Origin of the sequence: Sphingobium sp. RSMS, assembly GCF_005406185.4 — a bacterium.
Taxonomy (GTDB): domain Bacteria; phylum Pseudomonadota; class Alphaproteobacteria; order Sphingomonadales; family Sphingomonadaceae; genus Sphingobium; species Sphingobium fuliginis.
The window spans coordinates 1,981,535-2,036,174 of the sequence record NZ_CM191257.1; the positions used below are offsets into that span (position 1 = coordinate 1,981,535).

Annotated in this window: 61 protein-coding genes and 1 other RNA gene; 31 read left to right on the plus strand and 31 right to left on the minus strand. The window is 65.6% G+C overall.

Annotated features, from left to right (window positions below; genetic code table 11):
• Positions 1-17 precede the first annotated feature (17 nt).
• A complete protein-coding gene (locus tag EGM87_RS09430) occupies positions 18-1,025 on the minus strand; it encodes a chemotaxis protein CheB (RefSeq protein WP_044663202.1) in 1,008 nt (335 codons plus the stop codon).
• Between the two features lie 119 nt (positions 1,026-1,144).
• On the opposite strand from EGM87_RS09430, the gene EGM87_RS09435 reads away from it, so the two are divergent.
• Together EGM87_RS09435 and EGM87_RS09440 are read left to right on the plus strand one after the other, a co-directional pair.
• On the plus strand, positions 1,145-2,920 hold the full coding sequence (locus tag EGM87_RS09435) for a sensor histidine kinase (RefSeq protein WP_052628243.1): 1,776 nt from the start codon (positions 1,145-1,147) through the stop codon (positions 2,918-2,920).
• Complete coding sequence (locus EGM87_RS09440; protein WP_044662694.1) at positions 2,917-3,285, plus strand: response regulator; 369 nt, start codon at positions 2,917-2,919, stop codon at positions 3,283-3,285. The genes EGM87_RS09435 and EGM87_RS09440 overlap by 4 nt, the downstream gene beginning before the upstream one ends.
• A gap of 24 nt (positions 3,286-3,309) precedes the next feature.
• Here EGM87_RS09440 and EGM87_RS09445 read toward each other — a convergent pair whose 3' ends face one another.
• Both EGM87_RS09445 and EGM87_RS09450 read right to left on the minus strand, forming a co-directional pair.
• On the minus strand, positions 3,310-3,492 hold the full coding sequence (locus EGM87_RS09445; protein ID WP_025547543.1) for a hypothetical protein: 183 nt from the start codon (positions 3,490-3,492) through the stop codon (positions 3,310-3,312).
• 51 nt (positions 3,493-3,543) lie between these two features.
• Complete coding sequence (locus tag EGM87_RS09450) at positions 3,544-4,239, minus strand: CDP-alcohol phosphatidyltransferase family protein (RefSeq protein WP_044662695.1); 696 nt, start codon at positions 4,237-4,239, stop codon at positions 3,544-3,546.
• Positions 4,240-4,640: 401 nt separating this feature from the next.
• Between EGM87_RS09450 and EGM87_RS09455 the strand changes: the two genes are divergently transcribed.
• The 3 genes from EGM87_RS09455 to EGM87_RS09465 are packed head-to-tail and all read left to right on the plus strand — an operon-like array spanning position 4,641 to position 5,268.
• Positions 4,641-4,856, plus strand: coding sequence for a hypothetical protein (locus EGM87_RS09455; protein WP_044662696.1), 216 nt, complete (start codon positions 4,641-4,643; stop codon positions 4,854-4,856).
• A complete protein-coding gene (locus EGM87_RS09460; RefSeq protein WP_025547548.1) occupies positions 4,853-5,095 on the plus strand; it encodes a hypothetical protein in 243 nt (80 codons plus the stop codon). The genes EGM87_RS09455 and EGM87_RS09460 overlap by 4 nt, the downstream gene beginning before the upstream one ends.
• A gap of 2 nt (positions 5,096-5,097) precedes the next feature.
• Positions 5,098-5,268, plus strand: a complete 171-nt coding sequence (locus EGM87_RS09465) for a hypothetical protein (RefSeq protein WP_162195972.1) — start codon at positions 5,098-5,100, stop codon at positions 5,266-5,268.
• A gap of 101 nt (positions 5,269-5,369) precedes the next feature.
• On the opposite strand, the gene EGM87_RS09470 is transcribed toward EGM87_RS09465, so the two are convergent.
• Positions 5,370-6,056: a spermidine synthase family protein gene (locus tag EGM87_RS09470; RefSeq protein WP_371873077.1), complete on the minus strand. Its 687-nt coding sequence runs from the start codon at positions 6,054-6,056 to the stop codon at positions 5,370-5,372.
• A 480-nt stretch (positions 6,057-6,536) separates the two neighbouring features.
• On the opposite strand from EGM87_RS09470, the gene EGM87_RS09475 reads away from it, so the two are divergent.
• The 6 genes from EGM87_RS09475 to EGM87_RS09500 all read left to right on the plus strand — a co-directional run bounded on the left by EGM87_RS09475 (position 6,537) and on the right by EGM87_RS09500 (position 11,967).
• On the plus strand, positions 6,537-6,830 hold the full coding sequence (locus tag EGM87_RS09475; RefSeq protein WP_128830691.1) for a hypothetical protein: 294 nt from the start codon (positions 6,537-6,539) through the stop codon (positions 6,828-6,830).
• 158 nt (positions 6,831-6,988) lie between these two features.
• The gene (locus tag EGM87_RS09480) at positions 6,989-7,489 is read left to right on the plus strand and encodes a Csu type fimbrial protein (protein ID WP_082166166.1); all 501 of its coding nucleotides are present in this window, start codon (positions 6,989-6,991) and stop codon (positions 7,487-7,489) included.
• A gap of 11 nt (positions 7,490-7,500) precedes the next feature.
• On the plus strand, positions 7,501-8,238 hold the full coding sequence (locus EGM87_RS09485; RefSeq protein WP_044662698.1) for a fimbrial biogenesis chaperone: 738 nt from the start codon (positions 7,501-7,503) through the stop codon (positions 8,236-8,238).
• Positions 8,219-10,546 (plus strand): fimbria/pilus outer membrane usher protein, encoded by a 2,328-nt coding sequence (locus tag EGM87_RS09490; protein ID WP_229742411.1) that lies wholly within the window; start codon positions 8,219-8,221, stop codon positions 10,544-10,546. Before EGM87_RS09485 ends, EGM87_RS09490 begins: the two co-directional genes overlap by 20 nt.
• Complete coding sequence (locus tag EGM87_RS09495; RefSeq protein ID WP_044662699.1) at positions 10,543-11,049, plus strand: Csu type fimbrial protein; 507 nt, start codon at positions 10,543-10,545, stop codon at positions 11,047-11,049. Before EGM87_RS09490 ends, EGM87_RS09495 begins: the two co-directional genes overlap by 4 nt.
• Positions 11,050-11,403: 354 nt before the next feature.
• Positions 11,404-11,967: a Crp/Fnr family transcriptional regulator gene (locus tag EGM87_RS09500; RefSeq protein ID WP_082718732.1), complete on the plus strand. Its 564-nt coding sequence runs from the start codon at positions 11,404-11,406 to the stop codon at positions 11,965-11,967.
• Positions 11,968-12,150: 183 nt separating this feature from the next.
• On the opposite strand, the gene EGM87_RS09505 is transcribed toward EGM87_RS09500, so the two are convergent.
• The 7 genes from EGM87_RS09505 to EGM87_RS09535 all read right to left on the minus strand — a co-directional run bounded on the left by EGM87_RS09505 (position 12,151) and on the right by EGM87_RS09535 (position 19,739).
• Entirely contained in the window at positions 12,151-13,608 is a 1,458-nt protein-coding gene (locus EGM87_RS09505) for a TRAFs-binding domain-containing protein (RefSeq protein WP_052628244.1), read from the minus strand.
• 52 nt (positions 13,609-13,660) lie between these two features.
• Entirely contained in the window at positions 13,661-14,260 is a 600-nt protein-coding gene (locus tag EGM87_RS09510) for a hypothetical protein (protein WP_044662700.1), read from the minus strand.
• A complete protein-coding gene (locus EGM87_RS09515) occupies positions 14,261-15,973 on the minus strand; it encodes a toll/interleukin-1 receptor domain-containing protein (RefSeq protein WP_052628245.1) in 1,713 nt (570 codons plus the stop codon).
• A 409-nt stretch (positions 15,974-16,382) separates the two neighbouring features.
• Complete coding sequence (locus tag EGM87_RS09520) at positions 16,383-17,198, minus strand: ferredoxin--NADP reductase (protein ID WP_044662701.1); 816 nt, start codon at positions 17,196-17,198, stop codon at positions 16,383-16,385.
• A gap of 158 nt (positions 17,199-17,356) precedes the next feature.
• On the minus strand, positions 17,357-17,569 hold the full coding sequence (locus EGM87_RS09525; RefSeq protein ID WP_226870181.1) for a hypothetical protein: 213 nt from the start codon (positions 17,567-17,569) through the stop codon (positions 17,357-17,359).
• 144 nt (positions 17,570-17,713) lie between these two features.
• Complete coding sequence (locus EGM87_RS09530) at positions 17,714-18,031, minus strand: hypothetical protein (protein WP_025547568.1); 318 nt, start codon at positions 18,029-18,031, stop codon at positions 17,714-17,716.
• Between the two features lie 112 nt (positions 18,032-18,143).
• On the minus strand, positions 18,144-19,739 hold the full coding sequence (locus EGM87_RS09535; RefSeq protein ID WP_044663208.1) for a phosphoenolpyruvate carboxykinase: 1,596 nt from the start codon (positions 19,737-19,739) through the stop codon (positions 18,144-18,146).
• Between the two features lie 289 nt (positions 19,740-20,028).
• Here EGM87_RS09535 and EGM87_RS09540 point away from each other — a divergent pair, with 289 nt between their 5' ends.
• The 9 genes from EGM87_RS09540 (at position 20,029) to EGM87_RS09580 (ending at position 27,965) form a co-directional block, all read left to right on the plus strand.
• Positions 20,029-20,736 (plus strand): response regulator transcription factor, encoded by a 708-nt coding sequence (locus EGM87_RS09540; RefSeq protein ID WP_044662702.1) that lies wholly within the window; start codon positions 20,029-20,031, stop codon positions 20,734-20,736.
• On the plus strand, positions 20,702-22,297 hold the full coding sequence (locus tag EGM87_RS09545; RefSeq protein WP_044662703.1) for a stimulus-sensing domain-containing protein: 1,596 nt from the start codon (positions 20,702-20,704) through the stop codon (positions 22,295-22,297). The genes EGM87_RS09540 and EGM87_RS09545 overlap by 35 nt, the downstream gene beginning before the upstream one ends.
• 228 nt (positions 22,298-22,525) lie before the next feature.
• Positions 22,526-22,975 (plus strand): HPr kinase/phosphorylase, encoded by a 450-nt coding sequence (locus EGM87_RS09550; protein ID WP_025547576.1) that lies wholly within the window; start codon positions 22,526-22,528, stop codon positions 22,973-22,975.
• The gene (gene rapZ, locus EGM87_RS09555; RefSeq protein ID WP_044662704.1) at positions 22,972-23,904 is read left to right on the plus strand and encodes an RNase adapter RapZ; all 933 of its coding nucleotides are present in this window, start codon (positions 22,972-22,974) and stop codon (positions 23,902-23,904) included. Before EGM87_RS09550 ends, rapZ begins: the two co-directional genes overlap by 4 nt.
• A gap of 32 nt (positions 23,905-23,936) precedes the next feature.
• Entirely contained in the window at positions 23,937-24,341 is a 405-nt protein-coding gene (locus EGM87_RS09560; RefSeq protein ID WP_025547579.1) for a PTS sugar transporter subunit IIA, read from the plus strand.
• Positions 24,338-24,610: an HPr family phosphocarrier protein gene (locus EGM87_RS09565; RefSeq protein ID WP_025547580.1), complete on the plus strand. Its 273-nt coding sequence runs from the start codon at positions 24,338-24,340 to the stop codon at positions 24,608-24,610. The genes EGM87_RS09560 and EGM87_RS09565 overlap by 4 nt, the downstream gene beginning before the upstream one ends.
• Before the next feature lie 117 nt (positions 24,611-24,727).
• A complete protein-coding gene (locus EGM87_RS09570; RefSeq protein ID WP_044662705.1) occupies positions 24,728-25,723 on the plus strand; it encodes a sensor domain-containing diguanylate cyclase in 996 nt (331 codons plus the stop codon).
• A gap of 134 nt (positions 25,724-25,857) precedes the next feature.
• Entirely contained in the window at positions 25,858-26,658 is an 801-nt protein-coding gene (locus EGM87_RS09575; protein WP_044662706.1) for a TrmH family RNA methyltransferase, read from the plus strand.
• A gap of 44 nt (positions 26,659-26,702) precedes the next feature.
• Positions 26,703-27,965, plus strand: coding sequence for an MFS transporter (locus tag EGM87_RS09580; protein WP_130029832.1), 1,263 nt, complete (start codon positions 26,703-26,705; stop codon positions 27,963-27,965).
• On the opposite strand, the gene EGM87_RS09585 is transcribed toward EGM87_RS09580, so the two are convergent.
• The 9 genes from EGM87_RS09585 to EGM87_RS09625 all read right to left on the minus strand — a co-directional run bounded on the left by EGM87_RS09585 (position 27,949) and on the right by EGM87_RS09625 (position 36,448).
• A complete protein-coding gene (locus EGM87_RS09585) occupies positions 27,949-28,473 on the minus strand; it encodes a GNAT family N-acetyltransferase (protein ID WP_044662708.1) in 525 nt (174 codons plus the stop codon). The genes EGM87_RS09580 and EGM87_RS09585 overlap by 17 nt on opposite strands.
• 101 nt (positions 28,474-28,574) lie before the next feature.
• On the minus strand, positions 28,575-31,199 hold the full coding sequence (locus EGM87_RS09590; RefSeq protein WP_044662709.1) for a TonB-dependent receptor plug domain-containing protein: 2,625 nt from the start codon (positions 31,197-31,199) through the stop codon (positions 28,575-28,577).
• 343 nt (positions 31,200-31,542) lie between these two features.
• Entirely contained in the window at positions 31,543-31,911 is a 369-nt protein-coding gene (rplS, locus tag EGM87_RS09595) for a 50S ribosomal protein L19 (protein WP_025547586.1), read from the minus strand.
• An 11-nt stretch (positions 31,912-31,922) separates the two neighbouring features.
• Positions 31,923-32,654, minus strand: coding sequence for a tRNA (guanosine(37)-N1)-methyltransferase TrmD (trmD, locus tag EGM87_RS09600; protein WP_044662710.1), 732 nt, complete (start codon positions 32,652-32,654; stop codon positions 31,923-31,925).
• Positions 32,651-32,923, minus strand: a complete 273-nt coding sequence (locus tag EGM87_RS09605) for a hypothetical protein (protein WP_044662711.1) — start codon at positions 32,921-32,923, stop codon at positions 32,651-32,653. Before EGM87_RS09605 ends, trmD begins: the two co-directional genes overlap by 4 nt.
• A 133-nt stretch (positions 32,924-33,056) precedes the next feature.
• Positions 33,057-33,536, minus strand: a complete 480-nt coding sequence (rimM, locus tag EGM87_RS09610; RefSeq protein ID WP_025547590.1) for a ribosome maturation factor RimM — start codon at positions 33,534-33,536, stop codon at positions 33,057-33,059.
• 5 nt (positions 33,537-33,541) lie between these two features.
• The gene (rpsP, locus tag EGM87_RS09615; RefSeq protein WP_025547592.1) at positions 33,542-33,994 is read right to left on the minus strand and encodes a 30S ribosomal protein S16; all 453 of its coding nucleotides are present in this window, start codon (positions 33,992-33,994) and stop codon (positions 33,542-33,544) included.
• Between the two features lie 79 nt (positions 33,995-34,073).
• Entirely contained in the window at positions 34,074-35,525 is a 1,452-nt protein-coding gene (gene ffh / locus EGM87_RS09620) for a signal recognition particle protein (RefSeq protein ID WP_044662712.1), read from the minus strand.
• A gap of 203 nt (positions 35,526-35,728) precedes the next feature.
• A complete protein-coding gene (locus EGM87_RS09625) occupies positions 35,729-36,448 on the minus strand; it encodes a hypothetical protein (RefSeq protein ID WP_044662713.1) in 720 nt (239 codons plus the stop codon).
• Between the two features lie 177 nt (positions 36,449-36,625).
• Here EGM87_RS09625 and EGM87_RS09630 point away from each other — a divergent pair, with 177 nt between their 5' ends.
• The 7 genes from EGM87_RS09630 (at position 36,626) to EGM87_RS09660 (ending at position 43,290) form a co-directional block, all read left to right on the plus strand.
• The gene (locus tag EGM87_RS09630) at positions 36,626-38,026 is read left to right on the plus strand and encodes an amino acid permease (RefSeq protein ID WP_044662714.1); all 1,401 of its coding nucleotides are present in this window, start codon (positions 36,626-36,628) and stop codon (positions 38,024-38,026) included.
• Between the two features lie 41 nt (positions 38,027-38,067).
• Entirely contained in the window at positions 38,068-38,868 is an 801-nt protein-coding gene (gene dapF / locus EGM87_RS09635) for a diaminopimelate epimerase (protein WP_044662715.1), read from the plus strand.
• Position 38,869: 1 nt separating this feature from the next.
• Positions 38,870-40,132, plus strand: coding sequence for a tRNA (N(6)-L-threonylcarbamoyladenosine(37)-C(2))-methylthiotransferase MtaB (gene mtaB, locus EGM87_RS09640; protein WP_044662716.1), 1,263 nt, complete (start codon positions 38,870-38,872; stop codon positions 40,130-40,132).
• A 120-nt stretch (positions 40,133-40,252) separates the two neighbouring features.
• The gene (ftsY, locus tag EGM87_RS09645; protein WP_025547600.1) at positions 40,253-41,185 is read left to right on the plus strand and encodes a signal recognition particle-docking protein FtsY; all 933 of its coding nucleotides are present in this window, start codon (positions 40,253-40,255) and stop codon (positions 41,183-41,185) included.
• A gap of 106 nt (positions 41,186-41,291) precedes the next feature.
• Entirely contained in the window at positions 41,292-41,942 is a 651-nt protein-coding gene (ispZ, locus tag EGM87_RS09650) for a septation protein IspZ (protein WP_044662717.1), read from the plus strand.
• 172 nt (positions 41,943-42,114) lie between these two features.
• On the plus strand, positions 42,115-42,729 hold the full coding sequence (locus EGM87_RS09655; protein WP_044662718.1) for a superoxide dismutase: 615 nt from the start codon (positions 42,115-42,117) through the stop codon (positions 42,727-42,729).
• A 123-nt stretch (positions 42,730-42,852) separates the two neighbouring features.
• Entirely contained in the window at positions 42,853-43,290 is a 438-nt protein-coding gene (locus EGM87_RS09660) for a hemerythrin domain-containing protein (protein WP_044662719.1), read from the plus strand.
• Positions 43,291-43,292: 2 nt separating this feature from the next.
• Here the strand turns inward: EGM87_RS09660 and EGM87_RS09665 are convergent, their stop codons facing one another.
• The 11 genes from EGM87_RS09665 to mscL form a co-directional block, all read right to left on the minus strand.
• Positions 43,293-43,631 carry a hypothetical protein gene (locus EGM87_RS09665; protein ID WP_025547605.1) on the minus strand — a complete coding sequence of 113 codons (339 nt, stop codon included), beginning with the start codon at positions 43,629-43,631 and terminating at the stop codon, positions 43,293-43,295.
• A complete protein-coding gene (locus EGM87_RS09670) occupies positions 43,604-44,152 on the minus strand; it encodes a J domain-containing protein (RefSeq protein WP_044662720.1) in 549 nt (182 codons plus the stop codon). Before EGM87_RS09670 ends, EGM87_RS09665 begins: the two co-directional genes overlap by 28 nt.
• Positions 44,153-44,251: 99 nt before the next feature.
• An RNA gene (rnpB, locus tag EGM87_RS09675) (RNase P RNA component class A) lies at positions 44,252-44,637 on the minus strand.
• Positions 44,638-44,697: 60 nt separating this feature from the next.
• Positions 44,698-45,396 (minus strand): N-acetylmuramoyl-L-alanine amidase, encoded by a 699-nt coding sequence (locus tag EGM87_RS09680; protein WP_025547608.1) that lies wholly within the window; start codon positions 45,394-45,396, stop codon positions 44,698-44,700.
• Between the two features lie 114 nt (positions 45,397-45,510).
• A complete protein-coding gene (locus EGM87_RS09685) occupies positions 45,511-46,419 on the minus strand; it encodes a CheR family methyltransferase (RefSeq protein ID WP_229742409.1) in 909 nt (302 codons plus the stop codon).
• Positions 46,419-47,498, minus strand: a complete 1,080-nt coding sequence (locus EGM87_RS09690; protein ID WP_025547611.1) for a chemotaxis protein CheB — start codon at positions 47,496-47,498, stop codon at positions 46,419-46,421. The genes EGM87_RS09685 and EGM87_RS09690 overlap by 1 nt, the downstream gene beginning before the upstream one ends.
• A 67-nt stretch (positions 47,499-47,565) precedes the next feature.
• Positions 47,566-47,931 (minus strand): response regulator, encoded by a 366-nt coding sequence (locus EGM87_RS09695; protein WP_025547613.1) that lies wholly within the window; start codon positions 47,929-47,931, stop codon positions 47,566-47,568.
• Positions 47,932-48,025: 94 nt separating this feature from the next.
• On the minus strand, positions 48,026-48,463 hold the full coding sequence (locus EGM87_RS09700) for a chemotaxis protein CheW (protein WP_044662721.1): 438 nt from the start codon (positions 48,461-48,463) through the stop codon (positions 48,026-48,028).
• 18 nt (positions 48,464-48,481) lie between these two features.
• Complete coding sequence (locus EGM87_RS09705; protein ID WP_044662722.1) at positions 48,482-50,851, minus strand: chemotaxis protein CheA; 2,370 nt, start codon at positions 50,849-50,851, stop codon at positions 48,482-48,484.
• 148 nt (positions 50,852-50,999) lie between these two features.
• Entirely contained in the window at positions 51,000-51,275 is a 276-nt protein-coding gene (locus tag EGM87_RS09710; protein ID WP_025547617.1) for a hypothetical protein, read from the minus strand.
• A 135-nt stretch (positions 51,276-51,410) separates the two neighbouring features.
• Positions 51,411-51,839 (minus strand): large conductance mechanosensitive channel protein MscL, encoded by a 429-nt coding sequence (mscL, locus tag EGM87_RS09715; RefSeq protein ID WP_044662723.1) that lies wholly within the window; start codon positions 51,837-51,839, stop codon positions 51,411-51,413.
• A gap of 101 nt (positions 51,840-51,940) precedes the next feature.
• Here mscL and EGM87_RS09720 point away from each other — a divergent pair, with 101 nt between their 5' ends.
• Genes EGM87_RS09720 through EGM87_RS09735 form a run of 4 tightly spaced genes read left to right on the plus strand, consistent with a single transcriptional unit; the run spans position 51,941 to position 54,579 of the window.
• The gene (locus tag EGM87_RS09720) at positions 51,941-52,543 is read left to right on the plus strand and encodes a LemA family protein (protein ID WP_025547620.1); all 603 of its coding nucleotides are present in this window, start codon (positions 51,941-51,943) and stop codon (positions 52,541-52,543) included.
• A gap of 7 nt (positions 52,544-52,550) precedes the next feature.
• A complete protein-coding gene (locus tag EGM87_RS09725) occupies positions 52,551-53,363 on the plus strand; it encodes a TPM domain-containing protein (RefSeq protein WP_044662724.1) in 813 nt (270 codons plus the stop codon).
• Positions 53,363-54,040 carry a TPM domain-containing protein gene (locus tag EGM87_RS09730; protein WP_044662725.1) on the plus strand — a complete coding sequence of 226 codons (678 nt, stop codon included), beginning with the start codon at positions 53,363-53,365 and terminating at the stop codon, positions 54,038-54,040. The genes EGM87_RS09725 and EGM87_RS09730 overlap by 1 nt, the downstream gene beginning before the upstream one ends.
• A complete protein-coding gene (locus EGM87_RS09735; protein ID WP_044662726.1) occupies positions 54,037-54,579 on the plus strand; it encodes an NUDIX hydrolase in 543 nt (180 codons plus the stop codon). The genes EGM87_RS09730 and EGM87_RS09735 overlap by 4 nt, the downstream gene beginning before the upstream one ends.
• Positions 54,580-54,640 lie beyond the last annotated feature (61 nt).

The following is a 54,640-nucleotide window of genomic DNA, read 5'->3' on the forward strand; positions in this document are numbered from 1 at the left end:
CCGGCCGCCGGGCAGCCTCAACCCTCCGCTTCGTTCGACGCCTTGCGCAGGCTCGTCATCGCCTCTTCCAGCACCTCGATCATATGCCCGCTTTCCCGCGAAGCTTCCGTCCAGCGCTGGACCGCATGCGCCAGGCCGCGTTTCTCCGCGCTGTGCTGCATCTGTTCGAACAGCCGGATGCGGTCCCGATGCGTCCGCACCGCAATCGCCAGCGCCCGCTCCAGCTCGTCATTCTGCGCCGCCGCCAGTCCCAGCGGCGTGAAGGCATGGCCGACCTGGCAGCGGAAGCGGACTTCATCCTCAGTCTCGATATGGTTCAGCACGCCCCCGCAATCGGGGCAGGACAGGTGGCTGGGCTCACCCGGCGTGACGATCTGCGGTTCAGCCACGGCAAACTCCTGTGCGGCAATCCGGTCCTCGATCAGATATTCCTCGGGCAGGGGTATGGTCGGCCCCGCTTCCTCCCGCACCAGCCGCGCGAGCAGGTCGGGTATATGATCCAGGGCGAGCGCATGGTCGACATGATCGCGCTTCAGCGCGTTGCGCGGCATGGACGGCCATTCCGCGTCGGCGGGGTCCTGCACGACCGAAAGCCCGCCGGCCGCCTTGACCGCGATCAGCCCATCGGTCCCGTCGTCCAGCAGGCCGGTCAGCACGATGCCGGTCACGCGCCCGCCATAATGGATCGCCGCCGATCGGAACAGGGCGTTCACCGCCGGCCGCGTGCGGTTCTCATAGGGACCGCGCCGCATCAATATCCTGCCGGGACGCAGCAGCAGATGCATGTCGGGCGCGCACACATAGATGTGCCCCGGCTCGATCGCCTGTCCGTCCACCGGGGACAGCGCAGGCAAGGGCCCGGCCCTGTCGAGCAATTGCGGCAGCACGCTGCGCGCCGAAGGCGAAAGATGCTGGGCGACGAACAGCGAGGCGCGAAGATCGGCGGGCAGCGCGACGCAGAGCCGGCGCAGGGCATCCACTCCCCCGGCCGATGCCCCGATCACGATAATGTCCCTGCTGGGCATGCTGTGCTTCTCCATGGGGGCAACGAAGCGCGCCGACAAAAAGGTTCAGACGGAACCAACTTATTTTAGAGCCAATTCCCCCGCGGGCGCGTTATCAGGGTGACGCAACAGGGAAAATCATGGGCAAGAAGGCTGAAGCTCCGGGGCAGATCAGCGCCAGGCTGCTCGACGAGGTCGAACAGTTGCGCACGTCCCTCGAATCCGCGCTGGAGGAGAATGCGCGCCTGATGGAGGATCGCGACCGGCTGAGCCGCCGCGTGACCCAATTGTCGCAGGACCTTCAGGCCGCCCGCTCGGCGCCGCCGCCGGCGCCCCCTGCCCTGCCGTCCGTCGAACAGGGGCAGGCCGAAGAGGAGCTGCGCGTCGCCTTCGAGGAATTGCAGGTCCTGACGGAGGAACTGGAAGTCGCCAACAGCAGCCTGCAACAGGCCAATCACGAACTGGACGGCCGCGTCGAGGAACGCACCCGCCAGATCCAGGAGATCAACGACACGTTGCGCGCGACCGAAAACTCCCTGCGCACGATCGCGGACCTTGTGCCCGACCTCCTCTGGCGCAGCGACGCCACCGGCCATGCCAACTGGTTCAACCAGCGCTGGTGCGACTATACCGGCTGGGATAAGGAGGAACTGAAGGAAGAAGGCTGGACCAATGCGCTGCATCCGCTGGACCGCGCCTCCTCCCTCGCGGCCTGGGCGCAGGCGATGGCGGCGGGCACCGTCTATCAGGAACAGCACCGCATTCGCGACGCGCAGGGCGATTATCGCTGGTTCCTGATCCGCGCCGAACCGATGCGCGACGCGAACGGCACGATCCTCGCCTGGTTCGCCGCCGCCACCGACATGCATGAGCAACGCACCGCCATGGAGGCGCTGCAACGCAGCGAATTGCGGTTCCGCACGCTGATCGAGGGCATGCCCCAACTCGTCTGGCGCGCCGTGGACAGCGGCCAGTGGACCTGGTCCAGCCCGCAATGGAGCGCCTTCACCGGCCAGAGCGAGAAGGCCAGCCGGTCGCTCGGCTGGCTGGAGATGCTCCATCCCGACGACCGGGATCATGCCATGGCGGCATGGACCCGGGCGCAACAGACCGGCAGCCTGGAGATCGAAGGACGGATATTCAACGCGCAGGACCGGCGCTACCGCCATTTCCGTACCCGCGGCGTACCCGTGCGCTCCAGCGAGAGCAGCTTGCTCGAATGGCTGGGAACGTCGACCGATGTCGACGACATCGTCCAGTTGCAGGCGCATCAGGAAGTGCTGGTGGGGGAACTTCAGCACCGCACGCGCAACCTGATGGCGGTGGTCCAGTCGGTCACGGCGCGCACGCTGAAGGGCAGCCATTCGCTCGATCATTTCGCCCAGTGCATCGGGGACCGATTCGATGCGCTGGCCCGCGTCCAGGGACTGCTATCCCGTCGCAAGGGCGGGCTGCGGGTCACGTTCGACGCGCTGCTGCGCGAGGAACTGTCCGCCCATGTCCCGCTGGATGCAGACGGCAGGGGAGAGCATGTGACGCTTACCGGGCCGGCCGGCATATCGCTGAAATCGGCGACGGTTCAGACGCTCGCGCTCGCCCTGCACGAACTGGCGACCAACGCGGTGAAATATGGCGCGCTGTCGCAACCCGCCGGCCGGCTGGAGGTCCGCTGGGACATCCGCAGGCCCGCGCCGGGCGAATGCCGGCTGTTCGTCGACTGGCGCGAGCGCGGCGTGTCCGAACTGCCCGCCCCCGGTGCGGAACCGAAGGGCGGCGGCTATGGCCGGGAACTGATCGAACGCGCCTTGCCCTATCAGCTCAATGCGCAAACCAGCTACGCCGTGGAGACTGACGGCGTTCATTGCACGATCGACGTGCGCGTCCCCTCTGAGGATAGTGAAGGCGGTGGAAGATGACCGAAGCTGCGCTGCAGGATTGCCGCATATTGATCGCAGAGGATGAATATCTCATCGCCGCCGATATTGCCGAGGCCCTGGAACAGGACAATGCCGTGATCCTGGGGCCGGTGCCGCGCGTCGCGGACGCGCTGTCCCTGATCGGGTCCGGAACGCGGATCGACCTGGCCGTGCTCGACGTCAATCTGTGCGGCGACATGGCGTTTCCCGTCGCCGACGCGCTGGTGGAGCAGCGCATCCCCTTCGCCTTCGCCACGGGCTATGACGGATGGACCATCCCCGCCCGCTTCGCGGACGTGCCGCGCCTGGTGAAGCCGTTCAGGCCCGACCGCTTGCGCAGCGCGCTGAAGTCGCTTCTGCCCTAGGGCAGATCCCGATGATCGGCTGCTTCAGAGGTCGGGCGGCAACAGGTCCTGGTCGGCGTCAAGACGCCGGTCTATCTCCTCGCCCAATCGGTCGAGCTGATCGAAGGACGCCCCGACCACCAGGATCGAACCGTCCTCCAGCGTCAGGCGCAACCGATAGCTTTCGCCGTCGGCCTCTATGGCGAAATGGGCGAGGCGCACGGTCATGACTGTCTCCCGATGATGAGCGCCCCCGCACCGATCCGGGGCGCCGCCGCCTCATTTGGAAGCATGGCGATGCGCCGTTTCCGCCAGAGCGAGCCTTCTGCCCGTGACCAGGGTCTGGCCGATGAAAAGAAGGATCAGGATCGAACCGGCCGTCCCGACGAAGAGGTCGAAGCCCGACCAGCGCCCGAACAGGCCTGGACCGGACCCCAGCACCATCATCATGACCGTCAGTCCGATCAGCAGCAGCCTGAGTTCGGTCGGCCCGGCGGAAAGATAGGAAAGCTTCAATTCCCCCAATACCCGCGCGGACAGAAAGGCATGGATCGACAGCAGCAGATAACCCGCCAGCGCGATCAGCGCGACATCCATCGTCACGAACGGGCTGAGGCCGATCCCGGCAAGGATGAGCAGCGTCGCCAGCCCATCGCAGCTATGATCGATGAAATAACCGTAGGACGGTCGCTCGATCCGCCGATACCGCGCCAGGCTGCCGTCCATGGAGTCACCGAACCACTGCACCGCATAGCCCGCAATCGCCAACAGCAGCCAGGCCGACGCGACGTTGCTGGCGGCATAGCCGGCGAATATCATCAGCGCGCCGACCATTCCGGTCGCCGTCAACCGGTCCGGCGTGACCCAGGCGGGCATCCGGCCGCACAGCCAGCCAAGCAACCGCCGCTCGTTCGCGGCAAGCCAGTTCTGCTGGATTCGGGAGAGCGATGGGGGAGATGGGGGCTGGATCGTCATGGGGCCTTGGATAACAGTCTGGAACAACGGGAGCGCCGCAGCGCCGTCATATTCGCGGCATCAGCCGCTCCGTCCGAAGACGCACCGTCCCGGAAGGATCGGCACGACGACCGATACGACCGGCGCGACCTGAAAGGAAAGACAATCTTCCTGCACGACATGCTCCCTCTGCGCGGGAGCACGCAAGTCTCTCTGTCGGATCGTGCGAAGCGGAAATCCGATGACTGCTGGTAGCATCCTCTGCATGACCCGAACAGAAGTTTTTGGAACTTGCACGACTTTCGCGCGAGACGGGAGCGGCCCCTTGTGCTACAGTTCCTTTATTGCGCGAAATTTGCCGCAAGCATTCGCCGTGACAGAGAGACCATCGTGCTCCCGCTTGCCAGCCGAGGAGCCTCGTCATGGAAGACCTGAACTATCTGCTCAAGCGCGAACAGGAAGAACTGCTGCGCGCCCGGACGGCGCACAGTCCGGAGGCCGGCCGCGTCCACGAACGGCTCGCGCAGGGATATGCGGCGCGGATCCGCCATCACCCCCATCCCTATCGTTCCAGGCGGGCGGACGGTTCGGCGCCCTTCAACCCCTTTCCCTTCAATGTGGAGGGCGGCGCGGCATGAGCAGGGTCGTCAACGTCCGCGCCACGCCGGACAGCATCAAGACGATGTGCACGAAGCACGCCTTCCGCATATCCGCGCTGGAGGAACTGGTTTCGGGCGGGGCGCGGGTCGTCCTGCTCGATCCGCGGGACGCGGACGCCTTCCGCGTCCTGATGAAGGACAGGCTGATCGAGGGCAGCGTCACGCGATCAGCGTCGCACATGGCCAGACAATGGACGCCGCCGGCACGATGGAAATAGTCATGAGCCAGTTCGATTATCTCGACCGTCGCAGAAAGGCCGAATTGAATCATGCCGATCTGGCCATCTGCCCGGTGGAGCGGACGAGGCATGAAGAGCAGGCAAGGGCCTATGCCAAGATCATCTCTGTTCTGCGCCGGGAAGAGGAAGAGGCGACATCACGCCATCGATAGCGGAATATAGCCGAATATTTGTCCCTGCATGCGCCAATATTATATGCTGGGCGAACGACAGAAGAAGAAATCCGGCGGGAAATGGGACGACTGAGCCGCTGTCAGCGCGAAGCGGCTGCCTTCCGGATGGCCGGGCCCGGCTTGGCGGCAAACCAGATATTGTGCCAGCGTTCCGTGCTGCCGATATAGGCCGGCAGGACGATCTCATCGACGTCGAAACCCGCTTCCTCCAGCCGCCCCGCAAAGCAATCGTCGGAATAGGAGGACCAGACGGACAACAGCCCGCCCGGCCGCAAGGCGTCATAGGCGGCGGAGAGTCCGGCATGCGAATAGAGCCGGTCGTTGCGCGACGTGATGAAACCGTCCGGACCGTTGTCGACATCCAGCAGGATGGCGTCGAACCGATCCGGCCCCTCCATGATGATGTCATAGACGTCGACCACCCGAACGCTGACGCGCGGGTCCGCGAGATTGTCCCTGAACAGATGCGCCAGCGGCCCCTTGGCCCACACCAGTATCTGCGGCACCAGTTCCGCGACCGTCACCAGCGCGTCGCAGGTCCAGGAACCCAGCACGGCGTCCAGCGTGAAGCCCATGCCCAGTCCCCCCACCAGGACATGACCGTCCTTCCTGTCGAGACGCTCGCTCGTCAGCGTGGCCAGCGCCATTTCCGAAACATGGTCCTGACTGCCCATCAACTCGTCGCGACCGAACTGGATGGAATATTCCTTGCCGCATTTGAGCAGGTGCAACTGGCCGCCGCCGGGAATGTCCGCGACATCCACCATTTCTATCGGCGGGCGGCCTCGGCGGGCGGCGGGGGATTGCCCCTGTCCGATGATCCCGGCCGGCCTGCCTTGCGGCTCATGGCCGGGCGGCCGCTGGCGGTGGGGCCGCTTTGGCGAGGCGTCGTTGCGATCCATGCCGTTCCTGTCGCATTTCAAGATCAATCGCGACGTAAACCAGCATGGCGTCCATTGCGCGGTGACGCCGTGCAATGCCCCGCCTGCCTTCCCTTTGCAAGGCCGCTGCGCATGCAGCCCCGAAGATCGCTGGCGGCCCGCATCGACATTCAGAAGAGGACGAGCCGAAAATGCCGGTTTTTCGTGATCCTCCAATGAGTGACGTGCATCCCCTGAATGGCGCATATTCAAGGCATGGGCAGCGCCGGATGCGCAACAGGCGCCATTTGCAGGCCATCAGGGCTGAATGTGGATACAGGCTAAATGGACGACCTGCGCGGTCGTCTATAGGGAGGAAGGAACGACATGCCCACCCATAGCCCGATGAAATCCGCCACGGCTCTGGCCATGCTTGCACTTGGCTCAACCGGAAGCGTCCATGCCGCCGAAGCGAAGCAGCGCATGGCCGTGGGCGCCGTGGTCGTGGCCCCATGCACCGTGGAGGGCCTGCGGGTGGATTGCATATCCGGCCAGCGCCCCCGGATATATATGGCCGGAAAAGCCACGACTTCGCCCGCTCCCGGCCATGGCGCGGAACCGGCGCACGCGGGGCAAGGCGCATCCCCTGCCGCCACCCGCTATATCGAGGTATCATTTTAACCTAAGCCTCGGAATAATCGGAACAACTTCGCGCCTTCCGCCGTTTCCTCCCTCGCGACGACCGGCATTGGGACAGACATGCTGCAGCCGGTCCCGCGATGCTCATGGAGTGCGCCTATAGCCAGAACAGGGCGCAGGATGCGTTACAGGAGATGCGCATGAAGCGGTATGGCAAAGGCCATCTGGCCGGGCTGCTGATATTCGGAATGGCTTTGCCGGACGCCGCGCAGGCGGCGCAGACGACGACGACATTCCCGGTGACGGCGACCGTCCTCACCGCCTGCGCCGTGACGGCGAACCCCCTCAGCTTCGGAAACTACGATCCCACATCGGCCACGCCGCTCGATGCCACGACCACGCTTTCGGTGCTGTGCACGGTCGGCACGTCCTTCACCGTCGGCCTGAACGCGGGCACGTCGAGCGGCGCCACCGTCACCAGCCGGAAGATGGTCAACGGCGCCAACCTCCTCAACTATGGCCTCTTCCGGGAGACGACGCGCACGAATAATTGGGGCAACACGCCGGGCACCGACACGCCGCCGGCCACCACCGCACCGGTGCTGCCCAGCACGCTCACCGTCTATGGCCGCATCCCGCCAAGCCAGAATGTGCCGGCGGGCGGCTATGCCGATACGGTCACCGTAACCGTCAACTACTGAAGCGCGAAAAGATGAACAGGGGATATGCAAGCGTTGCGGCAGCGGCGGCGATGCTCTTTGCGCCGCCCGTGCAGGCGGCGGGGCTCAAGGTCTTCCCGGTGCGCGTCGTGCTGACGCCGGCGGAACCGGTGCAGACGATGACGATAGAGAACAGCAGCAAGGAAAGCGCCCGCGTCCAGCTCCGCGTCTATGGCTGGCGGCAGGAAAAGGGCGAAGACGTGCTGGAGGAGACCCGCGACGTGCTCGCCAATCCCGCCCTGTTCGAGATGCGGCCCGGCGCCGTGCAGATCGCCCGCTTCGGCCTGAGGACGGGAACAGGCGCTGCGGAGAAGAGCTATCGCGTGATCCTGGAGGAGGTGCCCGGCACCCGCGCGGTTCCCGCCGGAACCGTCCAGACGCTCCTGCGGATCAGCATTCCGATCTTCGTGCCCCCGGCTCGCGGGTCGGGCAGGCTGGTCTGGCGCGCCTGGCCCAGCGGACCGCGCCAGATGACCTTCGCCATCCGCAACGAAGGCAACGCCCATGTGCAGATCAACCGCCTGATCCTGTCGCGCAAGGGCGGTCCGCAAGTGGCCCGGCAGGACATGTCGGTCTATCTGCTCCCCGGCTCCTCGCAGCAGGTCGTCCTCGACACTGCCGCATCCATCGCTTCCGGCCAGACCCTGAAACTCGACGCGATGACCGATCAGGCGGATGTCGCCGCGGAGATCGTTGCAGAGGAGCGGCCCCGTGAAGTCGCGCGCCCTTGAAGGGGCCATGGTCGCGCTCTGCCTCCTGTCCCGCCCCGCCGCCGCCCAGGCTCCCCCCGGCCATGGATCGCCGCCGGCCGCCGGGGAAGACGGCGACGGGCCCTCGCTGATGCTGGTCCGGCTTCTGGTCAACGGCCAGGCGCAGGAGGGCGAGATACTGGCCGGGCGGCGCGGCGACGCCTGGTTCCTGAAGGCCGCGGACCTCGAACGCTGGAAGATCCGCGCCGATGCCCCGCCCGTGACGATCGACGGAGAGGCGCTGGTCCCCCTCCCCTCCTTCATCACGCCCTCCTTCGATGCGGCCAGCCAGCAGCTTGACCTGACCGTACCCGCCGAACGGTTCGCGGTGCAGCGGCTTTCCGGATCGGCCGGCAGGCTGCTGCCCACAGCCGGCACCTTCGCCGCCTTCCTCAATTACGACCTGTCGGTCTCCCATCAGGACGAACTGGCCTCCTCCGCCTTCCTGGAAGCCGGCCTGTCGGACGATTGGGGCCTGTTCGCCAACAGCATGACGGTCGGGCAGAGCAGCGGCATCGGCAACGGCGTCGTGCGGCTCGACAGCTATTTCATCCGCGACGATCCCCAGGATCTCCGCCGACTGATCCTGGGCGATACCGTCACGACCAGCCCCGACTGGGGCCGCCAGATACGCTATGGCGGCGTTCGCTACGGCACGGAATTCGGACTCAGTCCCACCCTCATCACCTTTCCCACCCCCGCCTTTCTCGGCCGCACCGCCGTGCCCTCCAATGTCGAACTGCTCGTGAACAATGCCGTGCGCTTCCAGTCGGACGTCGATCAGGGGCCCTTCTCCATCGATCAGGTGCCTCTGGTGACGGGCGCGGGCGAGGTGACGCTGGTCGTGCGCGACGCCACGGGCGTCGAACGGCGCGTGCGCACGCCCTATTATGTCAGCCCCCGGCTGCTCAGCGCCGGGCTGTCCGCCTGGTCGTTCGAAGCCGGGGCGGAACGGCGCGACTATGGCATTGCCAGCTTCAGCTACGGCACCGCCTTCGCCGCGGGCAGCTACAGGCGCGGCCTGACGGACTGGCTGACCGTGGATGCCCGGGCGGAGGCGAGCGGCGACGTGCAAATGCTGGGCGGCGGCCTGTCGTTCGTCTGGCCGCTGCTCGGGGAATTCAGCCTCGCTTTGGCGGGATCGCGCGGGAGGGAGGGGAGCGGCGGCCTCTATCGCGCCTCCTTCGCGCGCATCACGCCGCGCTGGAACATCGCGCTCAGCTATCAGCGCGCGTCGGATGGCTTCGACCAGATCGGCATAGACCGCCCGGCGGACCGCATCGCGCGGCAGTTCCAGGCGTCGGCCGGGGCGTCGCTTGGCGATCTGGGCAGCATGGTCGTGACCTGGACCGACCTTGAATATGGCGACGGCAACCGGGCGAGGATCGGATCGGCCAATTACAGCGTCGGGATCGGCAGCCGCGCCTATATGAGCCTGTTCGCCCTCCGCAGCGACATGGCGGGTCGGGAACCGGAGGCGGTCGTCGGCCTTGGCCTCACCATTCCGCTGGGCACGCGGACCAGCGTCTATGCGCAGGGCGACAATCGCAACCGCCTGGCGGAAATACGGCGGACGGCGCCGCTTTCGGGCGGCTGGGGCTATCGCCTGGCGGGCAGCGAGGGCGAAAACGACCGGCAGCAGGCGGAAATGAACTGGCGCGGCTCCACGGGCGAGCTGAGCCTGGAGGCGGCCCGCTTCCGGGGCAAGACGGGCGTGAGGCTGCTCGCGAGCGGCGGGGTCATGTTCGCGGCCGGCGGCATCCATGCCTCCCGGCGGATCGAAAATGGCTTTGGCGTGGTCGAGGTGCCGGGGCAGGGCAATGTGCGCATCTATCAGGAAAACCGCCCCGTCGCGCGCACCGACCGGCGGGGCATCGCCATTGTTCCGGACCTGCGACCCTATGAGGCGAACCGGATTTCGCTGGCGCCGTCCGACCTGCCGCTGGACGTGCGGCTGCCCGACGACACGATGATCGTCGTTCCGCGGATCAGGGGAGCGGCCCATGCCCGCTTCCCGGTCGAGCAGGACCGGCCGGGCACGGTGGTCGTCGCCACCGCCGACGGCAAGCCGGTCGCAGCCGGCGCGAACGTACGCACCGACGGCGGCGAGACGCTGTTCGTCGGCTTCGGCGGAGAAATTTTCGTGCGCAATCTCCGCGAAGGGATGGTGCTGGAGATCGACACGGGCGGCGGCGTCTGCAAGGCGACCGTGACAGGCATCGCGCCGCGCGATACGCTGCCCCGCATCGGCCCCGTCGCCTGCGCGTTCCAGCGGGAGCCGGCGCCATGAGGCGGCGCGCTCAGGCCCTGACGGCCCTGCCGCTGCTGACGGCCATCCTGTTCCTGATGCAGCCAAGCCCTGCCCAGGCCGCCTGCAACGGTCTGGCCGGCTGCTCCTGCACGGTCACGGCCACCGGCATCAGCTTCGGCAACTATAATCCGCTCTCGCCCACCGCGACCGACGCGACGGGTACGATCAACGTCCATTGCGATCTTCTGGTGGCGCTGGCCGGCTCCTACACGATCGACATCAGCGCCGGCAGTTCCGGCAGCTTCGCGCCACGCACGCTGCGAAGGGGCGCCGCTGCCCTCAACTACAACCTCTACACCAACGCCGCACGCACGCAGATATGGGGCAACGGCACCGGCGGATCGGTCAACGTCACGCGCACCGTCCTGGCATTGCTGGTATTCAACGACAGCGTCACCGTCTACGGCCGCATCCCGGCGGGACAGAATGTGGCGGCCGGCGCCGGCTATCTCGACACGCTGACGGTGACCGTCACCTATTAGGGCAGCGTATACGGGCCGGCGTCAAGCTGAGCATGTAGGCGCCTTCTCCCGCCCAACGCCTTTGTCGGAGATCGACGAAGCGTGATGCACGTCACGCGCAAGATAGGAAGAGGCGCTTATTGTTCCGCCCGCGACCCGAGGAACTCAGGCTTGCCTGATTTCCAACTCAGGGCCCGGCAGCCTTCGCGCTGCTGGGCCTTTTTTTGAGAGCCATCAGCCGGTAGGTTCGACCGCGCTGGCCCACATGGTTTTTGGGGGAAGAGCTTGCTTGAGACGGAACGGCTGGCCGTTATCAGAAGCGTGTTTTCATGTGGGCAGGCAGGTGCCGAGGCTCTGGCGTCCGCCGTTCGCGACATGGTTTTTCCGCACAAGGCCGTCGTCGCGCATCAGGGCGACCTGGCCGATCATTGCTGGGTGGTCGTGGAGGGCGCCGCCCAGGCCCAGATCAACTCGGCCGATGGCCAGTTGACCTTGCTCGCTTCCCACGGGCCGGGCGAAATCTTCGGCAGCTATCCCGAACCGGCGGCGCTGCGCAGCGACATCGTCGCGCAGGGTTCGCTCCATCTCCTCTGCATCGAAACCTCGGCATTGGTGGACCTGGCGCGGCACAGCGCGGATATCGCCCATGGCCTCAGCCTGCTGTTCGCGCGGCAGTTGGACGTGATGCTGGACCGCATGGCCGCCAGGACCACTTTGACGGCGAATGGCCGGGTCTATGCCGAACTGCTGCGCCTTGCGGGCGCCTCCAACCGCATCGAGCCGCCGCCCGTGCTGTCCGCGCTGGCGCTGTCGGTGCATACCACGCGGGAGACGACATCCCGGGCCATTGCGCATCTGCTGCGGCGGGGCATCGTCAGCCGGACAGACGAGGCGCTGGAGATACTGGCGCCGCGCCTGCTCGCCGAATTGATAGCCTGAAGCCTGCCCGGACCACGCCATGCGGAGATCGGGCCTGCAAGCGCCGATTCTCCTCCCGGTCGCGGAAGCCGGATCCTCGCACATCCTGAGCAACGTCCGATGAACCGGAGCCGCTCAACATCCGTTCGCCCTCAGCTTGTCGAAGGACTCAGCGCGGACCAGAAGAGGTGATTCCCCCCAGGCTCAGGGAAACAGGCCATAAAGCGCCAGGTCGCCCGACGCCGTCCTGATGTCGCCCATCGGCTGCACATTCGCCTCCGGCGCGTGCAGGGCAAGGGCAAGGGCGGCCGACTCGCTCAACGCCACCGCCCCCTCCAGGTCCGCGGCGGCGATCATGAGCGCACGATCCCAGCGTCCGTCCTGCGTGTCGGCCAGGGCGCGGTAATCCAGCGCCAGCCGGGCCTCGGGATGGTCGCCGCGCAAAGCAGCGGCCCTGTGGGCCGCGTCGGCAAGGGAAGACAGGCCATAGGCATGCTGCCCCTCCTGCCCCACCAAGAGCGTCGCATCCCCGCCGAAGTGGAAGGGCAGGGATTCCGGAACGGCGATCAGCGCCACGACTTCCGCCTCCGGCGACAGGGCGACCTGAGCAGCGTTGCTCCGTTCCAGCGCCAGCCGATCCAGCCGCAGCCCCAGCGCTTCCCAGCCTGCCATGTCGCCTCCCCCCTCCTCGCCCCGCCCGACGATCTGCAAGGCGCGGGCGGAGGATTGCAGGCGCCTGGCCTCGCACAGGGCCAGCCCCATGGCGGCCTGCCTCGACACCTCGACGGATGCATTGCTGAGCGGTTGCCAGTCGTCCATTTCCCTGACCGACACCGCCCTTCCCATCAACGCATCGAACCGATCGGCCCATGCCGGACCGAAAGGATCGACCGACGCCGCCCGGAACAGTTCGGCCGGACAGGGCAGAACGACATGCAGCTGGCGGCCCGCCTCAATGGCCGCCTCCGCCACCAATATGTCCGCCCCGGCGGCCAGCGCCCCGATCACCATGGAAGGGGCCAATGCATCCACCGCCCCGGCAATCGTGCGGGCCGCCTGGGCGTCATCGGCTGCAAGGCCCAATATTCCCTCGAAATAGAGCGGCGAAGCCGGACGGTGGCGGTCCAGCCAGTCCGCCGGCCGTCCCGCCTCCGCCAGGATCATCGCGAACTGTCGCAGCGTGGAGGCATGGTCTTCCCACGCTTCGGGCTGATGCCCGATGGCCTGCCGCAGCATCCGTTCGGCATCCTGGGTCCGGCCCAGCAGCAGCAGCGCTTCGGCCCGCGTCGCATCGATCCAATAGGGCGTCTCGGCGGCGCGCAGCGGATCGTCGAGCAGCGTCATCACGGCATTGGCCAGCGTCACCGCCGCCTCGTGCCGCCCTGCCACATAGGCCAGCGTCGCCGCGTTGATCAACGGATAGGTCGCATGCGAAAGGGCGGAAGCACGCTCATAGGCGGTGATGGCCCGGTTCAACAATTCTTCCCGCGCCGCGCCGCTCTCGCCCGCCGCGCGGTCCTTCAGCAGGCGTCCGTAAACCGTCAGCACATCCGGGTCGTCCGATTGCGGCGACAGGCCGGCGGCATGGAATGTGGTCCAGGCCTGTTCCAACGCGCCCGCCCGGGCCAATCGCGTGATGCTGTTAAGCTGCGGCCTGATCATTTCCCGCCTTGTCCCACAAGCGCCCGTCCGCCGCCACCGGATTCGCGCGATCCTATTTCCGCGGTCCCTTGCTGACGCCGTCGGGATCGATCGCCAGGACAACCCCCGAATCGCCGCCATGTTCATAACGGCCGCGAATATAGAGATTGAAGATGAAGCCCTGCTCCTCCCCTTCCTTCAACGGTTCGCCGGTATAGCCGTTGCACATGTAGTTGCGGCAGCGCAGCGCCGGATAGCCGCCGATGTCGGTCATCTCCAGGTCGTAGAAGCTGCGGTTGGGCGCCACCGGCGCGGGCGGCGGGGGCAGCGAACTGTTTTCCTTCTTCTCCACGAACCAGATCGGATCGGTGTCCTTTCCGTCATGGAAGCTGTAGCCGGGCGCATCCAATATGATGGTGAAGAAGCACATATATTCGACGAAGGCGATGTTCTCGAACCCATAGCCCCTGAATTCGGGATATTGCGCGGGGTCGCGGGACTGCGCCATCTTCAGCAGGCGCGCCTCCGTGGCCTGCAGTCCGCGTTCGCAGATCGGCGCGAACCAGCGGCTGACATTCCACGCGCCTTCCCGCACGCGAATGGAGAGCAGGGTAACATGATCGATCTTGTCGCCGGGGCCGATGGTCCTGACACTGTTCCCGTAAGGCAGCATTCACTCCCCCTTTGCCGAAGCCCTGTCATTCGACTGTGCTATAGCATCCAGACGCCGGATCGACGTAGCCCGAAATGCCGGGTCCGCCGCGGCCGTCGGACTTGCATCATGCATGATCCGACGAGCTTGGTCGACCAGTCGGTGGACCTCCGCGCCCTGGTGGCGCGCCCTCGCCACCTCGGCTGCATCCATCAGCAGCCGCAAATGCTGCTCGAACCAGTTCTGGTTCTCCGGATCGCGCTGGCGCAGCGCCGAAGACTGGCTCCGCGCATCGCGCAGCAGCCTGACCGCCTTGGCCGTCTCACCGGTCTCGAACGCGATCCGCGCAAGCGAACGGGTCGCCACCAGAGTGTCATAGGCGATGTCGCCATTTTGCGGATCTTCCCGCCGCAAGGGTTCGAGCAGCCTCAGTTGCTCCAGCCGATGCTGCTCCGACGCCCGGAAGTCGCGGCGGTCGAAATGCACGTCGGCCAGCCGCGCATGGCGTTCGGCCACCTCCATGCGAATGTTGAGCGATCCGGGATCGGCCTGCTGCGCCCGCTGGAACCAGTAGAGCGACTTCGCATAATTCCGGATCGCATCGTCATGGTCGTTCTTCGATTCCCATTGGACCGAAGCGATGTTGCTGAGCGCATAGCCCATTTCCGTGAAGCTGCGCGCCGCCTGGGGCTGATACCGGAAAAGCTCGCGGGCCCAATGCAGATAGGCCCGATAATGCCTGAGCGCGGCGTCAGCCTGCCCGGATAGCTGATCGACCTGCCCGATCCAGAATTCGCTCTGCGCGTGGACGAAGATCCATTCGGGCCGCTGGGGATCGTCGTCCAGCAGAGCGGTGGTGGTGCGATGCGCTTCCTCGAACTTGCGCCGCGCCGCCGGCAGGCTGCCGCGCGCAATATCGTCCTCCCCCATCGCCTGAAGGATGCGCGCCCGCCTTTCCAGGCTGTCGTCCGGCAAATCGTCGAGGTCGCCCTGGTCGCGATAATAGTTCATCGCCCGGTCGTTGACGACGGTCAGGGCATCCAGGCGACCGACGCTGCGCAGACGTTCCCGCAAATCGGTCAGCATGAATTCAATGATCCCTTCTGCTTCGGCGCGTTGCCGCTCCGCTTCCCGCTGCGCTTGCAAGGCCGCAATCGACAGCGCGAGAAAAGCTAGCATGACCAGCAGCAGGGCCAGCGTGACAGCCGTCACGCGCCGGACGCGCCGCTGCGCATCGCGCTGCACCAGCCGGTCCAGGCCGATCCCGGCCAGCCCGGCAATGATCTTCAGGGTGCCCAGCCGAACGCCGTCGCCCTCCCGCCGAAGGTCGGCGGCAAGCGGTTCGCCACCGTCCCGCAACGCAGGCGGAAAGGCCTCTTCCGGTTCGCCTTCGATGATCGCGGCCAGGATCGGCCGGTCGGGATGGAGGACGCGGAACAGGCGGATTTCCTTGTCCACCCAGGGCGAAGCCGCCGCATGGGGCGAACACAGGACCACCAAAGCCGCCGATCGGGAAAGCGCCTGCTTCACCGCCTCCGACAGGTCGGCCGCGGCAGGCAATTCGTCGCGGTCGCGGAAGATCGGGCCAAGCCGCCGCCCGCCGTCGGACCGCATGGCGCCCTTGGGCAGCCGATAGGATTCCAGCCGCCGTTGCAGCCCGCGCGCGGCCCGAACGTCCCTGTGATTATAGCTCAGGAAGGCGGTGTAGGCCGCCTTCGCACTGTCTGCCCGCATCTCCACAAATCGCGCCGTCGCCCCTTCCTACGCCGGAGGTGGACTGCTTATCGCGATGTTCCACCGAAAAATCGACCGCTTTGCCGAATCGCCCGCTGCCGCAACGGCCGAATGGAGCCGCATCCCGGGCGCGACTCGCCGCGGGGGCCATGCGCGGACGCCGGAACATATCCGATAAACCGTTCATAATGGACGATGATCATCTTGCCTTCGGCACGGGAAAGGGAAACAAGGATATGGACCGGCCAGAAGCAAAGCCTCGGGTCGCAGCCGGTTCATTGCGATGACATCGTCCGGCGCCGTTGCGATGCCGGCCTTGCGCCGCCTGCCCCCATCATGAAGACCATCCACGGAAAAGCAGAAGGGCCGGCATCGCCGCCAGCCCTTCCCTTGCCGATGCCGCAGGCAATCAGCCTACGAAGGCGCGCTCAATAACATAGGCGCCCGGCGCGGCGTTGGAGCCCTCGGCAAAGCCCTGTTCCTCGAAATAGGCGCCGAACTGCTTGATCATCTCCATGCTGCCGCACATCATGATCCGGTCGGTCTCGGGATTGAACCTCGGCTCGCCTGCAATCCCTTCGAACAGCGCGCCCGTTTCCACCAGCTTGTCGATGCGGACGTTGTTGCGGAAGGGTTCGCGCGTCACGGTCGGCACATAATGGAACTGGCTGGCCGCCTGCTCCGCCACCAGCGGGTCGTCCGCCAGCTTGCCCGACAGCTCGTCATGGAAGGCAAGGTCGCTCACCCGGCGGACCGAATGCACCACCACGACCTGCTCGTAAAATTCATAGACGTCCGGATCGCGCGCCAGGCTGAGGAAGGGCGCCAGGCCCGTGCCGGTCGACAGCATGAACAGCCGCTTGCCCGGCAGCAGCGCGTCCGTGACGAGCGTGCCGGTCGGCTTACGCCCCAGATAGATCTGGTCGCCGGGCTGGATCAGTTGCAGTTTGGACGTCAGCGGCCCGTCCTGCACCTTGATCGACAGGAACTCCAGTTCCTCGTCCCAGGCGGGGCTGGCGACCGAATAGGCGCGCAGCAGCGGCTTGCCATTGTCGCCCTGCAAACCGATCATCACGAACTCGCCCGACCGGAAGCGGAAGCTGGCCGGCCGCGTGATGCGGAAACTGAACAGATGTTCGTTCCAATGCCGCACCGACAGCACGGTTTCCACTGAAAGCGCGCCGGTCGGTTCCAGCACCGGCTTTTCGATCGTCACGTCGTTCAAAACCTTTTCCCCTGCCAAATCCAGGGCGACTGTCGCGGGTAAGAGCGTCAGTTGCGTGGGCTTCGCAATAAGCTATGCAGCGCGAATGCCCCTTGGGACGTTCCAAGGCAAGGCGAAAAAAACTTGTCCGTGCGAAAGCTGGCGATCATCCGCGCGGATCAGGACCGCGGGCAAAGCGGCGGCACCGCGCGACGCGCCGGAACGCAGCAGGGAAGATTGCGCGTCTCCGGCGCATTCAGGGCGCGGTAGCTGGGCACGCAGGCCCCGTCCTGCATCCATTCACCGGACAGAAATTGGCTCTGCGCCTGCGCGTTGCTGCTCAATATCGCTGCAATGGCGGCGCTGCCGCGCAGCATATCCCCCATCATCATGATTTTCCCCTGCTCCCGGAGCGCCGACACGCCCGTCCCGCAGCAAGCTCATAATCGCTTATCTATCCAAAAGCATACCCAATCCGGGGTATGTCCGGCCATTTCCGCAAAATCCGTCATCCCAGCGCGCGCCGGGACGGCGGATCAGCCGAAAAGACCTTTGGCCAGCCCGCCCAGTTCGTTGAGCGGATTGCCGTCGCCATCCCGGTCGAACAGGCCGCCGATCTTCGCCAATATGGCTTCCGGGCCGCCGAAATGGGCGAACAGCTCCTGCAACTTGTCCGCCGACACGCCATGTTCGGCGGCCGTGGTCGCCAGCGCGGCGACATCGGTCTCGCCCGAAGCGATCTTGCCGCCGATTTCGCTCATCAAGGCCTGCATCTGGTCGGGCTGAAGGCCGATCTTCGCGGCAACCGCCTCCAGGCCACCCATATTGCCCAGCAAATCGTCGAACAGTGCCATAGCTCATATCCCGCTGAAGTTTGATGCAGGATAGCATTCCGTCCCGCCGACGGGAAGCGAAAGAGGCCGGAAGATCGCTCCCCGGCCCCTGTCGTTACGAAATGCGGGCCTGTCAGGCCGCCGTCAGCGCCGCGTCGCGCACCGACGCATCGACATGATCCTCGAACTGGGCGAAATTGTCGACGAACTGCTTGACCAGCTTGCCGGCGGTTTCGTCATAGGCCGCCTTGTCGGGCCAGGTCGCGCGCGGATCGAGTATGGTCGAATCCACGCCCGGAACCGCAACCGGCACCTGGAAGCCGAAATTGGGATCGGTGCGGAATTCGGCGTTGTTGAGGCTGCCGTCGAGCGCCGCGTTCAGCAGGGCCCGCGTCACCTTGATCGGCATGCGCTTGCCGACGCCATATTTGCCCCCGGTCCAGCCGGTGTTGACCAGCCAGCAGGTCACGCCGCCCTTGTTGATCCGTTCCTTCAGCAGGTTGCCGTAAACGGAAGGGTGACGCGGCATGAACGGCGCGCCGAAGCAGGTGGAGAAGGTCGCGGACGGCTCCGTCACGCCGATCTCCGTCCCGGCGACGCGCGCGGTATAGCCCGAAAGGAAATGATACATGGCCTGGTCCGGCGTCAGCCGCGCGATCGGCGGCAAAACCCCGTAAGCATCGGCGGTCAGGAAGATGATGTTTTTCGGCACCGGCCCCAGATTCTTCTCCGACGCATTCGGGATGAAGTCGATCGGGTAGGAACCCCGGCTGTTCTCGGCCAGGCTGTTGTCGTCCAGGTCGATCTCGCGGGTTTCCTCGTCGATCACGACATTTTCCAGCACCGTGCCGAACCGCTTGGTGGTGGCGAAGATCTCCGGCTCGGCCTCGGCCGACAGGTTGATCATCTTGGCGTAGCAGCCGCCCTCGAAATTGAAGACGGCGGTGTCCGACCAGCCATGCTCGTCATCCCCGATCAGCGTGCGGCTGGCATCGGCCGACAGGGTGGTCTTGCCCGTGCCCGACAGGCCGAAGAAGACCGCCGTGTCGCCGTTCGGACCGATATTGGCCGAACAGTGCATCGGCATCACGCCCCGCGTCGGCAGCAGATAGTTGAGGATGCCGAAGACCGACTTCTTCATCTCTCCGGCATAGCGGGTGCCGCCGATCAGGATCAGCTTCTCGGTGAAGTTGACCGCGATCACCGTCTCGCTGCGGGTGCCGTGACGGACCGGATCGGCCTGGAAGGTGGGCAGGTCGATGATCGTATATTCAGGCGCGAAATCCGCCAGCTCCTCCGCGCCCGGACGGACCAGCAGCGTGCGGATGAAGAGGTTATGCCAGGCGAATTCGTTGATGATCCGCACGTTGACGCGATGCTCAGGCTGCGATCCGCCGAACAGATCGGCAATGTACAGCTTGTCCTTCTGCCCCAGGGCGGCGAAGAAATCGGCCTTCAGCGCGGCGAAATGCTCCGGCGTCATGGGCACGTTGGTCTTGCCCCACCAGACGGTGGATTCGGTTTCCGCGTCCCTGACGATGAACTTGTCGCTTGCCGACCGCCCGGTATGCTTGCCGGTCTTGACCACCAGCGGGCCGTCCTTGGCCAATATGCCCTCGCCATTGGCAAGCGCGGCTTCGACCAGCGGCGCGGTGCCCAGATTCCAATATTGATCGGCGCTGGTGGAAATGCCCTGCCGATCGAGGGTGAAAGAGGATTTGGCCTGCACGCCTTTACTCCTGAATATCATTATGTCCGGCCGCCATCTTATCATGTTCACGGCCGGTCCGCCTCTCAACGCCGCGATCTTCGCCGCTTGGCGCCATCTGCTGCAGACCTAGCGGGCATAAGCCTTTGCAGAAGATGCGTCAAACCCCGGGAAACCCCGCATCCCCGGCATTTATCCCGAATTCCCATGGCTACACCGCATAACCCGCCCGCCCGGCCTTCCTTGCAGGGGAAGCCGCCTTCGTCTAACGCAGGGGCATTCCCATTGCCGACGATTTTCGGGGCGCAGCATGACCGCAACCATCGCTCTGGTGGACGATGACAAGAATATCCTGACCTCCGTCTCCATCGCGTTGCAGACGGAAGGGTTCCTGACGCGCCTCTATTCGGACCCGGAGGCGGCGCTGAAGGCGCTGATAGAAAATCCCGCAGACCTGGCCGTGTTCGACATCAAGATGCCGCGCATGGACGGGCTGGAACTGCTGCGGCGGCTGCGGGAAAAGAGCCATATGCCGGTCATCTTCCTGACGTCCAAGGCCGACGAACTGGACGAGGCGCTGGGCCTCGCCATGGGCGCGGACGATTATATCAGCAAGCCTTTCTCCCAGCGGCTGCTGATCGCCCGCATTCGCGCGATCCTGCGCCGGGCGGAGGCGAGCAAGGTGGATGCCGCGCCCGACGAGCCGGTGGCCGAACCGATCGTGCGCGGCCGGCTGGAAATGGACCCTGCCCGCCACCGGGTCAAATGGATGGGCCGGGACGTGACGCTGACCGTGACCGAATTCCTGATCCTGGAAACGCTCGCCGCGCGCCCCGGCGTGGTCAAGAACCGCAACCAGCTGATGGATGCCGCCTATCAGGACGACGTCTATGTCGACGACCGCACCATCGACAGCCACATCAAGCGCCTTCGCCGCAAGTTCCGCGAAGTCGACCCCGAATTCAACGCAATCGACACCCTCTATGGCGCCGGCTATCGTTTCTCCGAAGAAGCATGACGCGGGCGCAAGGTGGAGCTGGTCCGGCCGGATCAGCCTGACCCCGCGCATCCTGGCGGTCAATGTGTTCGCGCTGGCGCTGCTGGCGGGCGGCTTCTTCTATCTGGACAGCTACCGCACGCGCATCGTCGACGACCGGCTGGAGCAGTCGGCGCGCGAATTGAAGCTGCTGGCCATTGGCCTTGAAAATGCGCCGGCTGACCGGCAGGACGCGCTGATCGCCGCCTATGCGCGGCAGACCGGCGACCGCGTGCGCCGCTATGACGCGCAGGGACGGCTGATCGCCGACAGCTTCGCCATGAACGCGCCGCGCTATCGCCTGCGCCTGCCCGCCGAGGAGGAATGGCAGCGCCATGTCGCCCGCTTCCTCGACAAGGTGATAGACCGCATCGTGTCCGCCGACCGCCCGCCCAATTTCGAGGAGCCGGCAGTCGACCGGGCACAGGCATGGCCCGAAATGGTGGTGGCGCGCAAAAGCGGCCGCACCCAGGCGGTGAACCGCTATGCCCCCGACCGCACCTTCATGATCTCCGCGGCGGTCAATGTGAAGGACGGCACCGGCCTGCTGGCGACGGAAAATGCCCGCGACATCACGCGCACCGTCCGCGCGGAGCGTTTCCGCCTGGGCATGGTGCTGGCGGCGGCGGTGCTGGCTTCCGTCCTGCTCTCCCTGTTCCTGGCCCGGACCATCGTGCAGCCGCTGCAACGCCTCGCCCGCGCGGCGGTGCGCGTGCGGCTGGGGCGGGCGCGCGAAGTCACGGTGCCACGCCTGCCCGACCGGCGGGACGAGATCGGCATGCTGGCCCGCGCCCTGTCCGACATGAGCCATGCGCTGCGCCAGCGGATCGACGCGACCGACGCCTTCGCCGCCGATGTCAGCCATGAGCTGAAGAACCCCATCGCCTCCCTGCGTTCAGCCCTGGACGCGCTGGATCGGGTGGACAAGCCGGAACTGCGCGCCCAGCTGATGGCGATCGCGCAGGACGATGTGCGCCGGCTCGACCGGCTGGTGACGGACATTGCCGAAGCCTCGCGCATCGACGCGCAGCTTTCCCGCACCCGGTTCGAGCCGATCGATCTCGGCCTGTTGATCGAGAAGATGGTGGTCGCCCGCGAAGCCCGCGGCGTGCCCCGCGGCGTGCGCCTCGCCTTCGCCCGGCCACGCAGGAATGTCGCGGTTGCGCTGGGCGAGGAGCAGCGGATCATCCGCGTGCTCGACAACCTCATCGACAATGCGATCTCCTTCTCCCCCGATGACGGGCTGGTCCAGATCGTCGCCACCGTGGCGGACAATGAAGTGCTGGTCAGCGTGGAGGATGAGGGTCCGGGCGTCCCGCAATCCGAACGCGAACATGTCTTCCGCCGGTTCCACAGCGTCCGCCCGGAAAATGAGGCGTTCGGCAAGCATTCGGGCCTTGGCCTCGCCATCGCCCGCTCCATCGTGGAGGGGCATCAGGGCAAGATCAGCATCGCGGACCGCCAGGACGCGCAAAGCGGCGCCTGCTTCATCGTGCGCCTGCCCATGGCGGTCGAACGCGATCCGGGCATCGTTTCGGAATAAGCCGGAACGGGGGAGGCGCAGATACTCCCCCTCCCATGGGCGGGAGGAGGCCGGGATTTTAAGCTGCCGCCCTCCAGGCCCGCTGCGCCGCGCCGACCGTCTGCGGGGAATGGCCTGAATTTGCCCCTCCCCCACACCCCCACTGCACCATAATGAGAAACGCCCCGGTTAATTCGATTTCCACCAGCGCCAACAGGAGCTAATATGACGTCAAAGCGATAAGGCGATATGGCGTCGACACATTCTTCCGAAACCCTGCATGCGACCAGCGTGGCGATTGACGGCCGGGCCGTGCTGCTCTGCGGCCCCAGCGGCATGGGCAAGTCCGACCTGGCGCTGCGCCTGATCGATCGCGGCGCCGTGCTGGTGAGCGACGACTATACCCGCCTGCTGGAGATCGAAGGGCGCCTGTTCGCCCGCGCGCCCGACCGGATCGTCGGCATGATGGAGGTGCGCGGCCTGGGGCTGGTCGACATGCCCCATGCGGACAACGCCCCGGTCGCGCTGGCGGTCGACCTCAGCGACGACGTGGAGCGAATGCCGCCGGAAACCGCGCAACGGTCCATCGCCGGGGTCGCAATCCCCGTGGTCCGGCTCGCCCCGTTCGAAGCATCCGCCCCGATCAAGGTGGAACTCGCCGTCCGGACCCTGGGCCTCGGGAGCATGGACCCGTTGTGAGCCTGGAAACGCCGAAGACCATCCTGCTCGTGTCCGGCCTGTCAGGCGCGGGCAAGACGACCGCGCTCAAGACGCTGGAGGATATGGGCTGGGAAGTGGTCGACAACCTGCCGCTGGTGCTGCTCGACCGCCTGCTCGACACCCCCCTGCCGGAGGGGCATGAGGAAGGGACGGACCGTCCTCTGGCGCTGGGCATCGACGCGCGCACCCGCGGCTTCGACGCCGCCGCCATCGTCCAGCGGATCAAGGCCCTGCGCGCTCGCCACGGCCATGATGTGGAAACGCTGTTCCTCGACTGCTCCGGCGAGGAGCTGGAGCGTCGTTTCGCGGAAACCCGCCGCCGCCATCCGCTGGCCACCGACCGCCCCGCCCGCCATGGCATCGCCCGCGAACGGGAACTGACCGAACCGCTGCGCCGCTGGGCCAATCAGGTGATCGACACCAGCAGCCTCACCAGCAACGGCCTGCAACAGGAAATCCGCAACCGCTTCTCGCGCGAGGGGCTGTCGGACCCGGTGCTGACCATTATGTCCTTCGGCTATTCGCGCGGCGTGCCGCTCAACGCCGATCTGGTGTTCGACATGCGCTTCCTGCGCAATCCCCATTGGGAGGAGGCGCTGCGGCCGAAGACCGGGCTCGACCCCGCTGTCGCCGCCTATATCATGGAAGATCCCGCCTATGATGAGGCGGTCGGGCGCATCGAACACTTGCTGGCCCTGCTGCTGCCCCGCTATGCGGAGGGCGGAAAAAGCTACATTACCGTGGCCTTTGGCTGTACGGGCGGCCGCCATCGGTCGGTCCATGTGGCCGAACGCGTCGCCAGATACTTGCAAGATGCGGGCTTTTCGCCCACGGTCTCGCACCGCAATATGGAATCAGCGCCCCAGGACGCCCTGGAGAAGCGCAGACCGGGAGGCCCGAAAGCGTAATCCATGAAGAACAGGTGGGCCACGTAAGCAAGATGATTGGACTGGTACTCGTCACCCATGGGGCGCTGGCGACGGAATTCGTCGTCGCGATGGAGCATGTGGTCGGTCCGCAGCAGCAGATCGAGACCATCTGCATCGGGCCTGAGGACGATATGGAGATGCGCCGCGCCGACATCGCCAATGCGGTGGCGCGCGTCAACGACGGGTCCGGGGTGATCCTGCTGACCGACCTGTTCGGCGGCACCCCCTCCAACCTCGCCATCTCCCTGCTGAAGGCGGGCGAGATAGAGGTGATCGCGGGCATCAACCTGCCCATGCTGATCCGCCTGGAAAGCGCGCGCAAGGTCATGGACGTGCGCCAGGCCGTCGCCGCCGCGCGGGAAGCGGGTCAGAAATATATCAGCGTTGCATCGGAACTGTTGGGCAGCACCACATGAGCGAAATCAGCCAGGAAGTCAGGATCAGCAACCGCCGGGGCCTCCACGCCCGCGCCAGCGCGAAATTCGTGACCCTGGCCAGCGGCCTTCCCGCGCAGATCACCGTGCGCAAGGACGGCAGCGAAGTCACCGGAACCTCCATCATGGGCCTGATGATGCTGGGCGCGGCGATGGGGGACAGCATCGTCATCAGCGCCACCGGTCCCGAGGCAGCCGATTCGCTGGGCAAGCTGGTGACGCTGGTCGAGGATAAATTTGGCGAGGAATAAGGCCGGTCGAGCCTGCTAAGCCTTTGTCAAACATCGGCAAGCGACTATCACAGGATAATATCGAACGGGAATCGCGGGGCGCAGGAAGGGCGCGCCGCCGGTTGAGGATAGTTGGCAATGCTCGATCCAAAGCTGATGGACGAACCGGCGCGTCTCGCCGCGCTGAACCGGTACGAAGTTCTGGATACGCCAAGGGAATCCTCCTTCGACCGCATCACCGATCTGGTCCGCAGCATCCTGGGCGTGCCGATTTCGGCCGTCTCGCTGGTCGATACCGATCGGCAGTGGTTCAAGTCGCTGGCCGGCCTCGACGAAAGCGAAACCGCCCGCGACATCGCCTTTTGCGACCACACCATCCGCCAGCGGGCGCCGATGGTCATTACCGACGCCAAGGAGGATGCCCGCTTCCGCGACAATCCGCTGGTGACGGGCGATCCCAACATCCGCAGCTATGCCGGCATCCCGCTGGAAACGCCGGACGGCTATAATATCGGTTCGCTCTGCGCGATCGACACCGTGCCGCGCGAATTCGACCCGGCGCAGATCGCCATCCTCAAGAACCTCGCCGCGCTGGTGGTTGAGCAGCTCGAACTGCGCCGCATCGCGGAGCGCGATCATCTGACCGGCGCGCTCAGCCGCCGGGCCTTTCTCACCGAAATGAACCGCGCCATCGCCCTGTTCGAACGGCATGAGCGGCCCTCCAGCCTGCTGCTGTTCGACATCGACCATTTCAAGCATATCAACGACACCTACGGTCATCCCGCTGGCGACCAGGTGATCCGCGGCATCGCCCGGCTCTGCGCCGGCCTGCAACGCCCCAGCGATTCGCTCGGGCGGCTGGGCGGCGAGGAATTCGGCATATTGCTGCCCGAAACGGCGGAGGACGATGCCGCAAGGGCGGCGCAGCGCTTCTGCGACGCGATCGCCGCTGCGGAAATGCCCGGCACGCCGCCGCTGCGCGCCACCGTCAGCTTCGGCGTGGCGGAACTGCGCGGCGACTGGCCGACAGGCGAAAGCTGGCTGGCGGTCGCGGACATGGCGCTCTACGAAGCCAAGCGCTCCGGCCGCAACCGCGTCGCCGTCGCCCGGCACGGCGCCTCCCAGGCGACCTGAGATAGGGGATCCGGTTTAACGCCTGCCGGCAGCAAGGCCAAATCCCCACCCTGCCAAGCCCCCTACCCTTTTCCCCTCTCCCCCTATAGAGAGGCCGTTTCGGCGGACCTGCAAAAAGGGCAAGAGACAGCATCGTGGCGCGAGAAATCACCGGATTTTCCAACCCGCTGGTGAAGCGCGTCCGTTCCCTGCGGGAGAAGAAGTTCCGCAAGGCGGAGGGACTCTTCCTGGCCGAAGGGCTGCGCATCCTGACCGAAGCGCGCGAGGAAGGCGTGCTGCCCGAAATGCTGTTCCACGCCGGTTCCACCCACCCCCTCGCCGCCGATCTGATCGCGGCGATGGAGGCGGCGGGCGGCGACGTGATAGAGACGACGCCCGACATCCTCTCCAAGATCAGCGGCAAGGATAATCCGCAGGCGGTGGTCGGCGTCTATCGCGACCGCTTGACCCCGCTGGCGAAGCTCGACCGGAGCAGGGCCGACATCTGGATCGTCGCCCAGTCGCTGCGCGATCCCGGCAATCTGGGCACGATCCTGCGCACTGGCGATGCGGTCGGCGCGGGCGGTCTGATCCTGATCGACGATTGCGTCGACCCCTTCTCCGTCGAATCCGTGCGGGCCAGCATGGGCGCCCTTTTCACCCAAAGCATCACCCAGGCGCGCTGGGGCGAGTTCATGCACTGGCTGCGCCAGGGGCCGGGCGAGCTGATCGGCACCAGCCTGAAGGCCACGCACGACTATCAGGAACCTCGCTACCAGAGCCCCAGCTTCCTGCTGGTCGGCAACGAGGCGCAGGGCCTGCCCGAAAGCTATGAAGCCGAATGCGACCTGCTGGTGAAGATGCCGATGCTGGGCAAGGCCGACAGCCTGAACGCGGCGGTCGCCTGCGCGGTGATGGCCTATGAATTGCTGAACCAGAAGCGGGCGGGGAAATGACGACGATGGGGGGCGTGCAAGCGGTGGAAGCAGGGGCCAGGGAAATGGGCGGCATGGGCGCGATGCTGCGCCACAAGCGGGTGCTGGCGGCCAGCCTGATCGGCACGGCCGTCGAATTCTACGACTTCTATATCTACGCGACCGCCGCCAGCCTGGTCTTCGGGCCGCTCTTCTTCCCCGCCTCCTCCCCCTCGGCACAATTGCTCGCCGCCTATGGCAGCCTCGCCCTCGCCTTCTTCGCCCGGCCCCTGGGCGCGGCGGTGTTCGGCCATTATGGCGACCGCATCGGGCGGAAGGCGACGCTGGTGACGTCGCTGATGCTGATGGGCGGATCGACGCTGGCGATCGGATTCCTGCCGACCTATCAGAGCATCGGCTGGTGGGCGCCGCTGATCCTCTGCCTCCTGCGCTTCGGACAGGGTTTCGGCCTTGGCGGCGAATGGGGCGGCGCGGCCTTGCTGGCGGTGGAGAATGCGCCTCCGGGATGGCGGGCGCGCTTCGGCATGTTCCCGCAATTGGGCGCGCCGGTGGGCTTCCTCGCCGCCAACGGGCTGTTCCTGTTGCTGGGCATGTTCCTCACTGACAAGGATTTCTTCGCCTGGGGCTGGCGCCTGCCCTTCCTGGGCAGCGCGGTGCTGGTGATCCTGGGCCTGTGGATTCGTCTGAAGCTCACCGAAACCCCCGAATTCGCCGCCGCTCGGGCCGAAGCACCGCCGCCCGCCGTGCCGCTCGCCACGCTGTTCAAGAGCCATTTGGGCGCGGCCGTCGCGGGCACCTTCGCCTGCGCCGCCTGTTTCGCCGTCTATTATATCGCGACCGCCTTCGCCCTCGGCTATGGCACCACCACGCTCAGGATCGACCGCGAAACCTTCCTCGCCATCCAATTGGGCGCGATCCTGTTCATGGCGTTCAGCATCATCGTCGCCGGCTGGTGGTCGGACAGGAGCAGCCCGACCCGCGTGCTGGTCGCCGGCTGCGTCGGCACGGTGGCGATGGGCGTGATCTTCGGTCCCGCCATGGGCACCGGGCAATTGCTGCCGATCTTCCTGATCCTCAGCCTCGCCCTGTTCCTGATGGGCTTCGTCTATGGGCCGCTCGGCGCCTATCTGCCGCATCTCTTCCCGGTGCAGCTTCGCTATACCGGCGCGTCCTTCGCCTTCAACCTGGGCGGCATCATCGGCGGCGCGCTGGCGCCCATCGTCGCGACCTGGCTGATCCAGGTCCAGGGCGTCGAGCTGGTCGGCCTCTATATGTCGGCAGCGGCAGCGCTCAGCCTGATCGGCCTCTGGTTCACGAGTCGCCAATAGGCTTGCGCATCAGGATCAGCGGCACGCCGCTATCCTCGAACGCCCGCACGTCGACGAAGCCGAAGCTGCGGTAAAGCGGCACGCCCGCCATGGTGGCGGACAGTTCCAGCGCCGCGAAGCCCTCCGCCCGCGCCGCCGCCTCGCAGAGGGAGAGGATCAGCGTGCCCACGCCCTTCCGCACATGATCGGGATGGGTGTACATGGCCCGCACCCTGGCGGCCTCCGTCGCCGGATCGAGCAGCCGGTCGTCCCGCCCCGCGCTATGGTCGCCGCCATAGGCCGTGGCGCGCCGACTCCAGCCGCCGCAACCGGCAATCTCCCCCCGATCCTCGATCACGAAATAGGTGCCGTCGCTGATCAACCGGCTGTCCAGCCCCATGAAGCCATGGCTGGCCTTCACCTGTTCCGGTGTCAGGAAACCGGATTGCAGACGGTCGATGGCCAGGGTCATCAGTTCCAGCAGCGCCGGTTCGTCGGCCGGGGTGGCGATACGGTGGAAAAGCGGCATGGACTGGCACCGATAAAAGGCAGAAGGGCGGCGACGGCTCGTGCCGTTCGCCGCCCTTCCCGTTGCAAGACAGGCAGGCCGGAAGGCCTGTCCGCCTTTTTTCAAAAGGTGACGTTCACCCGCGCATAATAATAGCCGCCATTGATGCCGAAGGGCGAGATGGTCGGATATTTGCTGGTCGAATAGCCGCGTTCGCCATTGGCGAGTTCCGCGTTGCGGATGAACTCCTTGGACCGCTGGGTCGGATATTTGTTGAACAGATTGTTCGCACCGATGGAAAGCTTGATCGGCTTGGCGATCTGGTAGCCAAGTTCGAGGTCGGTGATGAACGCCTCCTTGACCGGCACCTTGATGAGGTCGCCGGCATCCGGGCCGCTGCGCGCGGTTTCCAGCGTATAAACCTGCGAATAATAGCTTTCGCGCAGGTTGGCGGAGAATTTGCCCCAGGTCCAGAAGGCGTTGAACGTGCCCCGGAAGCGCGGCGTGCTGTGCTCCAGCTCCACTTCGCTCGACGCGTCGATAAGGCGCGTCAGCTCGGGATTGACGGTGCTGGAATAGAGCGCGGAAGGAAGCGGATTGATGCCCAGGACCTTGTTGGCGTTGTAATTGCCGGTGAAGGTCAGGTCGAGCTTGCCCATTTCGCCAAGGTCGGTGACATAGCTCGCCACCAGGTCGACACCCCGGGTCCGCATCTTCACGCCGTTGACGAAGCTCTGCACCGACACTCCGCCCTCGGTGTTGCGGTCGACGCCATTGTCCGCGAACAGCACATAGGCCGGGATCGCGTCCGCCGTCCTCCAGTCCGTCACCGTGCTGCTGCCGCCCAGCGCCGCGTTCACCGCGCTCAGCACCGCCAACTGGTTGTAGATGGCATATTGGTCCGCATCGAAGGGCAGGCAGGCCGCCGCATTGCCGCCCGCATAACCCGCCGGGCAGCGATTGCCGGTAAAGCCGGAGAAGGCCGTGGAGGTCATGATGCGGTTGCGGATCGTGATCTGATAGGCGTCCAGCGTGATCGTGAAGTTGCGCGCCGGGTTGATGACCGTACCCAGGCTGAAGTTGGTCGACTTTTCAGGCTTGAGGCCGCCAAAGCCCAGCGACGCCGCGGCGGACGATGCGGGCGGAAGCACGCCGCCGATGAAGCCCGGTCCGACGTTCAGGCCGGAATAGCCTCCTTCGGCCAGGGTCGGCGCGCGGAAGCCGGTGCTGACCGTGCCGCGCAACGCAAAGGCGTCGGAGAAGTCATAGCGGCTGGTCAGCTTGAAGACGGTCGTGTCGCCGAAATCGCTATAATGTTCGTGGCGGACCGCGCCGTCCACCAGCCAGTTTTCCAGCGGCTTGAGGCTGATGTCCAGATATTGCGAGAAATTGTCCCGCTTGTACTTGCCCGCGTCATTGGGGCTGTAGCCGAAGAAGGACTGCGCACCGCCGCCATAATAGGAGGCCGGATCGCCGGCCCGGATGCCATAGGTCTCATGCCGGAATTCCAGGCCCGCCGCGATGTTGACCGGTTCCGAAAGCCCAATGTCCACGGCATGCGTCAGGTCGAGCGTGTTGCTCCACTGGGTGTTGAAGAAGTCGCCATTGTGGAAGGTTTCGGGCGTGAAGCCGGTATCGGCGTAGAGCTGGGCATTGGCCGAATGATAGACATAGACCTTGACCAGATCCTTGCCATAGGTGGACGCCAGGTCGAACGTCGTGTCCCCCAATGTGCCGCGGAAACCGCCGGTCACCGAATAATCGGTCTCGTCGATGCGCTCCTGCGGCTGGAAGCCGCCGGCATAATAGGGCACGCCGCCAGCGCTGACGACGGTCGTCGGCGGGCGCGTATTCTCATAGGCGGCGGCCTTCTTATGGCCGTAGCTGCCGAAGCTGTAGATTTCATAGTCGCCGAATTCATAGCCGGCATTGTAGTTCACGACCGTCTGGTCGATGTGCGGGTCGCCTATGATCCGGTTCGTATAGGGATAGCCGGGCAGGTTCCTGATTTCGGGATAGGTGTTGGACAGGTTGATCGATTGCGGGTTGATGTCGCCCCGGAAGCTGAAGCCCTTGTGCTTCTTCTGCGCCGATATGTTCAGATAAGCGCCGTCGAAGGGCGCCAGGCCGATATTGCCGCCGATCGCATAGGTCTTGCCGCCCTGGTCGTAATATTCGCCGCCGGTCGCATTGATCGAGCCGCCATGGTCGGCCTTCTTCTGGAGGAAGTTGATGACGCCCGCGATCGCGTCCGTGCCATATTGCGCCGCCGCGCCGTCCTGCAGCACTTCCACGCGCTCGATCGATTCGGGCAGGATGAAGCTGACGTCCGGAGCGGCACTGCCGCCATAGGGGCCACCGGCGACCGAGACGTTGGCGGTGCCGTGACGCCGCTTGCCGTTGACCAGGACCAGCGTGTGGTTGGGGCTGAGGCCGCGCAGCTTCATCTGCAGGTTATGCGCCTGAAGGTCGCTGCCGAAGGATTGCGCCTGGACGGAGGGAAGCTGCTGCGCCAGGCTCTGCATCAGGTCCGGGGAGCCCGTGCGCTGCAACGTGTCCGCGCCCAGGAGCTGGATCGGCGCCGGGCTGTCGGCCACCTTCATCCCGGTCAGGCGGGTGCCGGTGACGATGATCGCCGCGCCATCCGTGGCGGAGGCCGCTTGCGGATCGGTCTGTGCGTAAACTGTTGCTGAAGAAGACAGCGCAATAATCATGGCTGCGCGAGAAACGAAACTCTTTTGGTTCATGAACCAGCCCCCTTGCTTCGTTATGAAGAGAGCCTCTCCCGACAGATATTTTCTTGTTCTTACCTGAACAGTTCGTTCAAATCCTTTGAGCTACGATGATCCTGCTCCAGAGCCGCAGGCTTGGATCTTCGAAATATTGAGCAATCTCTGGAAACGGAACGCTGACACAAAACCGCCATCAAAGAAAAACGAATTTCTGCTGCGGCGCAAAATCATGGCTGACGGGGAAAGGGGAAATCCCCGCAATTCCGGATCAAATCATTGATGCATAAAGAAAAAGGCGGCACCCCCATGGGATGCCGCCTGTCTCTTTTTTACAACTGTCAAGACAGTATGAAAGCGATCAATCCTCGCTGCGCACTTCACGGCGCTCGGCAATGCGAGCGCGCTTGCCGGTGCGGCCGCGCAGATAATAGAGCTTCGCGCGACGCACCACGCCCTTGCGGACGACAGTGATCGAATCGATGTTCGGCGAATAGAGCGGGAAGACGCGCTCCACGCCCTCACCGAAGCTGATCTTGCGCACGGTGAAGTTGCTGCCCATGCCCTTGTTCGAGCGGGCGATGCAGACGCCTTCGTAATTCTGGACGCGGCTGCGGTCGCCTTCGACGACCTTCACGCCGACGCGCAGCGTGTCGCCGGGGCGGAATTCCGGAATATCCTTGGCGAGGGCCGCGATGTTCTCGGCCTCGATCTGCTGGATCAGGTTCATGACTTCAAGTCCTACTTTTCGCGTTGCGCACCAGAGGGCGGCTGGTCCCGAACGCCGATATGACGTTCCCAAAGGTCCGGCCGCCTTAGCCGTGTGTCATCCTCCGCCCTTTGTTTCCGCCAGGCGGCGATCTTCGCATGATCCCCCGATCGCAACACTTCGGGGATCATACGCCCTTCCCATATAACGGGCCGGGTGTAGTGGGGATATTCGAGAAGGCCGCTTTCGAAGCTCTCTTCATCCCCACTGGAAGCGGCGCCCATTACCCCAGGAAGCAGGCGGATGCAAGCATCCAGCAGCATCAGGGCGCCCATTTCTCCGCCGGAAAGGATGATGTCGCCCATGCTGATCTGCTCGACGGGCCGGGCGTCGAAAATCCGCTCGTCAAATCCCTCGAACCGGCCGCAGAGGATGGTGGCTCCGGGACCGGCGGCAAGCTGGCGGATGCGCCCCTGGGTGATCGGCGCGCCGCGCGGCGTCATGGCGATGACGGGCAGGTCGGGGCGCTTTTCCAGCGCATGATCGATGGCAAGGCCAAGTATGTCGGCCCGCAACACCATGCCCGCCCCGCCGCCCGCGGGCGTATCGTCCACGGTGCGATGCCTGTCCGTGGCGAAGTCGCGAATGTGGATGGGATCGCAGCCCCATTTCCCCTCCGCCAGCGCCCGCCCGGCCAGCGACACGCCCAGCGGCCCAGGAAACATCTCCGGGTAGAGCGTCAATATCTGCGCCTGAAAGCTCATGCCTTGCGCGCCTTGAACCAGGCGCCCGTCATGCCGCCCAGCAGCGACACCCCGCCGCCCAGCATCAGCGCGATGCCGATGGCGCACAGCAGGTCCGCGAAGGGCCGGTCCGGCTGCACCAGCGCGGGCAGCAGGAACAGCATCGGAATGGGAACGACCATCGCCACGCCCGCGGCGATCTTGAGCGCCCGCGACCAGGACATGGTGAAGAGACGCCAGCCGGCGGCGACCATCAGGAGCAGATAGAGAGCGGCAAGGATTTTCGGCATGGTTCGCGCCCTCTTAATGCCTCCGATTGATCTACAAGCTGCTCCTGCGAAGGCGGGAGCCTGGTTCCACCGTCCGATCTGGGCTCCTGTCTTCGCGGGAGCACGGCGGTTCAATTGCCCTGGCGAACGAAGCTCAAGCCGCAAACGCGGCCTCTATGACCGCCCGCTCATCCGCAATGGTCACCGCATGCATCGGCGCCATGAAACGCTTGCCGTTGGGCCGCTCCACCTCGATGATGTCGCCGGCGCCGAAATTCTCGACCGCCACGACATGGCCCAGCCCTTCGCCATCGCTGGAGAAGCAGGGCAGATCGATCAGGTCGGCATGATAATATTCGCCCTCCCCCAAGGGGGGCAAAGCCGAACGGGGAACGGTCAGTTCCGTGCCGCGCAGCGCCTCCGCCGCGGAGCGATCGCCGACTTCGGCAAAGCGGGCGACCGCGCCGTTCGGGCCGGGGCGCACCGACTTCAACGTCAGCCTGCGCCCCGCCGCATCGAAGCCGTCATAGGATTTCAGGGCCTCAGCCCCCTCCCCGAACAGCTTCAGACGGACCTCGCCCGTCACTCCATGCGCGCCGATGATGACGGCAAGCGTGACGGGCTTGTCGGTCAAAGGGCTCAGCCTTCAGCCGATTCTTCAGCCGGAGCGGCTTCTTCCGCCGGTGCTTCGGCGGCCGGAGCGGCAGCGGCCTCGGCGGCGGCCGCCTTGGCGGCTTCGGCGGCTTCAGCGGCTTCCGCAGCCTTGGCGGCGCGGTCTTCGGCGCGATCCTTGGCCTTCTGACCCGGCTCGGCCTTCTTCGGGTTGTTGCGGGCGGCGCGTTCCTTCACGCCGGCAGCATCCAGGAAGCGGGCCACGCGGTCGGTCGGCTGCGCGCCGGCGGCAACCCAGTGCTTCGCGCGCTCGACGTTCAGAACGACGCGCTTCTCGTCGCCCTTGGGCAGGACGGGGTTGTAGCTGCCGATGCGCTCGATGAACTTGCCGTCACGCGGGGCGCGGCTGTCCGCCACGACGATGCGGTAATAGGGACGCTTCTTCGAACCGCCGCGCGAAAGACGAATGGACGTTGCCATGAAACCTGACCTTACCTTTCTGTACCAAATTACGTGTTTTTCAATTCGTCATCCCAGCTTGCGCCAATGACGAGCAGCTTCACTTCTTCATGAAATTCTGAAAGCCGGGCGGCAGGTTCGGCATATTGCCCCCCAGTCCCGGCAAACCCTGCGGAGGCGCGCCGCCACCGCCCAGCATCCCATCCAGCCCACCACCGGTGAACATCTTGGCCAGCCCTTTCAGGCCGCCCATCTTGCGGATCTTCTTCATCGCCGTTTCCATCTCCTGATGCATTTTCAGGAGCCTGTTGACTTCCTGCACGGTCGTGCCGGAACCCTTGGCGATACGGATCTTGCGCTTGGCGTTGATCAGGGCGGGCTTCTCCCGCTCCTTGGGGGTCATCGACCCGATCATCGCGTCGAGATGGATCAGCGTCTTGTCGTTGGCGCCGCTCTGAGCCATCGCCGCCTGCGCCTTCTTGAGGCCCGGCAGCATGCCCGCCAGCGCGCCAAGACCGCCCATGCGGCGCATCTGGTTGAGCTGGGCGCGCAGGTCGTTCATGTCGAACTGACCCTTGGCCATCTTCTTGGCAAGCTTGTCGGCTTCCTCGGCGTCGATGGTCTCGGCCGCCTTCTCGACCAGCGAGACGACGTCGCCCATGCCCAATATGCGCTGCGCCACGCGGGCCGGATGGAACGGCTCGATCGCGTCCAGCTTTTCGCCGGTACCCGCGAACTTGATCGGACGGCCGGTAACGGCGCGCATCGAGAGCGCCGCGCCGCCGCGCGCATCGCCGTCCATCCGGGTCAGCACCACGCCGGTCAGCGGCACCTGCGCGGTGAAGCTGGTCGCGACATTCACCGCGTCCTGACCGGTCAACGAGTCGACCACCAGCAGGATTTCCGCCGGGCTGGAGACTTCGGCCACCGCCTTCATCTCGTCCATCAGCGCCTGGTCGACATGCAGCCGGCCTGCGGTGTCGAGCATCACCACGTCGAAACCCTGGAGCTTCGCCGCCTGCAACGCCCGCCTGGCGATGTCGACCGGCTGCTGCCCCGGCACGATGGGCAGGGTCGCCACGTCGGTCTGCGTGCCCAGCACCGCCAACTGCTCCTGCGCGGCGGGTCGCTGGACGTCGAGCGACGCCATCAGCACCTTCTTGCGCTCTTTTTCCTTCAGGCGCTTGGCGATCTTCGCGGTGGAGGTGGTCTTGCCCGAACCCTGCAGGCCGACCATCATGATGACGGCGGGCGGGGTCACGTCGATCAGCAGGTCGGACGATTCCGAACCCAGCGTCTCGGTCAGCGTGTCCGAGACGATCTTGACGACCATCTGCCCCGGCGTGACCGATCGCAGCACATCGCTGCCGACCGCGCGCTCGGTCGCCTGATCGACGAACTGGCGCACCACCGGAAGCGCGACGTCGGCCTCCAGCAGCGCGATTCGCACCTCGCGCATCGCGGCGCGGACATCGTCCTCCGTCAGCGCACCGCGCCCACGCAGCTTGTCGAATACCCCACCCAGACGATCGCTTAGCGAATCGAACATCATCACCTCAATTTGGGCCGAAAGGCCCGGAAAACCTTGCTTACCCCGTCAAACGACAAAATCGCCGGCGGGCGAAACCTCGCCGGCCAGCGTCCATCCGGTACTCCTCTTGAGTGCCATGGATCTGTCAGGGTATCGGACGGCAAACCATCCGACTGCTGGCGCGCCCTTAGCGCAAGGGCGCGCCCGACGCAACCGAAAGCGGCTCAGCCGGCCAGGGCGGAAGCCAGCCAGAGGACAGGCCGCGTCGCCGCCAGGACCGGCACGGCCAGTCCCTCCGCCAGAATCGCCGCAGCGCCCACGGCATAGGCGGGATGCACCCCGCCCCGCGTGGCGAGGTCATGGACCATGCCGGCCGCGACGAACAGCATCTGCCCGCTCATCACCGCCAGCCCGCCCCAGGGGCCAAGCAGCGGCATCGGCAGGATGCGTCCGAAGGCAGGCCCGATGATCGCCACCATGGCGCACAGCATCAGCCGCCGATGCCATTCGGTCCGTCGGCGCATCCGGATGGCGCCCGTCAGCAGGGCGGCGAAGACCAGCAGTTCCAGCAGGCTCAGCGCCAGGAAGATCGGCGGCGTGAAGAAGGGCGGCACCCGGTCCAGCACGACCGCCATGCTCATGGTCAGGATGCCCAGCGGCACCATCGCCGTGGCCAGGCCTACGGCCACCCATCCCATGCGCCGATGCAGCGCCATCGACCCGCGATGGGCAAAGGCGTTCTGCATGACGAACAGCAATGTCCAGCCGACGAACACCGCGCCGTGGACATGCACCCAATAGGGCACGCGCGCCACATCCACCATTCCGCGCAGCGCGTAGGAGCCGAAGCCCCCGATCACCGTCGCCGCGATGGCGACCGACATTCCCAGGTAAAAGCCATTTTCCCGCACGGACGCGGGAACGGTCGACGCAGCAGCATCCATGGGACGCCTTCCCCCTTTTCAAGAAGATTTAAGCCGTCGCGACCTTTGTTTGCGTCCCTGTAACAGAATATCAGGGGAGTCGCGAGAGGTGGCCCGGCGCTGCCTTACATTTGTAAAACCCCTTGCCAGCAGCTTCGGCAGCGGCAAGGTGCGCCGTGCAGAGAGGGGAATCAGGACATGGGTTGGACGCGCCGCAAGCCGATGGAGGCGATGATGCCCTCGCATGAGGGGCAAAGGCTGGCGCGCACCTTGTCCTGGCCGCACCTGCTGGCGCTGGGCGTGGGGGCCATCGTCGGCACCGGCATATTGACGCTGATCGGCGTCGGCGCGGACCGGGCGGGTCCAGCCGTGCTGCTGTCCTTCGCCATTGCCGGCGCGATCTGCGCCTGCGCGGCGCTGGCCTATGCCGAACTCTCCACCATGATGCCGGCCGCCGGCAGCGCGTACAGCTACAGCTATGTCGTGCTGGGCGAAGGCATTGCGTGGATCGTCGGATGGAGCCTGATCCTCGAATATTCGCTGGTCGTGTCGACCGTGGCGGTGGGCTGGTCCGGCTATGCCGCACCCCTGCTGACATCGGCGGGCTTCCCGGACCTGTTGACCAGGGGGCCGGAACTTGGCGGCCTGGTCAATGCGCCCGCCATCTTCATCATCGCCGTGGTCGCCGGCCTGTTGATGCTCGGCACGCATGAAAGCGCGCGGCTGAACTCGTTGCTGGTGGTGATCAAGATCGCGACGCTCAGCCTGTTCGTCGCCATCGCCCTGCCCGCCTTCGACGCCCAGAACCTTCAGCCTTTCATGCCCTTCGGCTTCGCCAAGTCGATGGCGCCGGACGGCGTCGAGCGCGGCGTCATGGCCGCGGCGGCGATCATCTTCTTCGCCTTCTACGGCTTCGACGCCATCTCCACCGCGGCGGAGGAGGCGAAGAACCCGGACCGCGACCTTGCCATCGGCATCGTCGGATCGCTGGTCGCCTGCACGCTGATCTATGTGCTCGTGGCGGCGGCGGCGGTCGGGGCGATGCCCTTCACCCGCTTTGCCGGCAGTCCCGAACCGCTGGCGCTGATCCTGCGTGAAATGGGCCAGGGACAGGTGGCGCGAATCGTCGCCATCGCGGCGGTCATCGCCCTTCCCACGGTGCTGCTGGGCTTCCTCTACGGCCAGAGCCGCATCTTCCTCGTCATGGCCCGCGACGGCTTCCTGCCGCAAAGGCTGGCGCTGATCTCCCGGCGCGGGACGCCCGCCCGGATCACCGCCGTCACCGCCCTGCTGGTCGCGATCATCGCCGGCCTGCTGCCCATCGACGAGATCGCAGCGCTGGCCAATGCGGGAACGCTGATCGCCTTCACCGCCGTGGGCGCATGCCTGCTGATCCTGCGCCGGCGCATGCCCGACATGAGGCGCCCCTTCCGCACCCCGGCCGGATGGCTGGTCGGGCTCGGCGCCATCGGCGGCTGCGCCTATCTGTTCATCAGCCTGCCGGCGAAGACCATCCTCGCCTGCCTCCTCTGGAACGCCATCGGTCTGGCCGTCTATTTCCTCTATGGCCGCAGGCGCGCCGCACTGAACGCGGGATAGGCTGGTCTTTTGCCGGCACAGGCCTTACATGCGCGCCCATCATGGGCCGTTTTTCGAAGATGCATGGACTGGGCAACGACTTTGTCGTGATCGACGCGCGGGAAACCGCGCTCGACATGACGGAGGCTCGCGCGCAGGCCATTGCCGACCGTCACGCCGGCATCGGCTGCGACCAGTTGATCCTGATCGGCAATAGCGACCGCGCCGACGTGTCGATGCGCATCTTCAACAGCGACGGCAGCGAGGTGGAGGCCTGCGGCAACGCCACCCGCTGCGTCCCCCTGTTCGTCGGCCGGGACGTGCTGATCGAGACGAAGGCCGGCCTGCTGGACGCAAGGGCCGTCGATGGCGGCGCGAGCGTCGACATGGGCGAACCGCGCCTCGAATGGGACGCGATCCCCCTCGCCTACGCCATGGACACGCTGGCCATGCCGGTAAGCTGGGAGGATCTGCCTGCCCCGGTCGCGGTCAATGTCGGCAATCCGCATGTGATCTTCTTCATGGACCGTCTGGACGGTGTGAACTTCGACCGTCTTGGGCCGTTGATCGAGCATGATCCGCTCTTCCCCGCCCGCGTGAACGTGAATTTCGCGCAGATGGTGGGCGACAATCATATCCGCCTGGTCGTCTGGGAACGCGGCGCCGGCCTGACCCGCGCCTGCGGAACCGGCGCCTGCGCGACGGCGGTGGCGGCGGTGCGGCGCAAGCTGGCGAGCGGGCCGACCACCGTGAGCCTGCCGGGGGGCGACCTTGTGATCGATTGGGCGCCGGGCGGGCACATATTGATGACCGGCCCTGCCACCCATGTCTTCGACGGCGAGGCTGACTGGGCGCGATTCTGACATGGGCGGGCCGCAGATCATCACGCTTGGCTGCCGCCTCAACATCGCGGAGAGCGAGGCGATTCGAGAGATTATCGGCCGCGAGATGCCGAACGCGCAGGATGATCTGGTCGTCGTCAACAGCTGCGCCGTGACGGCAGAGGCCGTGCGCCAGAGCCGGCAGGCCATCCGCCGCGCCCGCCGCGACCGCCCCGGTGCGCGGATCATGGTGACGGGCTGCGCCGCGCAGACGGAGCCGGAAACCTTCGCCGCCATGGCCGAAGTCGACGCGGTGATCGGCAATCGGGAAAAGATGCACCGGACATCCTATCTCCCGAACGGAGGAAGTGACCCGGTCAGGGTCTCCGACATCATGTCGGTCCGCGACACCGCTCCCCATATGGCCAGCGCCTTTGCAGAACATGCCCGCGCCTTCCTGGAGGTCCAGAATGGCTGCGACCATCGCTGCACCTTCTGCATCATCCCCTATGGCCGGGGCAACAGCCGCTCCGTCCCGGCCGGCGCCGTCATCGACAAGGCCAGGGAACTGGTCGGTGCGGGTTACAGGGAAATCGTCCTCACCGGCGTGGACGTCACCAGCTACGGCCCGGACCTGCCGGGCGCGCCGTCGCTCGGCCTGCTGATCGAACGCATGCTGAAGGGGGTGCCCGACCTCCCCCGCCTGCGCCTTTCCTCGCTCGACAGCGTGGAGATCGACGAGCGGCTGTTCGACATCCTCGCCCATGAGCCGCGCATGATGCCGCATCTGCACCTGTCGCTCCAGGCGGGCGACGACATGATCCTGAAGCGCATGAAGCGCCGCCACAGCCGCGCCGACGCCGTGCGCATCGTGGAACGCCTCAGGGCCGCCCGTCCGGAGATCAGCATCGGCGCCGACATCATCGCCGGCTTTCCGACCGAGGACGACGCCATGTTCGAAAACAGCCTCAGGCTGGTCGAGCAATGCGCCATCGTCCATGGCCATGTCTTCCCCTATTCACCGCGCGCAAATACCCCGGCCGCCCGCATGCCGCAGGTGGAGCGGGCCACCATCAAGGCCCGCGCCGCCCGGCTGCGCGCCGCCTGCGGGGCGCAACGGGAACGCTGGCTCCAGAGCCTCATCGGTTCCACCCAATCCGTGCTGGTCGAACGCAACGGGCTTTCCGGACATGCCGAAAATTTCGCCCCGGTGCGTTTCGCGACCCCGCAATCGCCCTCCTCCATCGTCCATGCGACCATCACGGCCCTTGAGAATGGCGCGCTGATCGCGCAAGAGGCAGCGTGAGAGACAATCATTTTTCCGTCATTCCCGCGCAGGCGGGAATCCATCTCCGGGCCGTTCCGCCTGGTGCACCCCATGGGAGATGGATCCCCGCCCGCGCGGGGATGATGCTGGTGGATAGACATGGCTGAAACATCCTGGCGCGATCGCCTCTTCGGCGGCCTCAAGCGCACCTCCGACAAGCTGGGCGAGAATCTCACCGGCCTCTTCTCCAAGGCCGCGCTCGACGAGCAGACACTGGACGAGATCGAGGAAGCGCTGATCGTCAGCGACCTCGGTCCCGCCATGGCCGCCCGCGTGCGCGACCGCCTGTCCGAAGGCCGCTACAACCGCGAACTGACCGAGGATTATCTGCGGGAGATCATCGCGGAGGAGATCGAGAAGGTTCTCGCCCCGGTCGCGCGCCCGCTGGAGATCGAGGCTTTTCCGCGCCCTCAGGTGATCCTGGTCATCGGCGTCAACGGTTCCGGCAAGACCACCACCATCGCCAAGCTCGCCAACCTCTTCCTCGAACAGGATTATGGCGTGATGCTGGCGGCGGGCGACACCTTCCGCGCTGCCGCCATCGGCCAGCTCAAGGTCTGGGCGGAACGGCTCGGCATCCCCATCGTCGCGGGCAAGGAGGGCGGCGACGCGGCGGGCATCGTCTTCGACGCGGTGAAGCAGGCGACCGCCACCGGCATCGACGTGCTGATCGTGGACACGGCCGGGCGCCTGCAGAACAAGACCGAACTGATGGACGAGCTGGCCAAGATCCGCCGCGTGCTCGGCCGGTTGAACCCGGCGGCGCCGCATGACGTTGTGCTGGTGCTGGATGCCACCACGGGACAGAATGCGTTGAGCCAGATCGAGGTCTTCAAGGAATTCGCGCAGGTGACGGGCCTCGTCATGACCAAGCTGGACGGCACGGCGCGCGGCGGCGTGCTGGTCGCCGCGGCGGAGAAATATCGCCTGCCGATCCATGCCATCGGCGTGGGCGAGAAGATCGAGGATTTGCGGCCGTTCGACCCGGGCGACATGGCGCGGGCGATCGCGGGAACCGCCTATGCGCGGTGATCGCTTCCCCTTCGTCATGCCGGCGCAGGCCGGCATCTCTGGCCTCCACGGCTCGACCCGGCCGCACGAGATCCCGGCTCCCGCCGGGATGACGGAGTGAACATATATGGCTGACCCGAAAAAACCGACCCATGGCGGCAATCTCAGCCTCGCGCTGGACTTCGGCCCTCTTCTCGTCTTCTTCCTGACCTATAAGGGCGCGGGCTGGCTCTGGGGGCCGGGCAACCCCATCACCGCGATGATGTTCGGCACCGCCGCCTTCATGGCCGCCATCGTCGTCGCCGTGATCGTCTCGAAGGTGAAGCTCGGCCGCGTGTCGCCCATGCTCTGGCTATCGGCGCTGCTGATCCTCTTCTTCGGCGGCCTCACCATCTATTTCCGCGACCAGAGCTTCATCCAGATCAAGCCGACCATCATCTACGCCTTCTTCGCGCTGATGCTGTTCGCGGGGCTGATGCGGGGCAAGGCGTTGCTTAAATATCTCCTCCAGGCGGCCTATGACGGCCTGACCGAGACCGGCTGGCGCAAGCTGTCGCGCAACTGGGCCCTTTTCTTCGTCGCCATGGCGCTCGCCAACGAAGTCATGCGACGGACCATGAGCTTCGATAGCTGGCTGGCCGTCAAGGTGTGGGGCGTGACCATCGTGTCGGTCGTCTTCGCTGCCGCCAACATCCCCATGCTGATGCGCCACGGCCTGGACCTGGGCGAAAAGCTGGACAGTGACGAGATCGGTGAAACCACCCCGCCCCAGGGTTGAATCGGCCGCCTAATTAAGATCGTTTCGCAATAGGCATATATCTGTTTTCATGGCCGCCGGGGGCGCATATGGGAGGGGCGCGGAGGCGTCCACGCCCCGACAGGACCATTGAACCAATCGACCGCACCATCCGTTCTGCGGCCGACCCATAACGAACCCGAGGAGTTCCGCCATGGCCTTTGTTCTTCCCCCCCTGCCCTATGCCAAGGATGCCTTTGGCGACATTCTGACCGCCGAAACCTTCGACTTCCACCATGGCAAGCACCACAATGCCTATGTCGTGAAGGCCAATGAACTGGTCGCCGCCGACGCCTCGCTCCAGGGCAAGTCGCTGGTCGAGCTGATCAAGTCGTCCAAGGGCGGCCTGTTCAACCAGGTCGGCCAGATCTGGAACCACACTTTTTACTGGCAGTCGCTGTCGCCGATCAAGACCGCGCCGTCCGGCCAGTTGCTCGACCTCATCAACGAGGGTTTCGGCTCGGTCGACGCGCTGATCGAAAAGCTGAAGGCCGAAGCCGTCGGCCATTTCGCCAGCGGCTGGGCCGCGCTGATCCTGAAGGACGGGAAGCTGGAAGTTACCAGCTACCATGATGCGGACACGCCCGTCGCGCATGAGGGCCATCAGCCGTTGCTGATCCTCGATGTGTGGGAACATGCCTATTATATCGACTATCGCAACGCGCGCCCCAACTATGCCGACCGCGTCCTCAAGGAAGCGATCAATTGGGACTTCGCCGCGCAGAATCTGGACGGCCAGGGCGTCAGCCGCGCCGAACAGCCGGCCTGAATGGAGGGCGCCCGCCGCGTGGATTGCGCGGCGGGCGGACCGCTCAAGCCTTTGTGAAGTCCGCACAACTGTTTCTTAACCCCGCGAGCGGAATATGCCGGGCGGGGACGAGGAAAGCGGTGCATGGACCTCGACGAATTGCAGAAGCAGCATGATGAGATAGAGGCGATGGCCGCCCGCTTTCATCAGGCGATAGCGGACGAAAGCGTTCCGCAAAGGCTGGGCCCGCTGCGGTGGCAGTTCGCCCGCCTGCTGATGGCGCATCTGGCGCTGGAAGACCGGATTTTCTACCCCAATATGCAACGGCAGCCGCACGAAAAGCTGCGCGGCACCGCGGCGCGACTCGAAAGTGAAATGGCGCCCATCGCCAGTGACTTCGCCGCCTATATGACGCGTTGGAGCGATGATCGGATCGAACGCGAATGGGCGGATTTCTGCCGTGAAACCCGTGCCATCCTGGCCAGCATCCTGAACCGGCTGCACAAGGAAGAAGGGCTGCTGATGCCCTTGCTGTCCGACGCCGGGCTGATCGATTCGGCCCGGATCAGGCGCGCAGGCTGAATTCAGCCTTCCTTTGCCGGAACCAGGCCCAACGCCTGGGCCAGTTCATCCAGATCGGCGCCCGGCCGCACCAGCAACCAGTCGCGCGATTTTGCACCGTCGACGACTGTGACCGCACCCTTGGGACAAATGCCGAGGCAATTGACCTCGACGATCCCAGCCGCCGCCTTGCGCCCCTTTTTCAGAGAAAGATGCCGGCGCAGCGCCCTGGCAAGCCGCTCGTCCCCGTCCCGGCCGAAACCGCCGTCCAGCTTCTTCGAACATTTGCGGCAGACCAGCACCGCATGATCCCAGTTCGACCGGACGCGATCCTTCAATCCGCCCGCTCCCGCGGTTTCCACGTCCGCCGCTCCTCCACCGCCCGCAGCACTTCATAGGCAGCCTGGATCGTCTGGAAACGCACAGCCGCCTGCGCGTCGCCGGGCTTCACATCGGGATGATATTCCTTGGCAAGGCGGCGCCAGCTCTTCTTCACGGCCTCGAAATCGGCGTCGTCCTCCAGCTCCAGCGCCTGCAGCGCATGCAACTCGTCGCGCGAGCGGCTGCCGTCACCCGGCCCGCCCCAACCATGATAGGCGCTGTTCTGATAACCGCCCGCGTCACGCCGCTCGGCACGTTCGCGCTGCTCCCGCTCTTCCTGGTCCAGGCCCTGAAAATAGTCCCAGTTGCGGTTATATTCCGCTGCATGGTCGGTGCAGAAATACCAGCGTTCGCGGCTGTTGGGCGATTTGGGCGCGGGGCAGTCGCCCGGCCGGTCGCAGCCATGCCGGTCGCACAGGCGCACCTGCTGCGCCTCACGCGATGCGCCGTAGCTGCGCCAGCGGGGAAAGCCCCAGTCATTGGATCGGCTGCTTCTTGCCATGGTTCCAAATTAGGCAGGCCGCAGGCGGAACACCACCCCGGCAGCCGATGAAATTGCCGTTATTTTAAATCCTCCCCATCTGCCGATGGCGAGGATTTAAATGCCAGAGGGCCTGTAAGCCGGGTTCTGTCCCCCTCTTGCGAAGGGTGGCGACCATTCCTCTAGGGGACGGATCGCTCCGTCCCTCAAGCAACCAACCCGGGCGGTCTCAGCCGAAACTGGCCTAGCAGCCGAAACTGCGCGCCGCCCCTATTCGGTCTTGCTCCCGGTGGGGTTTACCGTGCCGCCTTGCGTTGCCGCAGGCGCGGTGCGCTCTTACCGCACCCTTTCAATTTCGCTGAGCCGAAGCTGTAGCGACCTGCTTTCTGTTGCACTGTCCCTTGGATCACTCCAGCCGGCCGTTAGCCGGCACCGTCATTTCGTGGAGCCCGGACTTTCCTCGCCGTGGAAGTTACCCGCCACGCCGCGGCCGCCCGGCCCTCTGGCAGAGGGGCCTATACACAAATCCGGCGCCCCCGTCATCCCCGTTTGGGCGTCGTCCCCATTCAGTCGTCGCCCATCGGCTTGGGCAGCAGCAACGCCAGCAGGATCGCCCGGCACTCGCCATCGATGATTCCATCGATCAGTTCGGGCCGGAAGCGCCGCTGGAACGCGACCACCGCCGCCTGCGGCTCCGCAATGTCGTATCCGAAGCGCTCCAGCGCCAACATGAAGCCGCCGTCGCTCCAATGCGGGTCCATCAGATTCTTGGTCGGGCGCGGCAGGGCCAGCCGCAGACGCGCCAACTGGCCCCAGGGGAACAGTTCGCCGGGGTCCTGCTTGCGGGCCGGGGCGACGTCGCTATGCCCGACGATGTTGCCGCGGGTGATCCTGTGCCGCTGCACGATCTGGTGGATCAGCGGGATCAGCGATCCCATCTGCGCGTCCGGAAAGGGTCGATAGCCCCATTCATGCCCCGGATTGACAATCTCGATCCCGATGCTGGCCGAATTGATGTCGTCGATGCCGCGCCAATGGGCGCGGCCGGCATGCCAGGCGCGCTTTTCCTCATCCACCATGCGGATGACCTGCCCATCCTCCGTCACGACATAATGAGCGGATACCTTGGATTCCGGGCTGGCGAGCCAGTTGATCGCGGTCGCGGCATCGGCCATCCCGGTATAGTGCAGCACCAGCATGGAAATCGGCAGGCTGCGCTCGTCAAAATTGGGCGACGGCGTGTCGATCATCGGGAAGTCGTTCATCGCCAAGGGCCAGTCACTCGCATTCGTCCGTCAGCGCCTTCGGGCGCGCGGACAGACCATGGCCGACAGCGGCAGACCAATCAAGCAGGGCGCGGTATTTTCCCGCCGGGACGATCAGACCGCCCGGCGCATCGCTCCGCCCGATTGCGCCGCGGCGTCGGCGCGGCGTCCATAGCCGCCGCGGAATTCGGCATGGGGGACGAAATCCTCGCTATGGCCGATCACCGTCTCGCCCGCGCCCAGCAGCAGGACAGAGCCCGCATGGCTGTGCCGGGCGAGAAGACGCAGCACGCTCTGGCGGCGTTCGGGCGTGAAGTAGAGAAGCACGTTGCGGCAGAGCAAAAGGTCATATTCGCCCTGGGGCGCATGCGCGTCGAACAGATTGTCGGTGCGGAAATCGATCATCTGGCGCAGAGCCGAATTGGCGCGCCAATCGTCGCCCGAAGGGTCGAACCATTTGAGCAGGTCCCCCACCGGCAGGCCCCGCTGCACGTCCATCTGCGTGAAGATGCCCGTCTTCGCCTGCGCTATGGCGGCGGTGGAAATATCGGTCGCCAATATCTCGATCCGCCAGCCGCGCCAGCGCGCCATGTCGTTGCAAAGCTGGATCGCCAGCGAATAGACCTCCTGCCCAGTCGAACAGCCCGCGCTCCAGATACGCAGCGTCCGGTCCGATCGCTGTGCATGGATGCGCGGCAGGATATGGCGGTGGATCATGTCGAATATCTGGAGATCGCGGAAGAAGCTGCTCTCATTGTTGAGCAGCGCGTTGACCACGTCATTTTCCAGCATCGCATCCTTGTGCCCCATCAGCCGGGAGGCAAGTGCATCCATGTCGCTCAGCCCATGCGCCCGCAGCACCGGCTTCAGCGCCGTCTCCATCCGCCAGGCCCGGCTTTCGGACAGGATCTGACCGGTGCGCGCTTCCAGCAGGCCGGAAAAGATGCGCGCCGCCCCGCGCATGGGATCGGCGGAGGAAACGGAGCCGGACAGGAGGGGGTCGGCCGAAGGGGGCAATGCCATCAGTTTCTGTTCTTTCCTCTTCGCGCCACGAAATCCATGATCGCATGGGGTTCCAGCAGGGCGCAGTTCAATCCTTCTCCGGCGACCGATCCGGGCATGCCCCAGACCACGCTGCTCGCTTCGTCCTGCGCCACGATCCATCCGCCGGCCGCCACTATGTCCCGCGCACCGGCGGTGCCGTCCCGCCCCATGCCCGTCAGCACCACGCCGGCCGCGCCCGCGCCATAGGCCTGGGCCATGCTGGCGAACATCGGGTCGACGCCGGGCAGATTGCCGGTCGGCGTGCGCTGCGGATTGAGCACGACGGACACCCGAGCATAAAGCCCCCGCCGAAGCTGGAGATTGGCGTCGCCCGGCGCGACATAGACGATGTCCGGGGCCAGCAACTCGCCCTGCTCCGCCACCTTGACGCGCAGGGACGTCATCCGCCCCAGTTGCTGGACGAAATAATGGGTGAAGCTGGCGGGGAGATGCTGGGTCAGCAGGATCGGCACGCCCAGCGGCGCGGCCAGACCCGCGAAAAGCTGTCCCAGGGCATGGATGCCGCCGGTCGATGCGCCGATGCCCAGGCAGGCGAGCGGCTGGGCCGCCTGCTCCGGATCGGCCCGCAGCGGCGGCCGGACCGCCACAGGCATGGCTTCGCCGCTGAACAGGCGCGATAGGCGGTCGATCAGGGCCTGGGGGAAGTGCTCACCGAAGCTGCCGCTTCCCGGCTTCGCCAATATGTCGCTCGCGCCCAGCGCCAGCGCTTCTACCGCCGCGGCGCTCCCCTCCTCGCAATTGCCCGACAGGATCACGACCTTGGCGCGCGGATTGGTCCGCAGGATCGCGGGCAGCGCCGTAAGACCGCTCTGTCCCGGCAATTCTATGTCGAGCAGGATCAGGTCGACCTCATGGTCCCGCAAATAGCCCAGCGCATGTTCGGCGCTGTTGGTCTTGTGCGTGACGGAAAACCGCCGGTCGGCGTTCAATATCCGTTCGATGACCGTCCTGACCACGACCGAATCGTCGACGATCAGGGTACGCAGCGCCCTGTCCTCGTCGCGGCTGCTGGCCATGATCGGCACGTGAACGGTCATCGAGGGAAATCTTTCTGAACAAAATCGGGGAGGTCGGTCGAAGATCGCTCGATCCGAAGCGCTACGCCTAGATGACGCCGACGATCGTCAGCTTGCTTTCCAGCGTTTCGCGGTCGAACGGCTTCATCACATATTCGTCCGCGCCGGCTTCGACGGCGGCCTTGATATGGCTGATGCCGTTTTCCGTGGTGCAGAAGATGATCTTGGGCCGCGCGGACAGATTGGCGTCCGGCAACGCCTGGAGGAATTCCATGCCGCTCATCACCGGCATGTTCCAGTCCAGCAGGACCACGTCCGGCACGGACGTTTCGCATTGCGTAAGGGCGTCACGCCCGTCGACCGCCTCGCTCACCGAAAGATCGAGCGATTCCAATATATGGCGGGCAACTTTGCGGATGACTTTCGAATCATCCACGACCAGGCAGTTTTTCATAGAGCGTCCCTTGTTTTGCGTCCCATCGTCACAAGCCTTAACCGGCAAAGGCGAGGATTTGGTAAACGCCGGTACGAGATCGTGCGATCTGGCGTCATGCCGCCTGGGCGACGGTGCCGGCCTCGATGAAGCCGCTCAACGACACCAGCAGATAGGGCTGGCCCTCATGCTCCACCAGACCGCGGGCATAGGGCGCCCAGGCGGCATCGAGCTGGCCCCGCAGCGGCAGCTCGCCCTCCGGCACCTGGCAGATGTCGTGCACGGCATCGACCATCAGCCCATAGCTGTGGCCGCTGATGTCCGCGATGATCGCGAAGACCCGCCGCTCCATAGGCGTCGGCCGCCCCCGGACCAGCGCGGCGACGTCGATGACGGTCAGCACCCGGCTGCGCAGCGCGGACAGCCCGGCGACATGCGCGCCCATGCCCGGCACCGGCGAGATGTCGGTCAGCTTGACCACCGCCTCCACCTCCCGGGTTTCGACGGCGATCCTCGTGCCCGCCAGCGTGGCGAAGAGGTAAAGCTGGTTCATGCGGCTATTTCTCCGTTCCTATCGCCGCGATCCGGCGAGCGCGGCCATCAGCGCGTCCTGATCATAGCGATAGATGCTGCTGTCCTGGGGTCCGGCGGGTCGCGGCGTGGCGCGCAGATGGACGATGCGGCAGCCCAGCAGTTCGCTCGCCTGGGAGGCGTCCGATCCGGTGAACAGCACCACATCCTGCGGGTCGACCGCTTCGTCGGCGGGCAGGCCCATCACCACATCATGCCCGGCCTGGCGGAGCAGCGGCGCCAATATCTCGCGCGTCCAGCCATCTTCGCTGTCGGCCAGCAGGCAGCGACCGCCGCTCCGTTCCGCAACCGGCTCCTCCGGCAGGGCGGCGAACAGGGCGAAGGGGTTGATCACCTCCAGATGCTCGCCATCGATCACGGCAACCCCGCTCAACAGCCCATGCATCGCAACCATGTCCGGCACGGCGGGCATTTCCACGATGTCGAGCACCGCGGCAACCGGATAGCAGGCCTCCCTCGCGCCGTCGCGCAGGCGGAGCGCGGCGACCTTCTCCTCGGAAAAAGCATGATGGCCGTTGGCGACCGGCACCAGCCGCCCGTCCAGACGCACGAAGCCGCGCCCGCCCGACCGACCGAACAGCCGGGCATCTATGTCCTCGACCCGCTCGATCAGCGACAGCTTCAGCAAGCGCCGCTCGCCCGAATACTCCTCGAACCGCAAGGCGGGCACCATCTCGACACCGCCCTGCGCCTCCTCATCCTCCCCGGCCCGGCGGGCCGCATGATCGTCGATGATGTTGGGCAGGCGCGCCGCGTTGGCGAGGCCCGCCGCGTCCAGCAGCAGCATCGGCTTGCCATTGTCGGGCAGGGTCATGCCGGCATAGACGCCCGACGCCATCACCAGCGGCGATGCGGGACGGATCACCAGTTCCTCATGATTCTCCACCGCCGACACGCCCATGGCGAAGGGCACGCCGGTCGCGGAACGCACGACCATTACGGCACGCGGCCCGGACTGCGCGACCCGCTCCATGCCCAGCACGTCTTCCAGATCGATCATCGAATGGCGGATGGAGCGGATCGTCGCGATCTTGGCCCCGCCGACCTGCGCGATGTTCAGCGTCTCATTGTTGTCATGCAGGATTTCCACGACCGCAGCGCGAGGAATCGCGAAATGCAGGTCGCCGGCCCGCACGATCAATCCCGGAATGATGGTCAGCGTCAGCGGCACCCGCAAGGTGATGGTCAATCCGCAGCCGGGCCGGTTGTCGAGCGCGATGACGCCGCCGATCCGCTCCACATTGGCGCGGACCACATCCATGCCGACGCCGCGCCCGGAAATGGCCGTGACCTGACTGGCGGTCGAAAGGCCAGGATGGAAGATCAGGTCGAGCTTCTCCGCCTCGCTCATCCGCGCGGCTGCTTCCGGCGTCAGGCGGCCCGCGGCCATCGCCTTGTCGACCAGCCGGCCGGTATCGATGCCCTGCCCGTCGTCGGAAATCTCGATGACGATCTGGTTGCCCGACTGGCGCGCCTCCAGCTTCAGCCGCCCCGCTTCGGGCTTGCCCAGCGCCCGGCGCCTTTCCGGCGTTTCTATGCCATGGTCGATGCTGTTGCGGACGATATGGGTGAGCGGGTCGACCACCATCTCCACCATTTCGCGGTCCATTTCGACATCGCCCCCCTCAAGGCTGAGGTCGATGCGCTTGCCCAGGTCCCGGCCGAGATCGCGCACCATGCGCGGGATGGCCGTGAACAGGCGGTCGACGCGCTGCATCCTGGTCTTGGAAATGGCGTCGCGCATGTCCGCGACGCAGGTCGACAGTCTTTCGAAGGCGCTTTCCAGTTCCGGATCGCCCGACCGCTCGCGCAGCTTGCGCGACAGCTCGTTGCGGGCCAGCACCATGTCGGACACGCCGTTCATCAACTGGTCGATCAGCGACAGGGGCAGGCGGATCGTGCGCGGCGCCGATTGCCCGCCGGAAGCGCGCGCGACGGCGACGGACGCCGCCGGCGCCTCGCCCTCATCCGGCGCGGACGCTTCCTTCTCCGTCAGGGCGGCGATCAGATAATCGTCATTCTCCTGCGGCAGCGCAGCGCCGATGGCGACCGCCTCGGCCAGTTCCGCGATCCGGTCCATAATGCCCAGAACGGCGCTGACGGTGGCAGGATCGGCAAGGCGCTTGTCCGCCCGGATTTCCGACAACACATCCTCAGCCGCATGGCTCAGCCGTTCGAACCGCGGCAGGTTGAGGAAGCCGCAGCTCCCTTTCACCGTATGGAAAAAGCGGAAAATGGCGTCCAGCCGGTCGCGGTCCGTGGGGTCGGCTTCCCAGGCGACGACCTCCCCCGCCAGCGCCTCCAGCGTTTCCTGCGTTTCCGATATGAATTCCTGGAGTAGCTCGTCCATTCCACCGCCTCATGGGATAGGCGGCGGACCATGGCGCGGCTGTGGTTAAATCCCCGTTAAAGAGGGGTGGCACGGCAACCATGAAAGGAAAAGGGGCGCCGCGACCGGCAGTCGCGGCGCCCCTTTCGGCTCGGTAACAGCCTTGAACTTAATGCGCCTCGGTCTTCTCGACCGAGTCAGCCGCCTTCTCCCCGGCTTCGCGGGTGGCGTCCGCCTTGTTCTCCAGCGCGTCCGCGGCGTTTTCAGCGGCGCTTTCGGCATTGCCGCTCAGATTATCGGCCATCGCTTCCATATTGTCGGCCTGGTTGTCGATGGCGTCCGCCTGATTCTCATACGCGTTCTCGACCTTGTTCTCCTGCTTGGAATCGCATGCAGCAAGCGCGATCAGGCTGGCAAGGCCAAGGACTGATACGAAGGTTTTCACGGCGTTTTCTCCTGTTGCGCCCCCATGGGCTGACGTCATTCGGCAAGGGGACCGGATGCCCGGAACCCTGACGCCCATCAACTGGTCGCGCGAAGGATGGTTCCCGCCGCACGCTCCTTTCGTCGCGGAAACGACTTATTTTTTCAGGGAATCGCGAATTTCGCGCAGCAGCAGCACGTCCTCCGGCGTCGCGGCCGGCGCTTCCTCGGGCTTGGGCATCAGCTTGTTCACCGCCTTGACCAGCAGGAAGATGATGAAGGCCAGGATCAGGAAATTGACGAACACGGTCAGGAATTCGCCCCAGCCGAACATGGCGACATTGGCCGCCTTCAGGTCGGCATAGCTGTCCGGGTTCCCCTTGAACCCGGCGGGAATCTCGCCCAGCCGGATGAAATAGCCCGAAAAGTCGGCCCCGCCGAAGATATAGCCGACGACCGGCATGATCAGGTCGTCCGTCAACGACTTGGTGATGGTGGCGAAAGCCCCGCCGATGATCACGCCGACGGCCAGGTCCATGACATTGCCGCGATTGATGAACGTCTTGAATTCGGAAATCAGCGCCATGGCGAACCCCTTGTCCCGATTGCGATATGGACAGCATGAGCCGTTGCGAAGGCTTCGACAACCGCCTATTTCCTCACACGAAACAAGCCTGAGGATGTTCCATGACGATCCTGCGCCAGTTCCGCCTGTTCCTTCTGCCGCTGCTGGGCGCCTTTGCGCTCAGCGCCTGCGGCATCAACAGCGTCCCCGCCGCCGAGGAGGTCGCAAAGGCCAAATGGGCCGATGTGCAGGCGCAATATCAGCGCCGCGCGAACCTTGTCGGCAATCTCGTGGCCACGGTGAAAGCCGCCGGCAAGCAGGAGCAGGACACGCTGGTCAAGGTGACGGAGGCCCGCGCCAGGGCCACCTCCGTCCAGGTCAATGCCGAGGATCTGTCCGATCCCGCCAAGGTGCAGCAGTTCCAGCAGGCGCAGGCGCAACTGAGCCAGGGCCTTGGCCGCCTTCTCGCCTCGGTAGAGGCTTATCCGGAGCTCAAGACCAACCAGAATTTCCTCGACCTGCAATCGCAGCTCGAGGGTACGGAGAACCGCATCGCCGTCGCCATTCGCGACTATAACGAAGCGGTGCGCGCCTATAACACCCGCATCCGCACCTTCCCCGACGCGATCGGCGCCAAGATCATCCATGGCGCGAAGCCCATGACTCCGTTCCAGGCCACCACGCCCGGCGCGGAAGAAGCGCCGAAGGTCGATTTCGGCAACTGAGCCGGTGATGCTCCGCCGCCTGCTCCTGATCTTCGCGCTGCTGGTTTTCATGCCCGTGGCGGGAGGGACGGGAATCGCGCCTTCCGCTCAGGCCCAGACCTTCCCCAAGCTGACCGGCCGGGTGGTGGATGACGCCGCCCTGCTCTCCCCTCAGCAGAAGCAGGCGTTGACCGACAAGCTGGCGGCGCTGGAGCAGCAGAGCGGGCGGCAACTGGTGGTGGCGACCCTGCCCGACCTCCAGGGATATGACATATCCGATTATGGCTATCGGCTGGGCCGCGCCTGGGGAATCGGGTCCAAGGACAAGAATGACGGCGCGCTGCTGATCATCGCCCCCAATGAGCGTAAGGTGCGGATCGAGGTCGGCTACGGCCTGGAAGGCATCATGACCGATGCGCTGTCGTCCCAGATCATCCGCAACGCCATCACGCCCCGGTTCAAGGCCGGGGACATGCCCGGCGGGATCGATGCGGGCGTGGACGCCATCGGCAAGCTGCTGACCCTGCCCCCCGAAGAAGCCAAGGCGCTGGCGGCGCAGGCCGAAGCCAGGGCGCGCGACGCAGCGGATGATGGCGGGGCATTCATGGCGATATTCTGGCTCGTGGTCGTCGCGATCATCGTGATCGCCATGCTTTCCGGGCGGGGCAAGGGACGGCGCTATCGGGGCGGATCGGGACCGATCATCCTGTGGGGGCCGGGCGATTCCGGATGGGGCGGCGGCGGTGGATCAGGCTGGGGCAGTGGCGGCTGGGGCAGCGGCGGCGGCTTTTCGGGCGGCGGCGGCAGCTTCGGCGGCGGCGGCGCGTCGGGGGACTGGTGATGCGCCTGATCATGAACGAAGCCGATCACGACCGCGTGACCGCTGCGGTGGCCGAAGCGGAGAAGGCGACGGATGGCGAGATCGTCACCATCGTCGCGCGCCGGTCGGACGCCTATCATGATGCAGGGCTGCACTGGGCCATCGGCGCGGTGTTCCTGGCCCTGTCGGCGGCGGCGGCCTTCCCCCTGCATTTCCGGCGCTTATGCTCCTGGCTGCTGCAAAGCTGGGAGCATGAGGTGGAGGACTGGAAGCTCTTGACGGTCCTGCTCAGCCTGCTCATCCTCAAATTCCTGATCGTCCGCTATGCACTCGCCTGGATGCCGCTGCGCATGGCGTTGACGCCCAAGGCCACCAAGGCCCGCCGCGTGCGCCGCCGTGCCATCACCCTGTTTCGCGCGGTAGCCCAGGGGCGCACGCGCGGACGGACCGGCGTGCTCATCTACCTCTCGCTGGATGAGCATCGGGCGGAACTCGTCGCGGATGCGGCGATCAACGAAAAGGTCGCTCCGGAAATTTGGGGCGAGGCCATGGCCGCACTGATCGACGGCGTGCGCGCAGGCCGCGCCGCCGAAGGCATGGCGGAAGCGGTGCGGCAGGTCGGCAGCGTGCTGGCCGAATATTTTCCGGCGACCGGCGACAATCCCAATGAATTGCCCGACAGGTTGATCGAATTATGAGCGAGCAGGACGGGGCTTCCCCCGAAGAGATCATGTGGGAAGGCCGCTTCATCACCGCCAAGCGCCGGGGCAGGTGGGAATATGTCGGCCGGGCGCGGGGCATCCATGCCGCCGTCATTCTGGCCGTGGACGAGGCGGCGGACGGGCGGCATGTGTTGCTGGTCGATCAATATCGCGTGCCACTGGGCCGCCGCTGCATCGAATTGCCCGCGGGCCTTGTGGGCGACCATGACGAGGGCGAGGAAGCCGTGCTGGCCGCCACTCGCGAACTGGAGGAGGAAACCGGCTACCTGCCCGGCCGGATGGAGGCTTTGGGTGAATTCTACAGTTCGCCCGGCATGGTGTCGGAGAGCTTCACGCTGTTCCGTGCGCATGACCTCATGAAAACCGGCGATGGCGGCGGCGTGGAAGGCGAAGATATCCGCGTGCACCGCGTGCCGCTCGACAGGATTCACGACCGGATCGCGGCATGGCGGACGGAAGGCTTCGCAATCGACGTGAAGCTGCTGTTGCTGCTGGGTGCGGGCATCGTGGGCTGAGGCCTTTTGCAGGGCGAGGCGCTCCAGGCCGTCCCGCCCTGTAAATGCATCACCTCCGCCA

What these genes read in the sequence shown, in the direction of transcription:
- EGM87_RS09670 (WP_044662720.1), bottom strand. Translation starts at nt 44,152, where the DNA reads ATGGCAAGAAGCAGCCGATCCAATGACTGGGGCTTTCCCCGCTGGCGC.
- EGM87_RS09505 (WP_052628244.1), bottom strand. Translation starts at nt 13,608, where the DNA reads ATGATCAGGCCGCAGCTTAACAGCATCACGCGATTGGCCCGGGCGGGC.
- EGM87_RS09525 (WP_226870181.1), bottom strand. Translation starts at nt 17,569, where the DNA reads ATGATGATGGGGGATATGCTGCGCGGCAGCGCCGCCATTGCAGCGATA.
- EGM87_RS09725 (WP_044662724.1), top strand. Translation starts at nt 52,551, where the DNA reads ATGCTCCGCCGCCTGCTCCTGATCTTCGCGCTGCTGGTTTTCATGCCC.
- EGM87_RS09560 (WP_025547579.1), top strand. Translation starts at nt 23,937, where the DNA reads ATGATTGGACTGGTACTCGTCACCCATGGGGCGCTGGCGACGGAATTC.
- EGM87_RS09435 (WP_052628243.1), top strand. Translation starts at nt 1,145, where the DNA reads ATGGGCAAGAAGGCTGAAGCTCCGGGGCAGATCAGCGCCAGGCTGCTC.
- ftsY (WP_025547600.1), top strand. Translation starts at nt 40,253, where the DNA reads ATGGCTGAAACATCCTGGCGCGATCGCCTCTTCGGCGGCCTCAAGCGC.
- EGM87_RS09690 (WP_025547611.1), bottom strand. Translation starts at nt 47,498, where the DNA reads ATGACCGTTCACGTGCCGATCATGGCCAGCAGCCGCGACGAGGACAGG.
- EGM87_RS09720 (WP_025547620.1), top strand. Translation starts at nt 51,941, where the DNA reads ATGACGATCCTGCGCCAGTTCCGCCTGTTCCTTCTGCCGCTGCTGGGC.
- ffh (WP_044662712.1), bottom strand. Translation starts at nt 35,525, where the DNA reads ATGATGTTCGATTCGCTAAGCGATCGTCTGGGTGGGGTATTCGACAAG.
- EGM87_RS09735 (WP_044662726.1), top strand. Translation starts at nt 54,037, where the DNA reads ATGAGCGAGCAGGACGGGGCTTCCCCCGAAGAGATCATGTGGGAAGGC.
- EGM87_RS09630 (WP_044662714.1), top strand. Translation starts at nt 36,626, where the DNA reads ATGGGTTGGACGCGCCGCAAGCCGATGGAGGCGATGATGCCCTCGCAT.
- EGM87_RS09485 (WP_044662698.1), top strand. Translation starts at nt 7,501, where the DNA reads ATGAACAGGGGATATGCAAGCGTTGCGGCAGCGGCGGCGATGCTCTTT.
- EGM87_RS09655 (WP_044662718.1), top strand. Translation starts at nt 42,115, where the DNA reads ATGGCCTTTGTTCTTCCCCCCCTGCCCTATGCCAAGGATGCCTTTGGC.
- EGM87_RS09700 (WP_044662721.1), bottom strand. Translation starts at nt 48,463, where the DNA reads ATGAACCAGCTTTACCTCTTCGCCACGCTGGCGGGCACGAGGATCGCC.
- trmD (WP_044662710.1), bottom strand. Translation starts at nt 32,654, where the DNA reads ATGAGCTTTCAGGCGCAGATATTGACGCTCTACCCGGAGATGTTTCCT.
- EGM87_RS09625 (WP_044662713.1), bottom strand. Translation starts at nt 36,448, where the DNA reads ATGGATGCTGCTGCGTCGACCGTTCCCGCGTCCGTGCGGGAAAATGGC.
- EGM87_RS09580 (WP_130029832.1), top strand. Translation starts at nt 26,703, where the DNA reads ATGGGCGGCATGGGCGCGATGCTGCGCCACAAGCGGGTGCTGGCGGCC.
- EGM87_RS09465 (WP_162195972.1), top strand. Translation starts at nt 5,098, where the DNA reads ATGAGCCAGTTCGATTATCTCGACCGTCGCAGAAAGGCCGAATTGAAT.
- EGM87_RS09475 (WP_128830691.1), top strand. Translation starts at nt 6,537, where the DNA reads ATGCCCACCCATAGCCCGATGAAATCCGCCACGGCTCTGGCCATGCTT.
- EGM87_RS09515 (WP_052628245.1), bottom strand. Translation starts at nt 15,973, where the DNA reads ATGCGGGCAGACAGTGCGAAGGCGGCCTACACCGCCTTCCTGAGCTAT.
- EGM87_RS09730 (WP_044662725.1), top strand. Translation starts at nt 53,363, where the DNA reads ATGCGCCTGATCATGAACGAAGCCGATCACGACCGCGTGACCGCTGCG.
- mscL (WP_044662723.1), bottom strand. Translation starts at nt 51,839, where the DNA reads ATGGCGCTGATTTCCGAATTCAAGACGTTCATCAATCGCGGCAATGTC.
- EGM87_RS09495 (WP_044662699.1), top strand. Translation starts at nt 10,543, where the DNA reads ATGAGGCGGCGCGCTCAGGCCCTGACGGCCCTGCCGCTGCTGACGGCC.
- EGM87_RS09680 (WP_025547608.1), bottom strand. Translation starts at nt 45,396, where the DNA reads ATGAACGACTTCCCGATGATCGACACGCCGTCGCCCAATTTTGACGAG.
- EGM87_RS09510 (WP_044662700.1), bottom strand. Translation starts at nt 14,260, where the DNA reads ATGCTGCCTTACGGGAACAGTGTCAGGACCATCGGCCCCGGCGACAAG.
- dapF (WP_044662715.1), top strand. Translation starts at nt 38,068, where the DNA reads ATGGGCCGTTTTTCGAAGATGCATGGACTGGGCAACGACTTTGTCGTG.
- mtaB (WP_044662716.1), top strand. Translation starts at nt 38,870, where the DNA reads ATGGGCGGGCCGCAGATCATCACGCTTGGCTGCCGCCTCAACATCGCG.
- EGM87_RS09590 (WP_044662709.1), bottom strand. Translation starts at nt 31,199, where the DNA reads ATGAACCAAAAGAGTTTCGTTTCTCGCGCAGCCATGATTATTGCGCTG.
- EGM87_RS09605 (WP_044662711.1), bottom strand. Translation starts at nt 32,923, where the DNA reads ATGCCGAAAATCCTTGCCGCTCTCTATCTGCTCCTGATGGTCGCCGCC.
- rplS (WP_025547586.1), bottom strand. Translation starts at nt 31,911, where the DNA reads ATGAACCTGATCCAGCAGATCGAGGCCGAGAACATCGCGGCCCTCGCC.
- EGM87_RS09430 (WP_044663202.1), bottom strand. Translation starts at nt 1,025, where the DNA reads ATGCCCAGCAGGGACATTATCGTGATCGGGGCATCGGCCGGGGGAGTG.
- EGM87_RS09585 (WP_044662708.1), bottom strand. Translation starts at nt 28,473, where the DNA reads ATGCCGCTTTTCCACCGTATCGCCACCCCGGCCGACGAACCGGCGCTG.
- EGM87_RS09470 (WP_371873077.1), bottom strand. Translation starts at nt 6,056, where the DNA reads ATGGTGGATGTCGCGGACATTCCCGGCGGCGGCCAGTTGCACCTGCTC.
- EGM87_RS09550 (WP_025547576.1), top strand. Translation starts at nt 22,526, where the DNA reads ATGGCGTCGACACATTCTTCCGAAACCCTGCATGCGACCAGCGTGGCG.
- EGM87_RS09440 (WP_044662694.1), top strand. Translation starts at nt 2,917, where the DNA reads ATGACCGAAGCTGCGCTGCAGGATTGCCGCATATTGATCGCAGAGGAT.
- EGM87_RS09450 (WP_044662695.1), bottom strand. Translation starts at nt 4,239, where the DNA reads ATGACGATCCAGCCCCCATCTCCCCCATCGCTCTCCCGAATCCAGCAG.
- EGM87_RS09660 (WP_044662719.1), top strand. Translation starts at nt 42,853, where the DNA reads ATGGACCTCGACGAATTGCAGAAGCAGCATGATGAGATAGAGGCGATG.
- EGM87_RS09445 (WP_025547543.1), bottom strand. Translation starts at nt 3,492, where the DNA reads ATGACCGTGCGCCTCGCCCATTTCGCCATAGAGGCCGACGGCGAAAGC.
- EGM87_RS09545 (WP_044662703.1), top strand. Translation starts at nt 20,702, where the DNA reads ATGGCGCCGGCTATCGTTTCTCCGAAGAAGCATGACGCGGGCGCAAGG.
- EGM87_RS09570 (WP_044662705.1), top strand. Translation starts at nt 24,728, where the DNA reads ATGCTCGATCCAAAGCTGATGGACGAACCGGCGCGTCTCGCCGCGCTG.
- EGM87_RS09530 (WP_025547568.1), bottom strand. Translation starts at nt 18,031, where the DNA reads ATGGCACTGTTCGACGATTTGCTGGGCAATATGGGTGGCCTGGAGGCG.
- EGM87_RS09455 (WP_044662696.1), top strand. Translation starts at nt 4,641, where the DNA reads ATGGAAGACCTGAACTATCTGCTCAAGCGCGAACAGGAAGAACTGCTG.
- EGM87_RS09705 (WP_044662722.1), bottom strand. Translation starts at nt 50,851, where the DNA reads ATGGACGAGCTACTCCAGGAATTCATATCGGAAACGCAGGAAACGCTG.
- EGM87_RS09540 (WP_044662702.1), top strand. Translation starts at nt 20,029, where the DNA reads ATGACCGCAACCATCGCTCTGGTGGACGATGACAAGAATATCCTGACC.
- EGM87_RS09695 (WP_025547613.1), bottom strand. Translation starts at nt 47,931, where the DNA reads ATGAAAAACTGCCTGGTCGTGGATGATTCGAAAGTCATCCGCAAAGTT.
- ispZ (WP_044662717.1), top strand. Translation starts at nt 41,292, where the DNA reads ATGGCTGACCCGAAAAAACCGACCCATGGCGGCAATCTCAGCCTCGCG.
- EGM87_RS09685 (WP_229742409.1), bottom strand. Translation starts at nt 46,419, where the DNA reads ATGGCATTGCCCCCTTCGGCCGACCCCCTCCTGTCCGGCTCCGTTTCC.
- EGM87_RS09480 (WP_082166166.1), top strand. Translation starts at nt 6,989, where the DNA reads ATGAAGCGGTATGGCAAAGGCCATCTGGCCGGGCTGCTGATATTCGGA.
- EGM87_RS09460 (WP_025547548.1), top strand. Translation starts at nt 4,853, where the DNA reads ATGAGCAGGGTCGTCAACGTCCGCGCCACGCCGGACAGCATCAAGACG.
- rpsP (WP_025547592.1), bottom strand. Translation starts at nt 33,994, where the DNA reads ATGGCAACGTCCATTCGTCTTTCGCGCGGCGGTTCGAAGAAGCGTCCC.
- EGM87_RS09565 (WP_025547580.1), top strand. Translation starts at nt 24,338, where the DNA reads ATGAGCGAAATCAGCCAGGAAGTCAGGATCAGCAACCGCCGGGGCCTC.
- EGM87_RS09500 (WP_082718732.1), top strand. Translation starts at nt 11,404, where the DNA reads ATGGTTTTTCCGCACAAGGCCGTCGTCGCGCATCAGGGCGACCTGGCC.